A 42,221-nucleotide genomic window follows, 5' to 3' on the forward strand; every position below is an offset into this window, starting at 1 on the left:
GATGCGCGAGCTGCCAGGCCCGCGCCTGACGGCAGGCCGTCTCCAGGACCCACCGCCCGAGCTGCACGATGGACCCGTCCTCCTCGGCCAGTGCGATGAACCGATTCGGCGTCAGCAGGCCGAACTCCGGATGCCGCCAGCGCACCAGCGCCTCGACGCCCCGCAGGCCGCCGTCCTCCAGGCGCACCAGCGGCTGGTACGCGAGGACGAACTCCTCCCGCTCGACCGCGGGGCGCAGCCCGGACGACAGGGCCTGCCGGGTCACACGGCGGGCGTTGCGCTCCGGGTCGAACAGCGTCCAGCGCGCCTTCCCGTCGGCCTTCGCCCAGTACAGCGTGGTGTCCGCGGCCTGCATGAGCCCCATCGGGCTGGTGTCCGCGACGTCCCGTTCGACGACGCCGATCGAGGCCGAGACCGAGAGCAGCTGCCCCGACAGGTAGAAGGGTTCGCGCAGCGCCTCCAGGACCGTCTCCGCGAGGTCCGCCAGCTGCTCCGTACCGGTCGAGTCCTCCATGAGCAGGGCGAACTCGTCGCCGCCGAGCCGGGCCACCAGCGGGGCGCCGGTGGCGTGCCGGGCCAGGTCGGCGCAGTGGGTCAGCCGCTCGGCGACGGCGGCGAGCAGCCGGTCCCCGACGTGGTGGCCGAGCGTGTCGTTGACCGCCTTGAACCCGTCGAGATCGAGGTAGCACAGGCCGACCCGGCCGGTCGCGCCCGTGCCCTCGTACGCCCCCGCCTCCAGGGCGCCGGTGAGGCGCTCGAAGAACAGGGCGCGGTTGGGCAGCCGGGTCACGGGGTCGTGCGTCTGGAGGTGGCGCAGTCCGGCCTGGAGGTCGCGGTGGGCACTGATGTCGTTGAGGGAGAGGAGCACGACGTCCGCGCCGGGCACGGGCGACACCGTGATCCGCACCCATACGGAGTGGCCCGCGGCGTGCTTGAGGCGCCGGGTGCGGCCGAGCGGGGCCTGCCTGCCGCGCAGCACCTCGCGGTAGGCGTCCTGGGTGCGGGGGTCGGAGCCGAGGTCGAGCAGGTCGGCGGCGACCCGGCCGACGAGCGGCTCGGCGGACTCGCCGTGCAGCAGGGCGCGGGCGGCGGCGTTGGCACCGACGATCACACCGTCGCGGCCGACGAGCAGCATCGGCTGGGGCGCGGCGAGGAAGGCGGCGCCGTGGACGGGCCTCGGCCGGCACTCACGTACGCGCTCACTCTCCGTGATGAACTCCGTGATGAACTCGGGGCGGGGGTCGGGTGCGGACACCTCCGCCGCGGTCGTGGGCCCTTCGGGCTGTGCGCTCACCGCTTCGCTCCCCGTGGTGCGTCGGCCGGTCGCGTGGTGCTGGTGCGGCCGGGGTCCCGGCAGGAAAGTGTGCCGATCATAGAGGCCGGTCGGACGGGCTATCCAGCCTTGTCCTCGGGCGAACCCGGCGGCGGGCGCCGCGAACCGCCCTGCCAGATCGTTTCTGCCCGCCCCTTTACGGGCTTCTGCCGCAGCTCGACCGAGTGTGACGGCCTGTGATCGCCCGGGGTGTCGCGCCTCACTCGTCCGGGCCAGATAAACAAGGCGAAACGCAACAAACACCAACACTCTGGGTGGGGTGTCTCACTTTCCCTTCCCGGAGGTCGACTTGGAGCGCCCGCAGCCACCCGCGGGAGTGGACAGGGCCCGTCTGCGCGCCGTCGCGGCGGCCCTGACCGCACTCGCCGCCCTCGCCGCCACGGGGCTGGTCGCGGGCCCGGCCGCCGCCTCCCCCCGCGACGACCCGTGCGCCCTGGAACGGACCGCGGTCCATCACTCCGAAGGCCTCGACACCTGGAACGCGGACTATCCGCGGCCCAGGCAGAGCCTGAACGCGGTGATGGTCTTCCTGTCCTTCCCGGACGCGGAGCCGCTGACCACGCCCGAGCAGCTCACGTCGGACTACTTCCCGGCCACGAGCCAGTTCTACGAGCGGGCCTCGTACGGCAAGTTCTCGCTCGTGCCGCATCCGCAGCGCGCATGGCTGAAGATGCCGCGGGCCTCGACCTCGTACCGGATACAGCGGGACTGGGCGCCCGCGGACCGCAGCGCGTATTTGCGGGACGCGCTCCAGGCGGCGGACGCCTCCACCGACTTCGGCAAGTACGACATCGTCTACTTCGTCGCCGACCCGGACGCGCCCGGGGTCGACTCCGACGCCACCAAGGTCGTCAACTTCGACCGTCCGATGCGGGCCGACGACACCGATATCCGGCGCGTCGTCACCGTCTTCGAGCAGCACCCGCCGGACCGCAACGTCCTCGCGCACGAGACCGGGCACGTCTTCGACCTGCCGGACCTCTATCACCGGCCGTCCGACGGCAAGGGCGACTGGGACACGTACGTGGGGGACTGGGACGTCATGGGCAGCCAGTTCGGGCTCGCCCCCGACCTCTTCGGCTGGCACAAGTGGAAACTCGGCTGGCTGGAGCCGGGGCAGGTGTCCTGCGTCACCCGTACGGGCGTCACCCGGCTGACCCTGGAACCGCTCGGCACGGCGCCGCGCTCGACGGTTCCGGGGGCGGCCGGGGCCCCGTTCGGGGCGGGTGGCGGGACGAAGCTGGCGGTCGTCCGCACCGGGCGGTCCAGCGCCGTCGCCCTGGAGGCGCGCGGCGCGGCCGGCAACGACAGCACCACCTGCAACCAGGGCGTCCTGATCTACCGCATCAACGGCGACTCGGCCTCCGGCGCGGGCCCCGTCCAGGTCCTCGACACCCACCCCACGACGTCGTCCTGCCACGGCGACTCGGTCTACCCGCCGCTGGCGGACGCCCCGCTGGCGGTGGGCGAGAGCTATACGGTCCCCGGCGAGAACCTCAGAATCGAGGCGGAGAACCGCACGGAGTCGGGGGCGTGGACGGTGAAGGTGACGACGAGCTGACCTGCCCGCGCGCCCACGCAAGAAGCCCCTCGCTTCCGCGAGGGGCTTCTCACCGTCTGTGCGCCGCCAGGGACTCGAACCCCGGACCCGCTGATTAAGAGTCAGCTGCTCTAACCAACTGAGCTAGCGGCGCCTGCTGACGTCGTAGACCTTAGCATCCTGATCGGCGGCAGGAAAAATCGATATGCGGACGGCGGCGTGCGCGCCGGTGCGGGCGGCTCGGACGCAGGCCCACAGGAGGACCTCGGGGCCGGGGAGCCAGGGGTGGCGGGTGTCCGGGGCGACGACCCAGCGGGACTCGGGGCGGGGGTCGCGGGGCGACGTGGGCGCGGGGACGGTGACCGCGTCGCCGGTGCCGTGGCAGAGCAGGGGCGGCACGGCGGGGCCCCACTCCTCCCAGCGCAGGAGCGACGGCAGGCGCTGCGCCGTGCCCGGCGCCGTGAACAGGAGCATCCGGCCGCGATGCGTGGCGACGGGGCCGGATCCCGGTCCCTCGTCCCAGAGGCGGTCTAACATCCGCCGCCCGAAGATCGCGGGGACGTTCACCACGTCGAAGACGGACCCGCAGGGCAGCACGACGGGCGCGCTGGGCCGGGACCGCCAGTGGGAGAGCGTGGAGCGCGGATACGTTCCTGCGGAGGCGAGCCATGCGGCGCCCTCCGGAGTGACGCCGGTGACGTCGGAGACGAGGGGGCTGTCGGAACCGTCGCGGGGGGTGCCGGGGACAGGGGCGAAGTGCGGGTGCGCGGTGTTCATGTGCACCACCTCTACCGGGGGTGAGGAAGCGGCTCCGCAGAGTTGCCGAAACTCGGGACAGGGGAGGGGTATGCGGGGTATCTTGCCCGCCTGGCATATGCCAAGCGTTCCGTCATCGCGCGCGGCCCGGCCCGCGACCGCGCCTCAGGGCGCCTGTTCCGAGCCGCTGCGCAGCAGGTCGCGTCCGAACTCGACCATCTTCTTCGCGTAGTCCTCGGTCCAGCCCCCGCGCTCGGCGATGTCGGCCGTCGTCAGCCGGTCGAAGCGGCGCGGATCGGCGAGCTGCGCCGCCGCGACGGCCTGGAACTCCACGGACCGGTCGGTCGCCGCGCGGAACGCGAGCGTCAGCTCGGTCGCGCGGGCGAGCAGTTCACGCGGGTCCTCGATGGACTCCAGGTCGAAGAAGTGCTCGGGGTCCCCGGCGGCCTCCGCGGGCTCGAAAATCAGCGGCACGGGCCGCAGCCGCGCTTGCGGGGTACGGGGCCGCTCGGGCTCCGCCATGGTGGTTCCTCCTTGTGCCGGTTGCGGCCCGCCTGTGCCCGGGCCGCCTTCCATTGTCCGACGCAGCGCAAGTGCGCCTCGTACGGACGGCCAAGAGCTACGGCGTCCAGGTCACCCGGTGCTCGGACAGCCGCGCCAGGACCGCGTGGTTCGCCTCCCACCCGTCGGGGAACTTCACGTCCACCCCGAGCTGCACGGGCTCGGTCGACGGATGCTCGTCGAGCAGCTCGGCGACCCCGGCCCGGCAGACGACGATGCAAGCGTGCCGGTGCCGCGACGCCAGCACGCAGAGCCGCCCCGTCTCCAGGTGGAACGCCGTCGCGTCGGGCCGCCCGGACAGCGGGTGCAGCACGACCGTCACGTCGTACTCCCGGCCCTGCAACCGGTTCGCCGTGTCCACCGTGACGTCCCGTACGCCCAGCTCACCGAGGGCCGCGCGGACCGCCGCCGCCTGGTCGCGGTGGGCGGTGCCGACGCAGATCCGGTCCGCGGTCAGCGGCGCGGTGTCGTCAGGACCCCGCTCGGAGCGCGTGACGCCGTCCCGGTCGAGGAGGCGCCGTACGACGAGCGCGACCGCCCGTACCGCCTCCGGATCGGTGCGCGGGGTGTGGGCGGCGGGCAGTTCGAGCAGGCCCCAGCCGGCCTCGGCCGCCTCGTCGATGACCCGGTCGGGCCCCGAACCGTCCGACGCCACGCCGAACCGCAGCTCCCGGTCGCCCTCGTCCGTTCCGCTGCGGAACGGCGTGAACGGGTAGAACGCGCTCGACACCAGCGGCGCCGCCGACGCGGGCAGCCGCCACGACACCGGAAGCCGGTGCTGCGGCAGATCGGGGTTGTGCGCGAGCAGCGTCGACACCGCCGAGGCCGACGGGTCGTACGACAGGCCCGCCCACTGCTCCGAGCCGACGATCGCGAAGGGGTCGAGCTGGCCCGGGTCGCCCACGAACAGCGCCCGTTCGAACAGCCCGGCCACGGCGAGCAGCGCGTCGGAGCGCATCTGGTACGCCTCGTCGACGATGGCGTGGCGCCACGGCCCGCCCGCGTCGGTGACCTTCACGTGCGCCCACTTCGCGGCGGTCGACAGGACCACCGGCAGCGGCGCGAGATCGCCCGCCTTCGTCGAGGTGCGGACGTTCGGCAGGTCGTCGAGCGCCTTGTCGTACGCGTCCGGGTCGCTGCTGTGCAGGCGGCCGACGGGCAGCTCGGGGTTCTTCTCGTGCAGGCGCAGGACGAGGTCGTCGACCTGGGCGTTCGTCTGGGCGACGACCATCAGCGGGCGGCCCGCCTCGGCCAGTTCGAGCGCGGCCCGCACCACCAGCGTCGACTTCCCGGCGCCGGGCGGCGAGTCCACGACGACCCCGCGGGCGTCGCCATGGAGCGTGTCGCGCAGGATCGCCTCGGTCGCGCGCGTGGCGGCGGCCGACGGGCTGAGCGACGTGGGGTCCAAAGGCGTCACGGTCACAGGATGTCCTCCGAGGTCACCGCGTCCGGCATCGGTGCGGTCACCTCGGCGCCGGGCGGGCCGCCGTGCGTCCACGGCGTCTCCTCCGGGTCCGGCAGCTTGGGCCCGCCGCGCTGCTCGTGTTCGAACAGCGTCCAGCACACCCGGTCGCCCTTCTCCGGCAGGGACCCTTCCTCCGGCTCCTTGCCGCGCCCCATCTTGTCGAGCACGCGCAGCACGACCGCGTCCCGCTCCTCGCCCTCGTACGCGACGAACTCGGCGGTCTGCGGCTTCCCGCCGAGCGAGCGGTAGACCTTGACGCGCTCGCCGAGGTGCGGCCGGTCGTCGGTGCGGACCGTGACCAGCGGGCGGGGCCGCTTCTTGTCGTTGTACGCCGCCACGACCTCGGTCACCTCGCCCGCGAACGCCTCCCCGGCGAGCCGCCGCCCCGCCATCACCAGCGGGTCGTCGAGCGCCTCCTGCGCGTCGAGCCTGGCCTGCTCGCGCTCGCGCGTGGCCAGCTTGTTCGCGGCCGTCACCGCGTCGTCGCGGCGCGGCTGCGGCGGCTCGCCCGCCGCGACGCGGTCGCGGTGCCCGGTGAACGACCAGCGGTCCCGCGTCCAGCGCTCCGCCGCGCGCGGCCCCTCGGGCAGCGTGCACAGCAGATCCAGGCCGCGCCACACGGCGTCCCAGGTGGGCCGGGTGCGGGACTCGACCAGGCGGTGGATCTCCCGCTCGGCGGCGGTCAGCTCGGCGAGCCGCCCGTCGGCCTCGACCGCGTCCTCGGTCGCCGCCAGGCGCGTACGGGCCCGGTCGTAGCGCTCGATCGCCGGTGCGAGCAGCTTGTTGTCGAAGGCGGGGTCCGTGGCGGGGCCCGCGGGCGGGCACAGGAGCTGGCCGTCCGGGCCCCGGTCCAGCTCGGCGCTGAGCGCCGCCTCGGCGCCCGAGCTGCCCTCGGGGGCGGTGATCCAGGCGAGCAGCGCGCCCAGGTGCTGGTCCTCCAGGCTGGACTGGCCCGTCGCCCAGTGCCGGGACAGCAGGTCGGTCATGGCGAGCAGCAGCGCGGAGCCGGGCACGCGCGCCCGCTCCCCGAAGTGCGTCAGCCAGCGGCCGAGCAGCGGCACGTGCGGTGGCGCCGGGTACGGGGTCTCCGGGTCCTGCTCGGCGGTGCGGCGGAACCGCATCGAGCGGCCGAGCAGCCGGACGAGGTCGATGCCCGCGCGGCTCGGCACGATCAGCTGCGGCGCGTCCGCGCACAGCTCGACCTCGACCTTGACCTTCTTCCCGGTCTCCGGGTCGGTCTCGCTCCGCTCGGCGGCCTCGACCTCGGCCGCGAACCCGTCCACGTACGGCAGGACCGTCTCGGCGAGCTGCGTCAGGAACGCGAAGCGCAGGTCACGATCGCGCGGCTGGGCCACGACGAGGAGGCGCGGCGAGGTCCGCTCGGTACCGACGAGAGCGCCGAGCGGCGCCCCGGTCTCACCGGCGGTCGTCAACGGAACGAGCACCAGGGGCTTCTGGGAGAGGTGCCGGTGGCGGACGGTGGCGATGGGCTGGGCGCGGCCTGAACTGGTGGCCTCCAGCCGGGCGAGGTGATTGATCAGGCTCACGAGGCGGTTCCCTTGCACGGCTGGGCGGTCGGCTGGGCCGGGGTGGCAGCGTCCGCGCCCGCCTGATGGGCCGACCGCGCCGGGGCTGCCCCCTCCGCCTCCGGGATGGTCACACTCACAGGGCCGCCCCCTCGAACGGCTTGGCCGCCCCCTTGCTCGACTCGGCGAGGTTCAGCGCCTCCGCCCGCAGGGTCGCCGCCCGGCGCAACGCCGCCACGGTCGGGTCGTCCGGGTCACCGGTCTCGCCGTGGGCCGCCGCGAGGACCGCGTCCACCGTGGTCAGGCCGCCCAGTTCGGCGCGGAGCGCGCGGCCGAGCGAGGTCACCGCGCCCTCCGCGCGGGAGCGGGAGCGGCAGTGGAACGCCAGCTCGCACGCGGCCAGGCACTCCGGCGCGTACGTGGCCGGCACCGACTCCACCGCGGCGGTCAGCTCGGCGGCGGGCCGGTCCGGGTCGAGGACGGTGCCGGGCGGCAACTGCGCCGCGATGTCCTCGATCCGCGTGAGGCGGCGCAGCTGGCGGCGCGTGACCGAGAGCTGTTTGCGGACGTCGACGGCGGAGGCGGCGGGGAGGTTGGAGAAGTCCTTGGGGCAGACCAGGACGGCCCGGTCCCGCACGCGGACGCCGCTGCCGGGCAGCCGGGCCGCGACCTCCTCCAGGGCAAGCACGTACACCGCCGACTGACGGGCCGCCGCGCCCACCTTCGCCGCGTCCGCGGCCCCGTCGATCATGGGGAAGGACTTGATCTCGACGACCGTCCAGGAACCGTCCGGGTGCACGACCACCGCGTCGGGTTCGAGGAAGGCGGGGCTGCCCGCCACGTCGAGCGCGAGCATCGGGTGGTCGAGGAACGTCCAGGTGCCCGGCGACTCCACCGCCTCCCGCAGCGCGAGCGCCGTCCGCGCGGTACGGCCCTCGGGCCCGATCGCGGACAGATCGGGGGCGCGGACGAGATCGGGGGTCGGCTCCGGCGCACCCCCGTCCACGCGCGCGTGGACGAGTCGCAGCAGCTGGGCGCCGCCGTCCGCCTTTACCCGCGCCTCGAAGACATTGCCGCGCGCCAGGGCGAACTGGGACTGCCCGAATCCGGAGGGGGCGCCGAGCGCGTCCGCGAGCGCGGCCTTGTCCACCCCGGCGCCGTCGAGCAGCGCACGTCTGTCGCACCCCGGGTTCGCCGCGAGCGCCGCCAGGGCGCGGGCGTCGAGCGGGCGCGGCTGATGGTCGGGGCCGCGCAGCTCAGCGAGCCGGTGCCGCAGCCCCGTCACCGGTGTCGTGCGCGGCGGCCTTGCGCTGTCGGGGTATTCGCTCACCCGCCGAAGTCTGGCACTCTCCACTGACAATCGAGGAACGAGTGGCGGAAGGGGCCGCGGAAGCGGACCGGACCCCGCTCGCGAGCACGGTGTCCACCCGGTCCCTGATCCGCGCCGCGAGCCGCATGACCGGCTTGCTGAGCAGCAGGCCCGCGCCCATCACGGCGGCACCGGCGAGCGCGTCGAAGAAGTAGTGGTTGGCCGTGCCCATGACGACGATCGTGGTGATCAGCGGATAGGCGACACCGGCGGCCTTCGCGTACGGGCTCCGGCCGTTGCGCCACAGCATGACGCCGCACCACAGCGCCCACCCGACGTGCAGGCTCGGCATCGCCGCGTACTGGTTCGTCATCCCGCCGAGCCCCTTGGGCGCGCTGGCCGCGCCGCCCCACCAGCCGTACGAGCTGTACTGCGCCATCGTGTCGACGAAACCGTGGCCCGCGCTCAGCAGCCGGGGCGGACACGTCGGCAGCAGCGTGAAACCGATCAGGCCGATCAGCGTCGACGTCATCAGCCAGGTCCTGGCCGCCCGGTACAGGTGCGCGCGGCTCCGGAAGAGCCAGATCAGGATGGCCGGGGTCACCACGTAGTGCAGCGAGGCGTACCAGAAGTCGGCGGGGACGCCGATCCAGGGCTCACGGGTGAAGAGACGGTTCAGCGGATGTTCGAGGTTGAGGCGGACCGCCTTCTCCGCCCGCAGGATCGCCAGACCGTGGTCGACCGCCGTGCCCACATCGCCCCGCGCGAGCAGCCGGCCCGCCGAGTACGCGCCGTACACGAGGAGGATCAGCGGCAGCTCGGTCCACCACCGGAGCCGGACATGGGGGGTCGCCTCCGTGCGTGGTGCGTGGTCGATCTGCGACATTCGGGCCGCTCCCCCTCTTCCTCGTCCGGCGGCCTCCGGCCACATTGCCCACCCTAAGGTGTACGAGGGGTGCCGCGTGGCTGACCCCTGACCCTCGTAGACGTCGAGATCAGCCACCGGGTTGCCCGAGGAGCGGTCCCCAATCCGGTTACGCGATGATGGACGGGGCAGCGCCGCCTCTTCGTCCCTTGTTCACCCCGTACGTCCTGTGGCTCCGTCGCCCCGGCCGCCCCGTGGCGCGCACGCTCGTACGCAGGCAGTCGTGAAAGGTCCCCCGCATGGCACCGCGCATTCTGTTGGCCCGGCACGGACAGACCGAGTGGTCCCTGTCCGGACGGCACACGGGCAGGACGGACATTCCGCTTCTCGACGAGGGGCGGCGCGGCGCCAAGCTTCTCGGCGAGCGGCTGCACGGTTCGCCCTACGACGGTCTGCCCGGCGCCGAGGTCCGCACGTCTCCGCTCGTGCGCGCCAGTGAAACCTGTGAACTCGCCGGGTTCGGGGAGCGGGCCACCGCGTGGGACGCCCTGATGGAGTTCGACTACGGCGCCTACGAGGGCCTCACGCCCGCCCAGATCCAGGAGCGGCGCCCCGGCTGGTTCATCTGGCGCGACGGTGTCCCCGACGGCGAGACACTCGACCAGGTCACCGCGCGCGCGGACGAAGTCGTGGCCTGGGCGCGCTCGGCCGACCGCGACGTTCTGCTCTTCGCGCACGGGCACATGCTGCGGGTCATCGCGGCGCGGTGGCTGGGTATGCCGGTGGATTTCGCGGCGCGCATCCGGCTGAACCCGACGTCGCTGTCGGAGCTGGGGTGGGCGTACGGGGAGCCGGCCCTGGTCGCCTGGAACGAAACGGGCCACCTGGCGGTGAGCTGACCGGACCCACCTCCGCGCTGCCCTCCGGGCGGTCGTCGGCCACACGTCCCGCCGCGGTGGCTGGTCGCGCAGTTCCCCGCGCCCCTGGGGTGCGCACTGCGTGCGGCACCCCTCCCGGTTCCCGGGGCGCGCCTCTCGTCGTGGTTGCTCGCGCAGTTCCCCGCGCCCCTGGGCATGCGGCTGCGCCGCGATGCCCTCCGGGCGGTTGTCCGCCATACGTCCCGCCGCGGTGGCTGGTCGCGCAGTTCCCCGCGCCCCTGGGGCATGCGGCTACGCCGCAGCCCCATAGGGCGGGCTCGCCGAGGTCGGGTTACGCGCGCCTACCTGAGATGGCGCACGAAGTGCGCATCTCAGGGGCGCGGGGAACTGCGCGAGCAACCACGACGGTGCGGCAGTCGACGACGTACCTAGGGGCGCGGGGAACTGCGCGAGCAACCACGGCGGCGCGGCGTCGGACAGTTACCGTCGGGACGTCGCGTGTTGTTCCAGGAAGCCTGAGACGCCGCCCGAGCGCCGATGGGGCAGAAGGACGCGCGCCGTCGCGCCCAGCATCGCCTCGATACGGGACGACCGGACGTCCCGGAGCAGCTCCAACGCCCGCGAACCCTCGGACGAGGCCTCGTCGGGGCGGCCCGCCCGCGCCAGGTCGTCGGCGAGTTCGGCGGTGTAGAGGGCGATGTTGCGGGTGAAGTGCGGGTCCTGGAGGGCGACGGCGCGGCGCGCGTGCCGGGCGGCCCGCTGCCAGGCGCCCAGCGCGGACCAGCACTGGGCTTCCAGGCCCTCGAGCTCGGCCTCGCCGTAGAAGGTCATCCAGTCCGGGTCGGCCGCGCAGGAGCCGCGCGCGAAGAGGGCCTGCGCCTGGGCCAGTGACCGCTCGCAGGTGGCGCGGTCGCCGAGCCCGGCCCAGCCGCCCGCCTCGCGCAGCGCGAGCAGCGAGAGCAGCCGCGGCGACCCGAGCGGCGCAGCCACCCGCATCGCCGCCTGCGCCGCCCGTACGGCCTCGCGGGGGCGCCCGGCGTCGCGGGCGAGGAACGCGGTGTTGCAGAAGGCGTGCGCCTCAAGGGCCTCGTCCCCGGTCATCCGCGCCGTGGCGAGCGCCTCCGCGTAATGGGAGCGCGCGTCGTCGAAGCGGCCGGAGTCGTGGGCGAGCCAGCCGACGGAGATCGCCAGCTCACCGGCCCCGGCCTGGAGCCGGTCGGCGACATCACGCTGCGCGGTGCCCGCGTCGAGCAGTTCGAACGCGGTCCGCAGCGGCTCCGCGGCCCGCCGGTAGAGCCCGTCGGCGCCGTGCCGGTCGTCGTGGAGCCGGATCCGCAGGATCGCGTCCTCCACGGCGCGGGCGCCGGTGCGCGCGGAGTGCCGGTCGAAGGGGGCGTCCCCGGGTACGGCGTCGGGTGGCGCGGCGAAGGCCTGGGCGCCGAACGGGGACAGGGTGGTGACGGCGACCGTGGCCGTCGAGCCGGTCATGCCGGCCATGAATGCGCGACGCCGCACGTCGCTCTCCTCGTGGTGCGTGTGCTCAGGAACTTCGGGGCTTGCGCCGGCGCGGGGGCTCCCGGCGTCCGGGCGCGCGCTCCGGCCCCGTACCGAGGCGCGGGGCGCGAACCCCAGATCCGTGAGCGAGCGGCCGGGGAACATGTGCAGGAACACCCGCTCGTACGCGTAGTTGGGGCAGCGGATGGCGCCGGACTCGACACGGCCGATGTAGCGCGCGTCGCAGCTGACGCACTCGCCGATGTCGCGGGCGGCGCGCCGCACGGCGGCCGCGAACTCGCCCGGTGAACGCCGTCCGCGCAACCGCCGGAAGGCGACGTTCGGCCGCGGGGAGCGCGGCGCCGGGGCGTCCGGGAACAACGGAGACGACGTCATGGGCGGGTCCTCCCGTGCGAACCGTGCCGGACACCGGAGAGGACGGGGACCCCGGGTGCCGATGACGCCCGCGGGACGGTCCGTGACCCCTCATGTCCGGCGAGGCTCGAAGATACCGGCTGTGACGGTGCCGACACACAGCGTTTGGCTACAAACCGGATATCTCACCCTTGATCTGCCATGAACTGCCATCCTTTGCGGCGGCGCGCCGCCGTTGCCGTTGACGCCGTCGAGCGTTGGACCATGTGGCGAAACCCCAGATGGCACGAGTGCCACGTACGCGAGAAGCGAGGAGGGGCCGACGTGTTGGACGCCTCACAATCCACGACGCCACAGCCCGCGCCACTGCCCGCGCCGCAGCCCGACGAGCACGGTGGGCGGCCGCCCGGCGCCTGCGACCTGGTGACCGTGGGCTCCCGGCAGGGCCTGGAGGCCGTCGACATCCTGCGCCGCGGCAGCGCGGACCCGGTCGGCCCGGTCCTCCACGACGGCGGCGGCGACACCCTCGGCTTCCTCGTCCCGCCCGGCACCGCCGACGGCTGGGACCTGCCCGGCAGCGCCTGTACGCAGACCGTCGGCCGGGGCATCTCCCTCGCGCCGCCGGTCGAGGGCACCGGCTGGCTGCTGCCGCCGGCCCCCGCGGGCACGGGCGAGGACGACCTCGTCACCGACCCGGCCGCGCTGCGCGCCGCCCTCGACGAGGCGGCCCGGCTCATCGAGGCCGCGGACAACTGCCGCTGAGCCCAGCCACCACCTGCGCGCTGTTCCGCCGCCCGCCCCGCGCTGTTCCGCCGCCCGCCCCGGATAATGGCGGAATGGCGAGGTCACGCGGCAATCAGGAACGCAAGGGCGGCCGGGGGCCCAGGGAGTCCCGCGAGCCCGTCGTGCGCGAGGTCGACGGCGGGCTCGCCGAGCTGACACCCGACCGCGACCGGCCCTCAGGATGGACGCTGCTCCTGGACGGCGCCCCGCAGTCGCACGTCGACCTCGACGACCCGGCGCACCTCGCCTTCGAGTACCAGCGCCGCATCGGCCACGTCCTCGACCTCGCCGCGGACCCCGGCCGCCCCGTGCGGGCCGTGCACCTCGGCGGCGGCGCCTTCACGCTCGCCCGCTACGTCGCCGCGACCCGGCCGCGCTCCACCCAGCAGATCGCGGAGCGGGACGGCCCCCTCGTCCAACTGGTCCGCGCACACCTTCCCCTGGACTCCGGCGCCCGGGTCCGGGTCCGTACGGCGGACGCGCGCGAAGCGCTCGCCAAGCTGCCCGACGACTGGGCCGACGTGCTGGTCGCGGACGTGTTCAGCGGGGCCCGCACCCCGGCCCACCTCACCACCACCGAGTTCCTCGGCGAGGTGCGGCGCGTGCTGCGGCCCGGGGGCACGTACGTCGCCAACGTCGCCGACGGGCCGCCGCTCGCGTATCTGCGCGCCCAGATCGCCACCGCCGCCGCCGTCTTCCCCGAGCTCGCGCTGATCGCCGATCCGGCCGTGCTGCGCGGCAAGCGCTTCGGCAACGCGATCCTGGTGGCGTCGGGGCTGCCCCTGCCGGTGGCGGACCTCACCCGGCGCGCGGCGGGCGATCCGCACGCCGGACGGGTCGAACACGGGCGCGCGCTCCTCGACTTCGCGGGCGGCGCCGCGCCGGTCACGGACGCCGCCGCGAAGGCGTCACCGGCGCCTCCGCCGTCCGTCTTCCGCTGAACGACGGGCATCCGCAGGGGCGTTCAGTGCGTCGCGGACGACGGGCGGGCTCGGAGACGTTCAGTACGTGGCGATCTCCACGGACGGGCGGTGGTCGTGCCACGTGCAGAACGCCGAGACGCGCTGGTTCCCGGAGGTGAACTCGACCCGGATCCACGTCGTCTGCTTCCACACCTGCACCGACCAGCCGCTGTTCGGCGTCGCCGAGACCAGCGTCGCCGCCGTGTCCCCGAGGTCGAACACGGCACGGCCGCCCGCGGTCTCGTAGCTCTTCACGGTCCCGGACGAGACGGTGCCGGGCGGCGTCGGGGAAGCGGACGGAGGCGGGGACGGCGGGGCGCTGCTTGACGCCGACGGCTTCGCGGAAGGACGCGCCGAGGGCTTCGCGGGCGGGCGGGACGCCGTCGCCGGGGGCGACGACACCTCCGGGCGGTGCGTCGACGAGGAGACCGGCAGCGCCGAGTCCGACGCGTCGGACGCGACCACCGGCAGCGCCCGCGGCGGGTCGTACGCCGTGCCCGCCATCACCGTGTGCACGCCCCACCACGACAGCGTCACCGCGGCCCCGGTGGCCATCAGCCACGCCACCGAGTGCACCAGACCGCGCCGCATCGGGCGCGGAGTCCGGGGGACGTCCAGCCGGTCGGGCGGTTCGGGCGGCGTGGGGCGCACAGGGTGCGTCGGTCGCGTCGGTTGCATCGCGGGCCATACTGCACCACGCCCCGCGCACCTGTCCCACGCGGCCCGCGGTCACCCGGCCGGGGACCGGAATCAGCCGTATGGCGTACGGTGCGGCCCATGGCAAGTGTGCTCGTGGTCGAGGACGACCAGTTCGTGCGCTCCGCCCTCATCCGGCACCTGACCGACGCCGCGCACACCGTGCGCAGCGTCGGCACGGCCCTGGAGGCGCTGCGCGAGGTCGCCCATCTCCGGTTCGACGTGGTGATCCTCGATCTCGGTCTGCCCGACCTGGACGGGGCGGAGGCGCTGAAGATGCTGCGCGGCATCACCGACGTGCCCGTGATCATCGCGACGGCGCGGGACGACGAGGCCGAGATCGTCCGGCTCCTCAACGACGGCGCCGACGACTACCTCACCAAGCCCTTCTCGCCCGAACACCTCTCCGCGCGGATGGCCGCCGTGCTGCGCCGCGCCCGGTCCAGCGCGAGCGCCGAGCCGCCGTCGCGGATCCTCCAGGTCGGCGGCCTGTCCATCGACCCGCTGCGCCGCCAGGCCGAACTGGACGGCGCGCGGCTCGACCTGACCCGCCGCGAGTTCGACCTCCTCGCGTTCCTCGCGGGGCGCCCCGGCGTCGTCGTCCCCCGCAAGGAGCTGCTCGCCGAGGTGTGGCAGCAGAGTTACGGGGACGACCAGACCATCGACGTCCATCTGTCGTGGCTGCGCCGGAAGCTGGGCGAGACGGCCGCGCGCCCGCGCTATCTGCACACCTTGCGGGGTGTCGGCGTCAAGCTCGAACCTCCGGGAGCCGCCCTGTGAGGTGGGTGCTGGTCAAGGTGTGCCTGGCGGTGACGACCATGGTGGTGGTGGCGTTCGCCGTGCCGCTCGGGCTCGTCATCAAGGAGATGGCGCGCGACCGGGCGTTCTCCAACGCCGAACGGACCGCCGCCGCCATCCAGCCCACCCTCTCGATCACCACGGACCGCGACGAACTCGCCCGCGCCCTCGCCACCGCGCAGACCGGCGGCGAGGACCGCATGTCGGTCTACGTGCCGGCGGCGGGCGGCAAGCCCGCGATCCGGCTCGGCGAGCAGCGCGTCCCCGCGGACGAGCTGCACATCAACCGCGCGAGGATCGACGACGTGCCCGGCGGGTCGGTCTGGCTCCAGCCGATCGCGGTGAGCACCGGGAAGATCGCGGTCGTCGAGGTGTACGTGCCCGAGGACGAGGTCACCAACGGTGTGACGACCGCGTGGGTCGTGCTCGCGGGCGTCGGCATCGCGCTCGTCATCGGCTCGGTCGCGGTGGCGGACCGGCTCGGCGTGCGGATGGTGCAGCCCGCGCAGCGGCTGGTGAGCGCCGCGCACGAGCTGGGGGAGGGGCGGCTCGGCGCGCGGGTGCCGGAGGACGGGCCGACGGAGCTGCGGCTCGCGGCGGTCGCGTTCAACTCGATGGCGGACCAGGTCGTACAACTGCTGGCGAACGAGCGGGAGTTGGCGGCCGACCTGTCGCACCGGCTGCGGACGCCCCTGACCGTGCTGCGGCTCAACGCCGCCTCGCTCGGGGAGGGCACCGCCGCCCAGCAGACGCGGGTCGCCGTCGCACAGCTGGAGCGCGAGGTCGACACCATCATCCGTACGGCGCGGGAGGCCAAGCCGCAGACCGTCGCGGCCGGACCCGGCGCGGGCTGCGACGCCGCCGAGGTGATCCGGGAGCGGATGGACTTCTGGTCGGCGCTGGCCGAGGACGAGGGCCGCAAGGTGCGGGTCGCGGGCGTCGACCGGCCCGTACGCATCCCGGTCGCGCGCGGCGAACTGGTGGCGGCGCTCGACGCGCTGCTCGGCAACGTCTTCCGGCACACGCCCGAGGGCACGGCGTTCGCGGTCGACGTGCACAGCGGGGAGGACGCGGTGATCGTGCTCGTGTCCGACGCGGGGCCCGGCATCCTCGACCCGGAGGCGGCGATGGCGCGCGGCAAGGGCTCGGGCAGCGACGGCTCGACCGGGCTCGGCCTGGACATCGTGCGCCGCCTCGCCGAGTCGACCGGCGGCGACGTCCGTATCGGCTCGTCCGTGCTGGGCGGCACCGAGGTGCGGATCTGGGTGCAGCTCCATGGGCACGGCCCGCGCGAGGGGCGGCGCGGCAGCCGTGGCCACCGGGGCGGCCGGGAGCGCGGGCTGGTCTCCTTTAACCGTTCCCGATCTCTTCCTTAAGCCAACCCTAAGATCCACAACCTCCGCCCCGCTTGCCCCAATTGACGGTTTCGGGGCCGCTAGCGTGCTGCCGCAGTACCCCACCCCCCTCGTACGTACTTTTCCGTACAGCAGCTAAGGCAGGCACGCGAATGAGCAGCACGCACCGGCGCAGGGTCAGCGGCAGGAACAAGGCGATAGGCGGCATCGTCGCGGCGGCTGTCGTGGGCGGCGGCGCGTTCGTCTTCGCGTCCAGCGCGTCGGCGGCCTCGGTCGGCGCCGTGTACACGAAGACCAGCAGCTGGCAGGGCGGTTACACCGGCCAGTACGTCATCACCAACGACACGGACAAGGCCCAGTCCGGCTGGACCCTGGAGTTCGACCTGCCGTCGGGCGCGAAGCTCAGCTCGCTGTGGAACGCCGAGTCGAAGGTGAGCGGCTCGCACGTCACCGTGACCGCCGCCTCCTGGGACAAGCAGGGCATCGCGGCCGGCAAGTCCGTGACCGTCGGCTTCGTCGTCGCCGGTGGCGCGGACCCGACCGGCTGTCTCATCAACGACGCGAAGTGCTCGGTCGACGAGGGCGGGGAGGCGACGCCGGAACCGAGCGGCCGCCCGACGGACGCGCCGACGCCGACGCCCACGTCGTCCACCACCCCGGAGCCGACGGGCTCACCGTCCACCGGTACGGGTACGGGCTCGGGCACGACCGCCGGGGCCGGTTTCGCCCCGTACGTCGACACCTCCCTGTACCCGAAGTTCGACCTGGTCGCCTCGTCCAAGGCCACCGGCGTCAAGGAGTACAACCTCGCCTTCATCACGTCCGGCGGGTCCTGCGCCCCGAAGTGGGGCGGCGTGACCGACCTCGGCGGCGACGAGGTGGCCGCGCAGATCGGCGCGCTGCGGGCGGCGGGCGGCGACGTCCGTGTCTCCTTCGGCGGCGCGTCCGGCACCGAGCTGGGCCTGGCCTGCTCGTCCGCCGGTGACCTCGCGGCGGCGTACCAGAAGGTCATCGACCAGTTCAAGCTCACCAAGGTCGACTTCGACATCGAGGGCGCCGCGCTGCCGGACACGGCCGCCAACACCAAGCGGGCCACGGCCATCGCCACGCTCCAGAAGAACAACCCGGACCTGAACGTCTCCTTCACGCTGCCCGTCATGCCGGAGGGCCTGACCTCGGACGGCGTGAACTTCCTGAAGAACGCCAAGTCCAACGGCGTCGCGACCGACCTCGTCAACATCATGGCGATGGACTACGGCGCCTCCTACAGCGGCGACATGGGCACCTACGCCGAACAGGCCGCGACCGCGACGCAGGCCCAGATCAAGAGCGCGCTGGGCCTCTCCGACGCGGCAGCCTGGAAGGCCGTCGCGGTGACTCCGATGATCGGCGTCAACGACGTCACGTCCGAGATCTTCAAGGTCGAGGACGCCACGCAGCTCGTCGCCTTCGCCAAGGCCAAGGGCCTCGGCGGCCTCTCGATGTGGTCGGCGACCCGCGACAAGGCGTGCCCGGGCGGCGCCACGAACTCGGCCCAGCCGACGTGCAGCTCGATCGAGCAGAGCGCGGACGCGTTCCAGAAGGCGTTCGCGGCCTTCAAGTAGGCCAGTGAGCCAGTAAGCCATCTCGACAACGGGGGCCCAGCCCCGGCCGGAGACCTTCAGGCAGGTCCCCCCACCCGGCCGGGGCTGCGGTCATGCCTACGAACCCGTAGCCGCCCGCCACTCCTCCGCGTAGGCGTCGAAGATCGCTCGCAGGTGATGGCCGATCTTCAGGTAGTCCAGGTCGTCCAGGTTGGCCAGGGAGACGCGGACGGACCACTCCGGGCCCTCGAAGCCGCCGCCGTTGAGGAGGACCACGCCGGTCTGGCGGGCGAGGCGGAACAGGGGGTCGACCGGCTCGTAGTTCTCGGCGAGGAACGACGCGAACTCCGGGCCGTGCTCCAGCTCCGCCTGGGCCATGAGGTCGAGTTCGATGTAGTAGGCGGCGCGCTGCGGATCGTCGGCGATCTTCATATGGGCGCCTTCGAGGAGGAGTTCGAGGCGGCCGCGCACGATCGTGCGGATGCGGTCCTTGTACGCCTGGCCCTCGTCGAGGAGGTCGAAGAGGGAGAACAGGGAGAGCATGACCTGCTGCGGGAGGGAGAGGCCCGCCGTGTGGTTCAGGGCCACCTGGCGGGAGTCGGCGACCAGGCGGTCGATGAACTTGATCTTCTCCGGTTCCAGGGTGAGCGTGCCGTAGCGCTTGTTCAGGCGCTCCTTCTCCGCTGCCGGGAGGTCCGCCAGCATCGCGTCGATGACGTTGTCGTCGTGCAGGCCGATCACCCCGAGCCGCCAGCCCGTGCAGCCGTAGTGCTTGGAGTAGGAGTAGACGAGCAGCGTGTTGCGCGGCAGGTCCGCCGCGATGGAGCGGAAGCCCTCGACGAAGGTGCCGTAGACGTCGTCCGTGACGATGAGGAGGTTCGGGTTCCGCGTCGCCACGATCTCCTTGATCTGGTCGCGGACCCGTGCGCTCAGTGCGAGCGACGGCGGGTTCGACGGGTTCACCAGGCAGACCAGCTTGATCTCCGGGTCCGCCAGCTTCGCGACCTCCTCCGCCGGGTAGCGCCACTCCCGTACGCCCGCCTCCGCGAACAGGTTCGCCTGGACGTACGTGACGTCGAACTCGTACGTGTCCAGCTCGGGGATCTCGATGTACGGCGTGAAGACCGGCACCATCAGGGCGATCTTGTCGCCCTTGTGCAGGATGCCGTTCTTCATCAGCGAGTCGAAGATGTAGCACATGGCGGCCGTTCCGCCCTCGGTCGCGAAGTACGAGAAGCCGCCGGACGGCGGTTCGCCCGCGAACATCTCCTCCGCGATGTAGCCGCGCACGATCTCCTGGACGTGGGGGAGGATGCGGTCCGGCACCGGGTAGTTGTCGCCGACGGAGCTGTCCGTCAGCTCGTGCACGAACGCGTCCTTGTCGAAGCCGAAGCGCTGGATGCCGAGCTGCACGCACTGCGCGAGCAGGTCGATGCCGGGCAGGTCCGGGTGGCGGCGCACGAAGGTGTCGAAGCGTTCGTACGAGCCCCGCTCCTCGGGCATCCCGCCGAGGTTGTCGGCCGTCCACACGCGCCGGGACTCCTCCAGGGCGAAGTAGCCGAGCGCGTGGAACGCCTCGCGCGGGCCGGTCGCGATCCAGTTGGGGTTGCCGCGCCCCGCGTTCAGCATCTGGACGCTCGTCTTGCCCTTCTGCCCCGGCTGGTCGGCCTGCGACTCCTTGGCCAGGTCGATGAAGACGTTCTTCAGCTCGAACGGGGAGAGCTGGGCGTACTGCCGGATCTGCTCGCGGGTCAGGTTCGTCTCAGGCATCGGGTCAACCCCTGTTCTCAGTGGTGGAGGAGGACGATCACGGCGCCCCAGATGGTCAGCAGTACGTTGCCGACGGCGTACGGGATGGTGTAGCCGAGGGTGGGGACCTGGGACCGGGACGACTCGTTGATGGCGCCGATCGCCGCGGTCGTGGTCTGGCCGCCCGCGAGGACGCCCATCAGGATCGGGAAGCGGATCTTCTGGATGTGGTGGCCGACGAGGAAGCCGACGATCAGCGGCACGACCGTGGCGACGGCGCCGAGGATCAGCAGCCCCCAGCCGGCCGTCGACAGGCCGGAGGTGAAGCTCGGGCCCGCGTTGATGCCGACGACGGCGACGAACAGGCACAGGCCCAGCGTGTCCATGAACCACTGCGCGCCGGGCGGCACATTGCCGAACGTCGGGTACTTGCCCCGGATCCAGCCGAAGACCAGGCCCATGATGAGCGCCCCGCCGGACGTGGAGAGGGAGATCGGTACGCCGCCCGCGGTGAGCGCGGGGATGCCGATGCAGCCGCCGAGGAAGATGCCGAGCCCGACCCAGATCATGTCGGTCGCGAAGGAGGTGGGGACCGGCTTGCCGAGCGCCTTGCCCGCCGGGTCTACCAGGCGCTTCGGCCCCGACAGGACGAGCGTGTCGCCGCGCTCGACCTTCGTGGAGAGCCGGTAGGGGAACTCCGCGCCCGACCGGTACACCTTGTCGATGAAGACGCCGACCATGAACGGCTCCTTGCGCAGCTCGGCGATGGTGCGGCCGAGCTGCGCCTTCTCCGCCGCCACGACGTGCAGCGTCTCCGTCTGGTAGCCGAGCAGTTCGACGTCGTCGGTCTCCGCGCCGATGTGCGTACGGGGGTCGTAGTCGACCAGGGATCCGCGCAGCGCGCTGACCGCGACGACGTCGCCCTCGCGCAGGACGGTGTGCTGGTCGTGGTCGAGGATGTGCCCGTCGCGGCGGACCCGGGTGAGGTAGACGCGGTGGCCGAGCTCCCGCTGCTGCCGCTCGAAGTCGTCGATGGTGCGGCCGGCGAGGTCCGGGCGCTGGAGGGTGTAGGCGCGCAGGACGACCTCGTAGTAGCCCTCGTGGAGGTCGGGGTCGTCCTCGGGGGCGTCCAGCTCCTTGGCGAGGGCGGCGGACTCGGCGGCGAGGTCCTTGCGGTAGAGCTTCGGCAGGACGTTGGCGAGGAGCATCGCGCACAGGATGGTGCCGAGGGGGTACGTCACCGCGTAGCCGATCGCGACGAGGTTCTGCTCGTCCTTGACGGCGCCGTGCGACAGGCCCGGCAGGTTGCCGATGGCGTCCTGCCCGACACCGATCACCGCGGACTGGGTCAGGGCCCCGCCGAGCAGACCGGCGCTCAGCCCGGGCCCGTAGCCGAGGAGCGCGGCGAAGCCCCAGCAGACCAGGAGGCCGGTGACGCAGACGACGAGGGCGTTGACGACCTGCGGCAGGCCGTCCTTCTTCAGGCCGCGGAAGAACTGCGGGCCGACCTTGTAACCGAGGGCGAAGAGGAACATGGTGAAGAAGAGGTTCTTGACCGTCCCGTCGACGGTGACCTTGAACTGCGCGCCGAGGAGCAGGCCCGCGACCAGGCAGCCGGTGACGGCGCCGAGCGCGATCGCCTTGTAGCGGATCTTCCCGAAGAGGAAGCCGACCGCAACGGTGAGGAAGACGAGCAGCTCGGGGTGGGGCTGGAAGATGTTCCGGTTGAGGAAGTCGATCATGTGCGGGCCCCCTCAGGATCCGAGGATGCCGACGAGCACCGGGCCCGTCAGCGGCAGCAGGAAGTTGGAGAGGGCGTACGTGATCGTGTAGCCCAGCATCGGGACCGACGACTGCGCCACCTGGGTGACGGCGGTGATCGCCGGGGTCGAGCACTGCTGGCCCGCGATCGCGCCGATGAGCAGCGGCGGCTCGATCTTCAGCAGCTTGCGGCCGACGAGCAGGCTGATCGTGGCGGGGATCAGCACCATCGCGATCCCGGCGAACGGAAGGAGCGCCCCGTACTGCTTGATCAGCGGCCAGGCCTGCGGGCCCGAGACCAGGCCCGTGCAGGCGATGAAGACCGCGAGGCCCATGTCCTTGATGGTGGAAGCGGCCTGCGGCGGGAACGCGCCGAAGGTCTGCTTGCGCGAGCGGAACCAGCCGAAGAGCAGCCCCGAGATGAGGCAGCCGCCGCCGGTGCCGAGCGACATCGGCACGCTGCCGAACTTGACCACGACCTGCCCGAGCAGCGAACCCGCCGCGATGCCGAGCCCCAGGTAGATGAAGTCGGTGGAGTCGTTCCTGACGACCGAGCCGAGCTTCGCCACCAGCTTGTTCAGGCCCGAGCGGGCGCCGACCAGGGTGAGGACGTCGCCGCGGTGCACGACCGTGTCACCGGTGGCGGGCAGGTCCGTGTCGGCGCGGGTGACGTCGGTGACGTAGACGCCGTCCTTGAGGAATTCGTCGTTCTCGCGTTGGAGGCGGTCGATCGTCTTGCCGTCGTCCTCCTTGCGGGTGACCGACACCTGCGCGGTGGCGAGCGGCGAGTCCAGGCCCGGCACGCCCGGCGTCTCGGGGCCGATGAGGCGGCCCGCCTCGATGGTCTGCGCCCGCCGGCCGACGACGAGGACCAGGTCGGAGAGGGTCAGCTCGAGGCCGGGGTCGGCGGCCAGGACCTTGCTGCCGCGCTTCACCGACTCGATGGTGACCCGCTCGTCCAGGCGGTCCTCCAGGGCGCCGACGGTCTGTCCGTCGGCCGTCGTCACCAGGTACGTACGGCCGACCATGCCGGGCAGCGCGGGCCGCTCGTCCGACTCCAGGCTGCCGCTGCTGCGCGTGCGCTCCCACAGCTGCCGGGCCGCGTCGCGCAGGTTGATCCGCATCAGCATCGGCATGATCTGGCTCGTGTACAGCACGATGGTGATCAGGCCGAAGAGGTAGCAGACGGTGTACGCCGTCGCGACGTTGCCCTGGTACTCGGTGATCTGCTGCGACGTCAGGTCCGACAGCTTGCCGATCGACTCCGTGGCCGTGCCGACCACCGCCGACTCCGTGGCCGCGCCCGCGAGGATGCCGGAGGCGGTGCCCACATCGAGGTCGAACCACTTGGCGAGCGTGAAGGCGATGCCGAGGACGCAGACCAGCTCGATGGCGCACAGGACGAAGAAGCGCAGGCTCTTCTTGTTGAGGTTGCGGAAGAACTGCGGCCCGGCCATGTAGCCGAGGGCGAAGATGAACAGCGCAAAGAACACTGTCTTCACGTCGTCCGACACCTGCGCCTTGGTCCAGGCGCCGAGCAGCAGCGAGACGATCAGGGTGCCGCAGATACCGCCGAGCGTGAGCGGCCCCACGCGCGCCTTCCCCACGAGATAGCCGAGCGCGAGGCTGACGAACAGGACGAGTTCGGGGTGTTCCTTGAGGACGCCCACGGGCGGCTCAGAACCGTACGGCGAAAGAGGCGAATCCGGTCATATCGGGAAAATAATGGTGAGTACGCCGCTCCGCCACACGGCGTACTCTCCCCGACCCCGACCCCGACCCCGACCCCGGCCCCGATCCCGATCCCGACCCGGCTCCAGGTCCGCGAGGGCTACGGCAGCGGCGGCAGCTCCCCGCTCCGCGCCGCCTGCGCGTACCAGCGCGCGCTCGACTTCGGGGTGCGCCGCTGCGTCTCGTAGTCGATGTAGACGATGCCGAACCGCTTGCTGTACCCGTACGCCCACTCGAAGTTGTCCATCAGGGACCACTGGAAGTAGCCGCGTACGTCGGCGCCGTCCGTGATCGCCCGGCGGATCGCGCGCAGGTGGCCGTCGAGGTAGCGGATGCGGTCCGGGTCGTGGACCTCGCCGTCCGGGCCGGGCTTGTCGTCGTAGGCGACGCCGTTCTCCGTGACGTACAGCGCGACGCCCGGGGCCTCGGCGCTGTAGTGCATCAGCAGGTCGTGCAGGCCGGTCGGGTCGACGGACCAGCCCATCGCGGTGCGCTCGCCGGGCGCCGGGTGGAAAACGATGTCTTCCGAGCCGGGCCAGGGGGAGTGGTCCGAGGCGCCGTGGCCGTCCGAGCGCGGGCCCGTCGGGGCGTCCGGGCCCGGGGCCGAGACCACGGTGGGCTGGTAGTAGTTGATGCCGAGGAAGTCCAGCGGCTGGTAAATGGCGGTGAGGTCGGCCTCGGAGACGAAGGACCAGTCGGTCAGCCGTACGGTGTCCGCGAGCAGGTCGGCGGGGTAGTGGCCGTGCAGGATCGGGTCGGAGAAGACCCGGTTGGCGAGGGCGTCGATGCGGCGCCGCGCCTCCTGGTCCGCCGGGTCCTCGGTCTTGGCGCGGACGGCCGACGGGTTGAGGCTGATGCCGAGGCGGGCCCGCGCGGGCAGCACCGAGCGCAGCGCCTGGGCGGCGAGCCCGTGGCCGAGGTTGAGGTGGTGGGCGGCGCGCAGGGCGGCGACCGGGTCGGTGCGGCCGGGGGCGTGCACGCCGGAGCCGTAGCCGAGGAAGGCGCTGCACCACGGCTCGTTCAGGGTCGTCCACATCTCGACGCGGTCGCCGAGCGCCTCGCCGACCAGGGCCGCGTACTCGGCGAACCGCTCGGCCGTCTCGCGCACCGGCCAGCCGCCCGCGTCCTCCAGCTCCTGGGGCAGGTCCCAGTGGTAGAGGGTGAGGGCGGGGGTGATGCCGCGGGCGAGCAGGTCGTCGACGAGGCCGCGGTAGAAGTCGAGGCCGCGCTGGACGGCGGGGCCGCGGCCGGTGGGCTGCACGCGTGTCCAGGAGACCGAGAACCGGTAGGAGGTCAGGCCCAGTTCGGCCATGAGCGCGACGTCGTCGGCGCGGCGGCGGTAGTGGTCCACGGCCACGTCACCGGTGTCGCCGCCGAGGGTCTTGCCCGGGGTGTGGCTGAAGGTGTCCCAGATGGAGGGGGTGCGGCCGTCGGCGGTCGCCGAGCCCTCGATCTGGTACGCGGCGGTGGCCGCGCCCCACGCGAAGCCGGCCGGGAAGGAGATGGGCGCGGCGGCGGAGGGGTCGGTACTGGTGGTGGGCGCGGCGGAGGTGCCGGAGGTCATGGAAGCGCTCCCATGGGGTTGGGGGACAGGAGAGAAGGGGGCCGGGCCGCGCGCCGCGAGGGGCGCGCGGGGTCGGGGCTCGGCCGTGCCCGTGGCGTCGAAGGGCCGGGCCCGCCGAGCCGTCGGACCGGGTCAGTTCTTGACCGCGCCCGCCGTGATGCCGCCCACGATGTGCTTGCCGAGCAGGGCGAACACGGCGAGCAGCGGCACCGTGGAGATCAGCGCGCCGGTCAGCACGACGGCCGTGTCCACTGTGTGGTTGCCCGCTCCGAGGCCCGCGAGGGAGACCTGCAAGGTGGGCGTGCCGGTGTCGGTGAGCACGATGAACGGCCAGAAGAAGTCGTTCCACGCCTGGACGAAGGTGAGCATGCCGAGCACGGCCATCGCGGGCCGCGCCACCGGGAACACCACGTGCCAGATGATCCGCAGGCTGTTCGCGCCGTCCACCCGGGCCGCCTCGACCAGCTCCACCGGAAGCGCCTCGACGAGGAACTGCCGCATGAAGAACACGCCGAACGCCGCGACGAGCGACGGCATGATCACGGCCTGGAGGGTGTCCGTCCACTTCAGGTCCGTGATGATCTGGTACAGCGGGATCACGGTGAGCTGCGGCGGCACGGTCATCGTCGCCACGACCAGCGCGAGCAGCAGGTTGCGGCCCTTGAACTGGAGCTTGGCGAAGGCGAAGCCGGCGAGCGTCGCGAACAGCACGGTGCTGAGGCTGATGACGCTGGCCACGACGGTGGTGTTGATCAGGGCCACACCCATGTGGACCTGGTTCCACGCCGTGGACAGGTTGTCCAGCAGGTGGGGGCCCGGCAGCAGCGGCGCGGGCGCCTGCTGCACACGCGTGGCGTCGTGCGAGGCCGCGACGACGTTCCAGTACAGCGGGAACAGCGAGACGAACGCCGCCACGGCGAGCAGGACGTACGTCAGCCAGCCCGCCTTGCGCTGATCACCCGCGGCGGGGCCGAAGCGGCGGCGGCGCGCGGGCGGCGGCGTGACCGGGGCGGTCGTCGCGGGGGCGGGCGCCGGGAGTTGGACGGTCATGGATCAGCCTCCCAGCTTCTTGGCGTTGTAACGGGCGGCGAGCCCCTGGATCGCACCGATCAGGAGCAGGATCAGCAGCATCACCCAGGCGATGGCGGAGGCCCGGCCGAGCGAGTTGTTGGTCCAGCCCGTCTGGTACATGAGCAGCGACAGGGTCTGGTACTGGCCGCCACTGCCGCCGCCGATGCCGACCGAACCGCCGTACAGCATCGGCTCACCGAACAGCTGGGTCGCGCCGATGGTCGAGACGATGATCGTGAACAGGATCGTCGGGCGGATCGAGGGGATCGTCACGCTGGTGAACTGGCGCCAGCGCGAGGCACCGTCGAGCGAGGCCGCCTCGTAGAGGTCGTTCGGCACGGCCTGCATCGCGGCGAGGTAGATCAGCGCGTTGTAGCCGGTCCAGCGCCACGTCACGATCGTCGAAATGGCGATCTGCGCCCACCACTTGTCGGAGTCCCAGCGGATCGGGCCGAGGCCGAACACGTCGAGCAGCGAGTTGATCATGCCGTAGTCGGTGTTGAACAACTGGGCGAAGACCAGCGTCGCGGCGGCGATCGAGGTGGCGTACGGGGCGAGCACCGCGATCCGGAAGAACGCGCGGCCGCGCAGGTGCGAGTTGAGCAGATGCGCGAGGCCCAGGGCCATGAGCAGCTGCGGGACGGTCGAGATGACGCCGATGGTGAAGGTGTTCGTCAGTGCGCGCCAGAAGAACTCACTGTCGATCAGCCAGCTGTAGTTGCCGAAGCCGACCCACTTGGCGTCGCTCTCGGCACCGAGCTGCACCTGGTGCAGGGAGAGCCAGCCGGTGTAGATCAGCGGGAAGAGGCCGAAGGCGGCGAAACAGAGGAAGAACGGCGTGATGAACGCGTACGGCGAGCCCTTCATGTCCCAGCGGAACAGCCTGCTGCGCCAGGAGGAGGGTTCGGGCCGCCGGGACGACCCGGCGGAGGGCGGTGCGGACGACGAACTGCCGCCGGCATCCGCCTTGACGGAGGTGGCCACGGGGGCGTTCCTTCCGGTTCGGATGTGGTGCGATTGCGCGGAGCGCGGTGCGGGACGGTGGTGCGGGGTGCTGTGTTCAGCGGGCCGGGCGTTTGCGGGGGGCCGGGGCTGGGCCTTGGTGCGGGGTGCCCGTTGCTCGGGCGGTGCGGTGGTGCGGGCTGTGCGGTGCTGCGGGCGGCCCCGTTGCGCGGGTGCCGCCTGTTGCGTGCGCGGCCTGACGCCTACGCGCGGCCTCGCCCGCCAGGGCTCACGCGGCCCCGGCACGGGGCAGAGCCCCGGCGCCAGGTGGGCCGGAGCTGCCTGGCGCCGCCCACAGTGGCTCCGGGTGGAGCCGCCCGGGTGGGTGTGCCCCCGGAGCCGCCCCACACGGCCCCCGGGGTGAGCCCACCCGGGTCGGCGTGCCCCGGGGGGCGCCCCACACGATCCCCGGGTGGGACGGGCCGGGCCGCTACGACCCGAACCCGCCCAGCACGGCGCCCGGCAGAGCCACCCGGGGCCAATCCGCCCCCGGGCCCGCCCTACCAGCCCCCGGCGGGGCCACCCGGGGCCGATATGACCCCGGGTAAGCCACCACCCGGTCCGCCGGGACGGCTACTGCTCGATCTTGTCGTCGACCAGCTTCTGCACGTTGTCCCACGCCTTCTTCGGGTCCGTGCCGCGCTGCTCGATGTCGAGGATGCCGTTGTCGGTCACGAACGTCTTGACCTGGCCGTCGTTGGCACCGATCGGGGCCGGCTTGATGCCCTGGGCGATCGTCGAGTAGATCTTCCCGGCCGGGGTGTCACCGAAGTACTCGATCTTCGCGGACTCGGTGGCGGTGAGCGCCGCCTTGTTCGACGGGGTGTTGCCGTTGACGCCGAAGACCTTCTCCTGCTGCGCGGCGGCGGTCAGGTAGGCGGCCAGCTCGGTGGCCTCCTCGACGTGCTTGCCGGACTTCGGGACGCCGAGGAAGGACCCGCCCCAGTTGCCGTTCTGCGGGGGCAGGGCGATGCCCCACTTGCCCTTGTCGCCCGGGGCGTTGTCCTTGATGATGCCGGTCATCCACGCCGGGCAGGCGACCGTGGCGAACTTGCCGTTCTTGATCGCCGCGTTCCAGGTGCCCTTCTCGTCGAACTGCCGCAGCTTGGCGGTGTAGCCGCCCTCCGCCGCCTTGACCGAGAGGTCCCACGCCGTCTTCACGCCGGGGCTGGTGTCGTAGACGAGCTTGCCCTTGTCGTCGGAGTACTGCAGCGGCTGGCTGGAGAGGACCGCGTTGAAGAGGCCGCTCGCGGAGTCGGTGAAGGAGGTGCCCTTGGGCGCCTTCTTCTTGTAGTCGGCGCCGACGTCGAGGAACTTCGACCAGTCGCCCTGCCACAGCTTGGCGACCGCGTCGGCGTCGTCCGGCAGCCCGGCCTGCTTGAAGTAGTCCTTGCGGTAGCAGATGGCCATCGGGCCGATGTCGGTGCCGAGACCGATGACCTGGTCGGTGCCGGGCACCGTGGCCTGCTTCGACTTGTAGTCGACGAACGCCGCGGCGTCCGCGCCCTTCGCCTTCGACATGTCGACCCACTTGTTGGCCATGGTGGGGCCGGTCGCCTCGGCTATGTAGCCGACCTCGATCGCCTGGATGTCGGCGAGGCCGCTGTTGCGGGACATGCGCAGCTTGAGGGTGTCCCAGTACTTCTGACCGTCCTGGACGTTGTCCTCGACGATCTTGATGTTCGGGTGCGACTTCTCGTACGCGGCGTACAGGTTGGCGCCCTTGTCGTCGAAGCCGAAGGTGCCGAACGTGCCGACGTGCAGGGTGATCTTGCCGCCGCTGTCTCCGGCCGAGTCGCTGTCGTCGTCGCTCGCGCTGCAGGCGGTGCTCAGCAGTGCCACCGCGGCGAGCCCTGCGGCGTACGCCATGGTCGTGCGGCGGGCACGGCCGCCGGAGTTGCCCGAAGTGCGCATTGCGTCCTCCAATGTGCTTTCACTGATCTGATGCGCTGACCCCGGCCAACTGCACAGCTGGGCCCGTTCGTTACTACATGCGGCTCGGGCGGGGAGAGTGCGGGTTATGTAGGCATCCGATACGGTGGGAGCGCTCCCACACGTGATGTGTTGAAGAGACTCGCCGCTCGGCCGATTGGTGTCAAGACACTGGGCGGATCCAACTCGGTCTGGTTATCCGGCTGTTAGATTCCGCCTGAGACTTCTGGAGGTAGCAGTGAAGGCGCATCACGGCACGCACAGCAGGCGGCCCACCCTTGAGGAGGTCGCGGCCCGGGCGGGCGTGGGCCGTGGCACGGTCTCGCGGGTGATCAACGGATCGCCGCGGGTCAGCGACCGGACCCGGGCCGCGGTCGAGGAGGCCGTCGCCGAACTCGGCTACGTCCCGAACACGGCGGCCCGCGCCCTCGCGGCCAACCGCACGGACTCCATCGCGGTCGTCGTCCCCGAGGCCGAGTCCCGGTTCTTCTCCGAGCCGTACTTCTCCGGCATGGTCGGCGGCGTCGGCGTCGCCCTCGCCGAGACCAACCTCCAGCTCCTGCTGACCTTCGCCCGCGGCGAGCGCGAGCAGGACCGCCTCGCCGCCTACCTCGCCGCCCACCGCGTCGACGGCGTCCTGCTCGTCTCCGCCCACGCCGACGACCCCCTCGCCGACCGGCTGCTCCAGATGGACATCCCGACCGTGATCAGCGGCCCGCGCTCCGCCGACGAGCCGCTGCCCTCGGTCGACACCGACAACGTCGCGGGCGCCCGCTCCGCCGTCGCCCACCTGACCTCCCGGGGCCGCCGCTCGGTCGCGATCATCACCGGACCCCTCGACGTGTACGGCGCCGAGCGCCGCCTCGCCGGGTACGAGAGCCAGCTGGCCGCGGACGAGATCCCGTACGACGAGAAGCTCGTCGCGTACGGAGACTTCACCGAGGAGGGCGGGCGCCGCTGCATGGCCGAGCTGCTCGAACGCCGCCCCGACCTCGACGCCGTCTTCGCCTGCTCCGACCTGATGGCCTCCGGCGCCCGCCAGGAGCTGCGCCGGGCCGGCCGCCGCATCCCGGACGACGTGGCCCTCGTCGGCTTCGACGACTCGGTGATCGCCCGCCACATGGAGCCCGGCCTGACCAGCGTGCGCCAGCCCACCCGCGACATGGGCCGGGCCGCCACCGAGCTGCTGCTCGACGAGATCGCCCTGGCCGCCGAGGGCAAGCGCTCCTCGGTGCGGCGCGGCGCCGAGCGCCACGTGGTGCTCCCGACGGAGCTGGTGATCCGCGCCTCGTCCTAGAGGGCAGCGGGAAACATCGAGGGCCCCGGTTCTCTCGAACCGGGGCCCTCGGTCAATCAGGGTGAGTGACGGGACTTGAACCAGTTTTGTTACCCACTTTTGACCTGCGGTGATGCCGAAAACCGTGACAAATAGGCGCAGTTCGATGACGCTCGATGTCGCTCGATGCGGCTGACTGCCCGACGGAAGGGGCTCTCTGTTCCCACGGGAACAGCGCGGTGGCGCCCACGATGCGGCGGGCGCGCGGGTGAGTGCAAAGCGGCCCTACCGAGGACAGGAGGGCTCCTGTCGACGAGCGTCGCTCAGTCGACCATGGCTGGCGGCGATGTTCAGACGGCACAAAACAGCGCCCCCGGGATCACCGGGGGCGCTGCCGGCCGCCGAGCACTCCCACGCCTGGGGGGCGGTGGGTGGACGGGGCGGCCAGTCATTGGGGGATGAATGCAGTCGTCATCCTTTGCCGCTTGATTACCCCGCGCAAGGGACGAGCGACGGTTTCACTCGAACGTGTGCTCTATTCGTACGGGCCGTTCACAAACCGCGGGACGTCTGATCCTAAAAAGTACGGTCGACGATACAGACAGGCGATCATGGTCCGGCAAGCGTTAACCGGGTGCCGCCCGCTCGACCCTCCCCCCGCATCCTCGCCGCCCGGCGAGCTGTCGGGGACCGCATCCGAGCTGCACGCCTGCACGCAAACCTCACCCAAGAGGGCCTGGCGGAAAGGGCCGGCCTGGACCGGCAGTCCGTCAATCGCATCGAGCAGGGCCATGCCTCTCCAGTCCTAGACAATCTGTTACGTATCGCGGATGCTCTCGGCGTCCCTCTGCGAGACCTCGTGTGAGTCGGGCGGCGGCAGCGCCCCCTTCGCACACACCGCCGCCCTTCTCCACCCACAGCCGGGGGGACCGTGAGCGGCTCGGTGTGGGCGGCGGCGCCCCTTTTCGCGTCGCGCCGCCGCCCGCCCGCACCCAAGGTCTAGGGGCACGGGAGTGGCGGCCGTGCTCCGAGCACCAACGGAGCCGTACCACCCCGACTCGGCGGGACCTGCCACCGCCTTGCCGTCGGCGGTCGCCCGGTGTGCAGGCACCGAACGACCGCCCTACCCGCCGCGGAGGATCCGTGATGAGCCTGCGGCGGGAGTCGTTGCATCATCTGCCCCAGTAGGTACCGCGGCGCCATCCGTCGACCCGGGGCCCCGAGTACGCGTGCTTGTGTGCACCGCTGTGCCCCTTGAGCAGGGTGCAGAGGTAGATGCCGTTCGCGTGCGGTGCGCGGCAGGCTGGTGTTGCCGTGTATGCCGAGCGGCTCTTCGCCTTACTCATCGTCGCCCTCGTCTGTGCAGTGGCAGAGATTGCTGTGAACACCTGCGATGCTCGGCGGCCCTGACGCTGATGAGGCAAAGACCCGCCGTTCGGTCGGCTGCCCGGGAAGGATCGGCCGAGTGCAGCTCCGGCACATCACTCCTGACGGGCCGGACTGAGCCCAGGCTTCGAGCTTGCCCAGGCTGCGGCCTAACGCCGTAACGAGCTGCTCGGCGGCGAGGGGACTCGGGCTGAGACCCGACATGAGCAGGTCGGCAGCCTCGTCCACGGCTTTGTCCCGGGCGTGCCACTCAGGCGAGTTCCGGCGCACCCTCTGCATGTGGTCGCGCACGATGGCCTGCGCTACCCGGATGCGCGGCCGCAGCTCGTCGTTCAACTCCCGCAGTCGAGGGAGGCCGGGGCGAACTTGCATTACGCCGCGCGCTTCACTGACGAGGTGCTCGATGTCGAGCTGGTCAGCGGGGGTTTCTACTGTGCTCATCCGAAAGCCTCCGCAGGGAGTCGGCCAGCGGCGGGGCCGAACGCCGCGGCGAGATACGTGGGGTTGGTGATGCCGCCTTGGCCGTCGGGCGGGTCGAGCCAGAAGCGGCCGGCCGCAGGCTGCTCGGTCGCCGGGCAGTGCAGTGGCCAGCCGTAGGGGCGGACAATGAGCTGGCGGACGTCGGCGAGTTCCTCGGCAGCGCCGAGGGGGACGAGCCACCATGCGGCGTCGCGGCCGGGGTCAAGGAGGAGAGGGCCGCGCTCCCGTGCTGGGATGCGCTTGTGAGCTTGGAGTGCCTCGATCAGCTGTGCTTCGGCGGCGAGCCAGTAAGTGCAGGGGATCGGGGCGATCCCGCCGATGCTCCACACGTCGTAGACCAGGCGCTCGTGTCCGGTGCAGGTGGCGAGCCAGGTGTCGCCCTCTGTTCGGTGGGTTGCGCGGGTCTCGTCGGCCATGACCAGGACGTTAGGGGCCTGGCAGCGGCGGTTGTTGATCGATTGCGCCGGATTGCACCTAACGCCCCGTCAGTTGCATTGGTTGCTAACCAAGATCGAGAGATGCCCGTGCGCGGCCGATGAGACGGCGTGCTGTAGGGCCGCGCTCCGCGGACGAGTCGAGCCAGTCCCACGCCCGTTCGTACAGGCGGATGTCCTCCTCGGCGGTCAGCCACAGCTCCTCCGTGATCGTCTCGACGATCACCTGCCGCCGGTCGTAGATCCAGAAGGAGTGTGCTGGCGTACGCCGCAGCTGCGAGCCGAACGGGATGACGCCGAGGTCCACCTGTGGCATGCCGACCACCCCGTACAGGCGGTCGAGTTGTGCGGCCATCACGTCCTTCGGGCACGAGCGGTGATACAGCGCCGCCTCGCACAGGAGGAACCGGAACTCGCGGCCCGGCTCGTACAGGGCCTCTTGCCTGCGCATCCGGTTCGCGACCGCCTGATCGGTGGTGGCGGGGATCTCGCGAAACGCCGCGTTGCTGGCGAAGATCACGCGGGCGTACTCGTGCGTCTGCAACAGGCCCGGAATGCGGGCCACCTCGAACGCCCGCGTCAGGCGCGTCGCCTGCGTCTCACGGATCGCGAGCTTCTGCCGCTCAGCGTGCCCGCCCGCCAACTGCCGGCGCCACGTGCGGTGCTTCAGCTCGGCGCCCGCCCGCAGGCCCTGCAACTCCGGCTCGACGTCCGGCCGGCCGACCGCCGCCGCCCACTCCCTGATGTCGCTGGCTTTCGCCGTCTGCTTCCCGCTCTGGAGACGGCTCACCTTCGACGGCTGCCACCCCAGTTTCCCGGCGAGGTCTTTCCCCTCCAGGCCCGCCTCGGCGCGCAGCTCGGACAGGCGCGCGCCGAGGACGTGTCGGGCCTCTTGGAAGTCGCTACTCACATACTGGAACGTACCCCGCGCTGAAACTCGCTGGTAGGCACGGCGTGATGCCACGCCGCGTCGCGGGCCTGGCAGGCTGCGAGAACGTCCGCGGGGTCCTCGCTGACGTACACGCCGAGGGTGATGTCCTCGTCGTCGAACGCGAAGCGGGCCACGATCTTGGAGTCGAACAGCCAGAAGTCGTAGTCGGGCAAGCGCAGCTCCTGAGCCTTCGCGCGGGTCAGGTTGCGGATGTCCTCGCCCGCCGCGACGTTGCCGAGTCCGCTGGCGAGGAGGAACTCCTGGCCCTGCGTCGCGGGCTCGTCGACCAGACGGACCCGCTCGAACCGCTTGCCGAGCGCGGTCTGCGCGCGGACGTTCGCCCGCCATGCGTTGTCGGGATCGGCGGCGATATCTTCCCCGGCGAGCCAGCGCTGCCACTTCGGGCCGCCGCGGTCCGAGCCGTAGCCCGTGCGGGTCTCCAGACGCCACGCGGTGTGGCGGAACTCAGTGAACAGGTGATTGATCTCCTGGAACGGGACCAACTCCGGGGCAGGAGTGCGTGGCGCGTACCGGGTGAGGAGGGAGCGGGGGACGCGGACGAACGACTCGGATGGCTTCACGTCGCGCAGCTCGACGAGGTGGGACGGGTCGGTCTCGATGTCGCCCTGGACGAGGATCTCGTCCGTCTCCGGGATCTCGTACAGGGTGGGGCAGTCTCCGTCATCGCTGGTGGTACCGATGAACCTGAGCGTCATGTGGGCCTCCGACAGCGGGGGTTGGGCGACCAGCATGCTCCGCGATTGCGGAGGCGCGCGGACGCATTGCGCAGGATTGCAGATCGTCTATCGACCTGCTTGATTGCGCGCAACCGGGCATGACGAAACGGCCCCCACCGCCCGCGAAAGGGCGATGGGGGCCGGTGTCCTGGAATGCTCTGGCCATGATCAAGCGGCAGGCGCTACGGTCCTGCCGTGTCCGTCACCGCAGACGAGCTGAACGAGGAGATCCGGCGCCTGATGATCAGGTCCGGCGGTTTCCTGTACCCCGAGCAGCGCGCAGAGTACGAGCGGCTGATCACCGCGTGGGCGCACGCCGTCCACGCCGAAGCACATACTGCCGTCGCTGCGGATCAAGCGCCGCCGCGAGCGGAGGAGCACTGTCCGACGGGTCCGGCTGTTGCGGCGACGGTGCCCCATCTCTACGGCACACCAGAGCATCTGGATCGTCGGCCGGTGCCTGCCAGGAATACCCGGACGGGCACTCGGTCGTCCCGTCCCGACCATCCTTCCCATCAGTCCCGTCAGCCCCGTTCGTCCCGTCCCGTCCGGCAGGACCAGGCGGCCCGGACGGGCCAGGCACCGTAGAGTCCGCGCCCGGCGGACCCGGCACAGTCGAGTCCGCGCCCGCGCGCCCTGGCGCCCCCGAAGCGCCAGGGGACGGCGTTATGGTCGGCGCCGCTTTGCCCGGCCGCCCCGGCTCCCCGGAAGGACCAGGCGGACCCGATGGTCCTACCTTCGGCACCGGCACCGCCGCTCGAGCCGGTAGGTCCTCTACTGCCTTGGCCGGGTCCGGCGCCGCTGGCGTCTTTCCCTCCGCCTGCAGCTGCGAGCGCAGTTCCCGCACGTCCCCGGCGAGAGTCGACACAGCCACGCCACGCAAGTCCGCCTCATGCGCGACTTCCTGCCGCGCCGCCGACTCGCGGTGGATGAGGAGCAGCGACAGCGTCACGCCGCCGCCGAGGATGAGACACGCGGCCGTCATCCACAGCAAGTGCCGTGAGCGGTACAGGACTTGCTCGGTGCGGGTCACGGTGTCCCTCCGAGTTGCTGTACGAGCAGCCGGAGCCGCGCGTTCTCCATCTTCTCTGCGGCCAGCTCGGCGCGGACGGTCGCGAGGTCGGTGCGGAGTTCCTGGCGTTCCTCTTGCAGCTGGTCCGTCAGGCTGTTGAAGCCGTTCACCGCGTTGCCCTCCCGGGCTGACCGGTTGGCGCCGCGGGTGCCGTACATGGCCGCCACCGCGGCCACGGGCCCGCCGATCAGCGCGGCGACGGCCGTGACCATGGCGGCGTCCATACGACCTCCAGGGCGTGTGCATGGGACAGGTCAGACGCCCTTGGCGAGGGACGCGCTGTTGCTGCTGCCGAAGGCTCTGGCGACGAACCCCTTCAGCAGGCTGAACGCCGCGGCGACTCCGGCCGCGCCCATGGTCTGCCAGAAGCTGGCGTGGAACATGTCGGCCGGCCCCGCGGCGGTGGCGATGCCGCCCGCGGTGACGACGAACGTGGCGAGGGTGCGTTCAGCGAGGTCACGGCCGTAGCTGGCCGCCGTCTTCACGACGGTCTCGGCATCGGGAATGTGCATCTCGGACATTGGTCAGTTCTCCTTGGGTGTGTCGGCCCACACGAAGCGCGTTGCGCCCTGGTGGCCGTGGACGTGCTCGGCGTGCTCGAGGGACTCCCAGAACACGGTGGAGGGGCGCTCCCCGCGCCAGCGGATCGAGACGGTGCCGTCGGGCCAGACGACGCCGTCGGCGACGGTCCCGGTCCCGGAGACGCCGGATACGTCACGGTCGCGTTCGAGGGTGAAGAGACGAGGTGAGGCCATGGCGGCCTGCCCTTTCAGACGTTGGGGACTTGGAGCTTGTCCCAGGTGGTCTTGCCGGGCGGCCACTTCGCGGCAGTGCCGCTGTAGCCGCACTTGCGCTGCCACGCCTCGTACGAGGCGACGTCGGCGGTGCCGAGGGTGGGACCGGGGCCGACCTGGTAGCGGCCGCAGCCGACGGCGACGAGCCGCCTGCCCATCGCGGTGAACACCGCGCTCTTCTTCCCGAGGGCGGGCCTGCTGCCGCTCATGAAGAAGCTGGCTCCGGGGAACGGCTCGTACTTCGGCGCGCTCGGCGGCTTCGGCGTGGGCTTCTTGCTGTCCAGCCGGTCCGCGATCCGCGCCCGCATGGACGCCATGGTGAAGCCCTTGGGGTCGATCTTTCCGGGCTGCCACTCCAGGTGCCCGATGACCGACCGCTCGCTCCACCCGTAGTGGCGGCAGATGGCCGCGGCTGCCTTCTCGATGGATTCCAGCTGTACCGCGGGCCACGGGTCCTCACCGTCGCCGAGGTTCTCGCACTCGAAGCCGTAGAAGTGGGGGTTGCCGTCGGTGTTCGCCTCGTTGTCGGCGGGCAGCGCGCGCTCGTTGATGACCGCCTGGAGGACGTCGTCGTCGCCCAGGCCCGCGTGGTTGGCGCGGCCGTAGCCGACGAGGTGGACCACGCCGTCCTTGGCGATGACGCCGTGGCACAGCGGGCCCGGCAGGGAGCTACGTCCGTCGCGACAGATGCGCACGGTGTTCGAAGTCCCTTTGGTCACGGTGTGGTGGATCATCACGCCGTGCATGGGACCCCACGGGCCCTTGCTGTTGCGGTTGTGGTGCGCCCAGTCGCCGACCTCGACAACGGTGAGGCCTTCGGCACGCAGGGCTTGCAGGAACGTGGCTGCGGTCATGGGTGGGGCCATCACACACGCTCCGGCCAGCGCCAGGTGCCCGCCGCGTCGCCCTCGGCGCGGGAGGTGGCCCAGTACGTGTCGGTGCCGTCGAGCAGGACCTGAAGGTTGCAGGTGACCGTGCTCTCGTTCCAGACGCGCACGATGACCGCCGGGTACACGTCACCCTCGGCGGCGGTGTTACCGACGTGCCCGATGAAGCCCGTCTGCTGATCGGCGCTGCGGCTCTGGTGGTAGTCCTTGCGCCGGCGGTTGATGTCGGTGGCGTCCGACTCGGTGAGTTGGTACTGCACGATGCGCCCAGGGGACGGATGCATGAGGTCTCCAGACATGACGAAAGCCCCGGCCGACTGGCGCGGGGCGTACGGAGCAGGGGCAGGGTCAGACTGACGGGCCCTCGGTGGTGGGCGGCTCGGGCGGGGTGTCGGTGGGGATGGGGTCGGGCTCGGTGACGATGCCGAGGTCGTCCAGCGTTTCCCCGTCGGCGGGTGCGACCGGGGGCGGCGGGTCGGAAGGAACAATGATCACTGGGTGGTCCTTTCGGTTCAGAGGACGGCGGGCGGGGTGTCCAGCGGGTACGAGGAGTCCTCGAGGCCCAGCCACTTCATCCCGTTGGCGGTGCCGCCGCCGGGGGGTGTGTAGGCGATGACCTGGCCGTCGGTGCGGATCTCGGCGCGGCCGTAGTAGATGCCGGCGCCGATCTCCAGGGGGACGATCCAGTAGGCGGCCGAGGCAGGCCGCCAGGCGACCGGCAGGGTGCCGAGCAGCCAGTCCGTACCGGTTGAGAATTGCCCGCCGTTGGTGCGTGCGAGGCGGCCCCGGAATTCCACTCTGCCGTTGGAGTAGCGGTAGCCCGGGGATCCCGAGTGGGCGACGATTCCGGACCCGACGGGGAACGCATGCCACGGCCCGGGGGTGATGGGGTTCCAGCGGGTGCCGTCCCACCGGTCGACGCGGTCCTCGTCGGCGAGGTCGGTGATCTGGCCGTGCACGGGCGCGCGCGTGCCGGTGAGGTAGGTGGCGCGCGCGGTGGCGTTCTGGAACCGCAGGACCGTGCGTGAGACCACGCCATCGACCGTCGGGACCAGCGCCTCGATGTTCGGCTCGTCGCCCAGTGTCGGGGCTGGAACGTCCTGGCCGTATGAGTCGAGCCTGCTCACGAGTGGTGCCCCTTATCCGTCGAGGGAGTATTGGATCTTGTTGAGGGACACCCAGGGCGGCCGGATGATCGGTGTGGCGTAGGTGTCGGAGGTGCTGGTGGTCGTACCGGTCACGCGCATCTGGCCGTCTGTCCTGGCGTCGATCTTCAGCACGAACGATGACGAGTTGGACGCCGAGCAGGGGCCGTCCAGCGTGCGGAAGGCGACGGGTCGGAGGGCGGCCGGGAGCGCGGCTGCGAGCATGTCGCCGCCGTTCTGGATCGCGTTGGAGGAGTAGGTGATACCCAGACCCCCGCGCCACTGCATGAACCGCGTCCCGGCGATGGTGACTTGCCGGTACTGGACGTTGCCGTTGCTGTTTCCGTTGTGGGTGAAGCCGGTCGCGAGGACGGCGTCGGTCCAGGCGGTGTCGGTGGTGCCAGAACTGAGGCGACCCAGCGCGATCCAGTTGCGGATGCCGGACTGCAGGAGCACGACCTGGTCGCCGACGGCGGGATTGCGGTAGGTCTCCTGCATGATCCGGGCCCGGATGGTGCCGACGTCGACCGTGCCCGCCGCCGCGTTCACGGCCGTGACGGTGGCGGTCTGGAAGTCGGCGCGCCGGATGTCCGGGGCGGCGGCGGCCTGGCGGGCGGCCTCGTCGAGCAGGCTGTCGATGAGCTGTGCCTCGGCTGCGCTGGCTTGCATCAGGCGTCCTCCTTCCCGCCGATCAGCGCGAGGCTGAACTCGTCGCTCTGGCGGAGTCCGATGGTCAGCGACTGGACCTGGTGCAGGTCGCGGCTGCCGTCGCGGTAGATCGCCCGGATCACGTCGCCCGGCTCGATTGCCGGATTCGGCAGGCTGGAAAGGTCGGCGACCGCGTTCGGCAGGCGCCGCGCGGCGAGCTCGTACGTAGCGGCCGCCGTGCAGGCCCCGGTCGTCACGAGGGTCGAGGAGCTGAGGAAGTACGGCCGGTGGCCGAACGGTCCGCTCCACCATGTGGGGCTGGACGGATCGTCATCGACGACCAGCGAGGAGACGCGGCCGGCGTTGTCCTCGGTGTTCTCGCCGGTCGCCAGGACGCCGTTGTAGACACCGGCTGCGGACATGCCGACCGATGCCTTGATCAGGTTCCCTCGCTCGCCTGCGGAGACGTCCCACACTGGCGGGGTCAGCAACCGGTCGGGCAGTGGCGCGACGACGAGGGTGCCGGAGGCGTCGCAGTACACCTCGGCGCCGGCCGCCTTGGCGACCTCGCGGATGGCATCCATCCGGTCGCCCTGGACGTCCCAGGTGGTGGTCCCAATGGTGGTGTCGGTCAGGCGGCTGGTGTCGACGACGAGCGACGGCATCGAGGTGGAGACCAGCATGCCGATCGCCGTGGACACCAGGCTGTACCCGCGCGTCGACGTGGGCGCGGTGAACTTGTCGTCGCTCAGGTACGCCTCGAACGACTTGCCCTGCAGCGTGACCGGGCCCGTGGACAGGTCGCCGATGACGTCGTCCAGGCGGAAGACGCCGAGCGGGATCAGCTCCTTCTTCCCGCCGCCGTAGTCAATCCCGCGCCGGATCACCACATAGGCCCCGTACACGCTGACCCGGTCGCGGGCGGTCCGCGGAATGTACGACGGGTCGGCGAGCGTCACGCTGCAGGTCCGCCGGCAGGCCGAGCTCCGGTCAGCCGTCACGCTTCCACCGGTGTGCGGCAGGAGCTCCACCACACCGTCGGTGCGGTGGAGCTCCACCTCGGAGATCACGTTGTGCGACTCGGCCAGCGTCCGGATGAACCGAGGAGTAGCCGGGTACATCAGCCGCCTTCCTTCGGCCGGTTGAGCAGCACGTCGAACCACGTCGCGTACTTACGCAGCACGTCGCCCCAAGTGGCGTTCTCGACCTTGATGTCGTTCCACAGCCGGTCTGCGCTGCCGGTCTGGCCGCCGGTCGGCCGGTCGACCTCGGTGAGCGGCAGCGTCCACTCGTGCCAGCCGCTGTCGGCGTCGGTATCCGGGGCGGCCTGCCGCTGGCCGACGGTCGCGTACAGGTCCCGCCAGCCGCTGGCCGGCGAGGCCTGCACGAACACGACGTGGCCCGGGCTCAGCAGCCAGTCCAGGGAGGCTCTCTCCTGGGCGTCGCGGGTGAAGAGCAGCAGGTCGCCGCTCTCGCCGCCGCGGACCGCGGACAGGACCACGCTGTTGGAACGTCCCTCGATCCGGTGCTCGGTCTGCTCGATGTCCCGGGTCATCGTCGGCAGCGGGTCCTTGGTCAGCAGACGCACGTTGCGCTGCGGCTCGATCACGTCCTTCAGCCAGACCAGCGTCCGCTCCCCGGCCGCCAGCTTCACTGACGGGGAAGTCCGGTAAGTGATCACCTTGCCGGTGGTCACCGACCGGATCTCGGCCTGGTAGTAGACCGAGACGCCGAGCGGTGCCTCGTAGTCCTCGATGTGGAAGCTGTCCGACGTCAAGGCCATCTGGTCGATCAGTCCGTCGCTGCCGCGCACCAGCGTTCGGGCGCCGTCGCCCGTCACCCGGTACAGGGTGATCGGGGCGCCCGCGGTGAGCTCCCGCATGATGACCTCGGTCGAGCCGAGGGCATCATCAGCAGTGACTTCGGTCTGCGGAAGCACCTGCCGCAGTTTCACATTGTCGACCTGAACAGTCGACGATGCGGCTGTCGCGGTCAGGGAGACCTCGAGCTGCGCGCTCACCGTGCTGGCCGGGGCCGCCTGGTCATCTGAGAGCTCCCACCACTGCCCGTCCGAAGGTAGTCCGCCGGACGATGACGTGGTCGAGGTGATCAGCGTGTTGGAGGCGTCGTACCACCGCACGCCGATGGAGGTGACCGTCCACCCCCCGGCGATCCGCTTCGCGTTCAGGGCCACGCGCCAATTCGTGCCGCCGGTCACGGCGTAGCGGCCGGAGCGGAGCACGCTGGGTGTCGCGGTGCTGGATGTGACGGTCAGGCTGTAGGAGTCGAGGAAGAGCTGCGCTCCCCACGGAGTGGAGCGAGCGATGGTGGCAACGCCTGACGCCACGGTCCAGGCGCCCACGCCCTGCTCAAAACCCGCGTCTGCGAACGCGACCGCGTTGTCGTTGGGCAGGGCGCTGGTCGTCGTGGCGGTGCGCTCTTTGACGACGGCGCCGCCGATCCGCATTACCTGCCCTGCGGTCGCACCCGTGATGCCTGCCGCGATCGAGGCGGTGACCGCGCCCACCGGCGCAACCGCTGAGGCGATCTGGCGGTAGGTGCCGGTGGACGCCGGCGCGGCGAGGGTGGACCGGACCGCTTGCAGCTGGGTGCCGACGGCGTCGTAGAACCGGAGCTCAGTCCAGGTCGTGGACGAGGACAGAGGCGGGGTCAGGTAGGCGTACGCGAGGTACTCGATACCTGGCTGTACGGAAGGCCGCTCCACGGACAAGATGCTGGAGTTGCCCGCTGCGGTGACGGTGAGGGCCAGGGTGGGCCCGCCTCCCCAGTACCAGGTCGCGGGCCAGCTCAGCGGAGTCTGGGCCCGCGACAGGGTGCCGTTGCTCTCCACTGCCCAGGCACTGGCGTCGAGCATGGGTTGTTCCGCGTTCATGCTCAGCAGGTTCTTCGCGTACCTCTGCGGAAGGCCGAGGTAGACGTTCTCGAAGTAGCTGATCACCCCGGCTGCCGCCGGGGTCATGGTCGACAAGATGACTCGGGCCGCCACCGTTCCCAGGGGGGCCGTGCCGGCCACAGCGATGCGGTGCCAGGCAGCCGTCGCGGTGGTGGTCGTCAGCCCCCACGTGATCGAGATTTCGGCGGCCGACGCGTTCAGCCACTGGATACCGATCCGCTCCGGGACCGTCGCCCCGTAGGCGTCAGCGAAGGCCTCGTACACCTCCCCGACGGTGACCGGGTAGGACGAGACCGTACGGGCCTGCGCCTCTCCGGCCGCCACCGACTTGACGGTCAGGCAGCCGTCCCCGTTACGGCCGCCGGACCCCAGCGACAGGACCGCGTTGCTCTTCGCGGTCCAGCCGCTGATCCCCGGATCGACGGACT

39 protein-coding genes and 1 tRNA gene (1 of these 40 only partly in view) are annotated in these 42,221 nt (G+C 71.6%); 9 read left to right on the top strand and 31 right to left on the bottom strand.

Features of this window, described 5'->3' with window-relative positions:
• Positions 1-1,213: the 5' portion of a putative bifunctional diguanylate cyclase/phosphodiesterase gene (locus N5I75_RS21350; RefSeq protein ID WP_476679575.1), read on the bottom strand. The gene continues 533 nt to the left of window position 1, outside the view; only the first 1,213 of its 1,746 coding nucleotides appear in the window; it begins with the start codon at positions 1,211-1,213; its stop codon lies beyond the left edge, outside the window.
• A 379-nt stretch (positions 1,214-1,592) separates the two neighbouring features.
• Here N5I75_RS21350 and N5I75_RS21355 point away from each other — a divergent pair, with 379 nt between their 5' ends.
• The gene (locus N5I75_RS21355; RefSeq protein WP_476679477.1) at positions 1,593-2,894 is read left to right on the top strand and encodes a M6 family metalloprotease domain-containing protein; all 1,302 of its coding nucleotides are present in this window, start codon (positions 1,593-1,595) and stop codon (positions 2,892-2,894) included.
• Positions 2,895-2,953: 59 nt separating this feature from the next.
• On the opposite strand, the gene N5I75_RS21360 is transcribed toward N5I75_RS21355, so the two are convergent.
• From N5I75_RS21360 to N5I75_RS21390, 7 genes are all read right to left on the bottom strand, one after another.
• A tRNA-Lys gene (locus N5I75_RS21360) sits at positions 2,954-3,027 on the bottom strand.
• A complete protein-coding gene (locus tag N5I75_RS21365) occupies positions 3,018-3,650 on the bottom strand; it encodes a bifunctional DNA primase/polymerase (protein WP_476679478.1) in 633 nt (210 codons plus the stop codon). Before N5I75_RS21365 ends, N5I75_RS21360 begins: the two co-directional genes overlap by 10 nt.
• A gap of 144 nt (positions 3,651-3,794) precedes the next feature.
• Positions 3,795-4,151: a hypothetical protein gene (locus N5I75_RS21370; RefSeq protein WP_476679479.1), complete on the bottom strand. Its 357-nt coding sequence runs from the start codon at positions 4,149-4,151 to the stop codon at positions 3,795-3,797.
• A gap of 97 nt (positions 4,152-4,248) precedes the next feature.
• Positions 4,249-5,607, bottom strand: a complete 1,359-nt coding sequence (locus N5I75_RS21375; protein ID WP_476679480.1) for an AAA domain-containing protein — start codon at positions 5,605-5,607, stop codon at positions 4,249-4,251.
• Positions 5,608-5,609: 2 nt separating this feature from the next.
• Positions 5,610-7,202, bottom strand: coding sequence for a hypothetical protein (locus N5I75_RS21380; protein WP_476679481.1), 1,593 nt, complete (start codon positions 7,200-7,202; stop codon positions 5,610-5,612).
• A 115-nt stretch (positions 7,203-7,317) separates the two neighbouring features.
• Positions 7,318-8,511 carry a hypothetical protein gene (locus tag N5I75_RS21385; RefSeq protein ID WP_476679482.1) on the bottom strand — a complete coding sequence of 398 codons (1,194 nt, stop codon included), beginning with the start codon at positions 8,509-8,511 and terminating at the stop codon, positions 7,318-7,320.
• The gene (locus N5I75_RS21390; protein WP_476679483.1) at positions 8,438-9,376 is read right to left on the bottom strand and encodes a phosphatase PAP2 family protein; all 939 of its coding nucleotides are present in this window, start codon (positions 9,374-9,376) and stop codon (positions 8,438-8,440) included. The genes N5I75_RS21385 and N5I75_RS21390 overlap by 74 nt, the downstream gene beginning before the upstream one ends.
• A 278-nt stretch (positions 9,377-9,654) precedes the next feature.
• Here N5I75_RS21390 and N5I75_RS21395 point away from each other — a divergent pair, with 278 nt between their 5' ends.
• Entirely contained in the window at positions 9,655-10,254 is a 600-nt protein-coding gene (locus tag N5I75_RS21395) for a histidine phosphatase family protein (RefSeq protein WP_476679484.1), read from the top strand.
• A 459-nt stretch (positions 10,255-10,713) separates the two neighbouring features.
• Here the strand turns inward: N5I75_RS21395 and N5I75_RS21400 are convergent, their stop codons facing one another.
• Positions 10,714-12,123, bottom strand: a complete 1,410-nt coding sequence (locus N5I75_RS21400; RefSeq protein WP_476679485.1) for a tetratricopeptide repeat protein — start codon at positions 12,121-12,123, stop codon at positions 10,714-10,716.
• Between the two features lie 303 nt (positions 12,124-12,426).
• Between N5I75_RS21400 and N5I75_RS21405 the strand changes: the two genes are divergently transcribed.
• Both N5I75_RS21405 and N5I75_RS21410 read left to right on the top strand, forming a co-directional pair.
• The gene (locus N5I75_RS21405) at positions 12,427-12,864 is read left to right on the top strand and encodes a hypothetical protein (RefSeq protein ID WP_476679486.1); all 438 of its coding nucleotides are present in this window, start codon (positions 12,427-12,429) and stop codon (positions 12,862-12,864) included.
• Positions 12,865-12,938: 74 nt separating this feature from the next.
• A complete protein-coding gene (locus N5I75_RS21410; RefSeq protein WP_476679487.1) occupies positions 12,939-13,826 on the top strand; it encodes a spermidine synthase in 888 nt (295 codons plus the stop codon).
• A 60-nt stretch (positions 13,827-13,886) separates the two neighbouring features.
• On the opposite strand, the gene N5I75_RS21415 is transcribed toward N5I75_RS21410, so the two are convergent.
• Positions 13,887-14,438, bottom strand: a complete 552-nt coding sequence (locus tag N5I75_RS21415) for a hypothetical protein (protein ID WP_476679576.1) — start codon at positions 14,436-14,438, stop codon at positions 13,887-13,889.
• Positions 14,439-14,624: 186 nt separating this feature from the next.
• Between N5I75_RS21415 and N5I75_RS21420 the strand changes: the two genes are divergently transcribed.
• From N5I75_RS21420 to N5I75_RS21430, 3 genes are all read left to right on the top strand, one after another.
• Positions 14,625-15,323 carry a response regulator transcription factor gene (locus tag N5I75_RS21420; protein ID WP_476679488.1) on the top strand — a complete coding sequence of 233 codons (699 nt, stop codon included), beginning with the start codon at positions 14,625-14,627 and terminating at the stop codon, positions 15,321-15,323.
• Positions 15,320-16,717: a sensor histidine kinase gene (locus N5I75_RS21425; protein ID WP_476679489.1), complete on the top strand. Its 1,398-nt coding sequence runs from the start codon at positions 15,320-15,322 to the stop codon at positions 16,715-16,717. The genes N5I75_RS21420 and N5I75_RS21425 overlap by 4 nt, the downstream gene beginning before the upstream one ends.
• A gap of 131 nt (positions 16,718-16,848) precedes the next feature.
• Complete coding sequence (locus N5I75_RS21430) at positions 16,849-18,300, top strand: glycoside hydrolase family 18 protein (RefSeq protein WP_476679490.1); 1,452 nt, start codon at positions 16,849-16,851, stop codon at positions 18,298-18,300.
• Between the two features lie 96 nt (positions 18,301-18,396).
• Here the strand turns inward: N5I75_RS21430 and N5I75_RS21435 are convergent, their stop codons facing one another.
• The 7 genes from N5I75_RS21435 to N5I75_RS21465 all read right to left on the bottom strand — a co-directional run bounded on the left by N5I75_RS21435 (position 18,397) and on the right by N5I75_RS21465 (position 29,071).
• Positions 18,397-20,049 carry a bifunctional aspartate transaminase/aspartate 4-decarboxylase gene (locus N5I75_RS21435; RefSeq protein ID WP_476679491.1) on the bottom strand — a complete coding sequence of 551 codons (1,653 nt, stop codon included), beginning with the start codon at positions 20,047-20,049 and terminating at the stop codon, positions 18,397-18,399.
• Positions 20,050-20,066: 17 nt separating this feature from the next.
• Positions 20,067-21,770 (bottom strand): aspartate-alanine antiporter, encoded by a 1,704-nt coding sequence (gene aspT / locus N5I75_RS21440; RefSeq protein ID WP_476679492.1) that lies wholly within the window; start codon positions 21,768-21,770, stop codon positions 20,067-20,069.
• Between the two features lie 12 nt (positions 21,771-21,782).
• A complete protein-coding gene (gene aspT, locus N5I75_RS21445; RefSeq protein ID WP_476679493.1) occupies positions 21,783-23,459 on the bottom strand; it encodes an aspartate-alanine antiporter in 1,677 nt (558 codons plus the stop codon).
• A gap of 161 nt (positions 23,460-23,620) precedes the next feature.
• Entirely contained in the window at positions 23,621-25,084 is a 1,464-nt protein-coding gene (locus tag N5I75_RS21450) for a GH1 family beta-glucosidase (RefSeq protein ID WP_476679494.1), read from the bottom strand.
• A 132-nt stretch (positions 25,085-25,216) separates the two neighbouring features.
• A complete protein-coding gene (locus N5I75_RS21455; RefSeq protein ID WP_476679495.1) occupies positions 25,217-26,134 on the bottom strand; it encodes a carbohydrate ABC transporter permease in 918 nt (305 codons plus the stop codon).
• A gap of 3 nt (positions 26,135-26,137) precedes the next feature.
• The gene (locus tag N5I75_RS21460; protein ID WP_476679496.1) at positions 26,138-27,139 is read right to left on the bottom strand and encodes a carbohydrate ABC transporter permease; all 1,002 of its coding nucleotides are present in this window, start codon (positions 27,137-27,139) and stop codon (positions 26,138-26,140) included.
• Between the two features lie 591 nt (positions 27,140-27,730).
• Complete coding sequence (locus N5I75_RS21465) at positions 27,731-29,071, bottom strand: ABC transporter substrate-binding protein (RefSeq protein WP_476679497.1); 1,341 nt, start codon at positions 29,069-29,071, stop codon at positions 27,731-27,733.
• A gap of 256 nt (positions 29,072-29,327) precedes the next feature.
• Between N5I75_RS21465 and N5I75_RS21470 the strand changes: the two genes are divergently transcribed.
• Together N5I75_RS21470 and N5I75_RS21475 are read left to right on the top strand one after the other, a co-directional pair.
• Complete coding sequence (locus N5I75_RS21470) at positions 29,328-30,386, top strand: LacI family DNA-binding transcriptional regulator (protein WP_476679498.1); 1,059 nt, start codon at positions 29,328-29,330, stop codon at positions 30,384-30,386.
• A gap of 613 nt (positions 30,387-30,999) precedes the next feature.
• Positions 31,000-31,230 (top strand): helix-turn-helix transcriptional regulator, encoded by a 231-nt coding sequence (locus tag N5I75_RS21475; RefSeq protein WP_476679499.1) that lies wholly within the window; start codon positions 31,000-31,002, stop codon positions 31,228-31,230.
• Positions 31,231-31,703: 473 nt separating this feature from the next.
• Here the strand turns inward: N5I75_RS21475 and N5I75_RS21480 are convergent, their stop codons facing one another.
• The 14 genes from N5I75_RS21480 to N5I75_RS21545 form a co-directional block, all read right to left on the bottom strand.
• Positions 31,704-32,192, bottom strand: coding sequence for a hypothetical protein (locus N5I75_RS21480; protein WP_476679500.1), 489 nt, complete (start codon positions 32,190-32,192; stop codon positions 31,704-31,706).
• Positions 32,189-32,647, bottom strand: coding sequence for a hypothetical protein (locus tag N5I75_RS21485; protein ID WP_476679501.1), 459 nt, complete (start codon positions 32,645-32,647; stop codon positions 32,189-32,191). The genes N5I75_RS21480 and N5I75_RS21485 overlap by 4 nt, the downstream gene beginning before the upstream one ends.
• Before the next feature lie 85 nt (positions 32,648-32,732).
• Positions 32,733-33,575: a helix-turn-helix domain-containing protein gene (locus tag N5I75_RS21490; RefSeq protein WP_476679502.1), complete on the bottom strand. Its 843-nt coding sequence runs from the start codon at positions 33,573-33,575 to the stop codon at positions 32,733-32,735.
• Positions 33,572-34,312 carry a DUF6879 family protein gene (locus N5I75_RS21495; RefSeq protein ID WP_476679503.1) on the bottom strand — a complete coding sequence of 247 codons (741 nt, stop codon included), beginning with the start codon at positions 34,310-34,312 and terminating at the stop codon, positions 33,572-33,574. Before N5I75_RS21495 ends, N5I75_RS21490 begins: the two co-directional genes overlap by 4 nt.
• Positions 34,313-35,362: 1,050 nt before the next feature.
• On the bottom strand, positions 35,363-35,629 hold the full coding sequence (locus N5I75_RS21500; protein WP_476679504.1) for a hypothetical protein: 267 nt from the start codon (positions 35,627-35,629) through the stop codon (positions 35,363-35,365).
• A gap of 30 nt (positions 35,630-35,659) precedes the next feature.
• Positions 35,660-35,926 carry a hypothetical protein gene (locus N5I75_RS21505; protein ID WP_476679505.1) on the bottom strand — a complete coding sequence of 89 codons (267 nt, stop codon included), beginning with the start codon at positions 35,924-35,926 and terminating at the stop codon, positions 35,660-35,662.
• Positions 35,927-35,929: 3 nt separating this feature from the next.
• Complete coding sequence (locus N5I75_RS21510) at positions 35,930-36,160, bottom strand: hypothetical protein (protein WP_476679506.1); 231 nt, start codon at positions 36,158-36,160, stop codon at positions 35,930-35,932.
• 14 nt (positions 36,161-36,174) lie between these two features.
• Complete coding sequence (locus N5I75_RS21515; RefSeq protein ID WP_476679507.1) at positions 36,175-37,065, bottom strand: peptidoglycan-binding protein; 891 nt, start codon at positions 37,063-37,065, stop codon at positions 36,175-36,177.
• Positions 37,065-37,370 carry a hypothetical protein gene (locus N5I75_RS21520; protein WP_476679508.1) on the bottom strand — a complete coding sequence of 102 codons (306 nt, stop codon included), beginning with the start codon at positions 37,368-37,370 and terminating at the stop codon, positions 37,065-37,067. The genes N5I75_RS21515 and N5I75_RS21520 overlap by 1 nt, the downstream gene beginning before the upstream one ends.
• Before the next feature lie 64 nt (positions 37,371-37,434).
• Positions 37,435-37,581 carry a hypothetical protein gene (locus N5I75_RS21525; protein WP_476679509.1) on the bottom strand — a complete coding sequence of 49 codons (147 nt, stop codon included), beginning with the start codon at positions 37,579-37,581 and terminating at the stop codon, positions 37,435-37,437.
• A 17-nt stretch (positions 37,582-37,598) separates the two neighbouring features.
• Entirely contained in the window at positions 37,599-38,213 is a 615-nt protein-coding gene (locus tag N5I75_RS21530; RefSeq protein WP_476679510.1) for a hypothetical protein, read from the bottom strand.
• A gap of 12 nt (positions 38,214-38,225) precedes the next feature.
• Positions 38,226-38,900 carry a hypothetical protein gene (locus tag N5I75_RS21535; RefSeq protein WP_476679511.1) on the bottom strand — a complete coding sequence of 225 codons (675 nt, stop codon included), beginning with the start codon at positions 38,898-38,900 and terminating at the stop codon, positions 38,226-38,228.
• Positions 38,900-40,000 (bottom strand): DUF5047 domain-containing protein, encoded by a 1,101-nt coding sequence (locus N5I75_RS21540; protein WP_476679512.1) that lies wholly within the window; start codon positions 39,998-40,000, stop codon positions 38,900-38,902. The genes N5I75_RS21535 and N5I75_RS21540 overlap by 1 nt, the downstream gene beginning before the upstream one ends.
• A partial coding sequence (locus N5I75_RS21545) for a hypothetical protein (protein ID WP_476679513.1) occupies positions 40,000-42,221 on the bottom strand: 2,222 nt, incomplete at its 5' end. The genes N5I75_RS21545 and N5I75_RS21540, both read right to left, overlap by 1 nt.

This window comes from Streptomyces sp. R818, from assembly GCF_056172735.1.

What these genes read in the sequence shown, in the direction of transcription:
- N5I75_RS21365 (WP_476679478.1), bottom strand. Translation starts at nt 3,650, where the DNA reads ATGAACACCGCGCACCCGCACTTCGCCCCTGTCCCCGGCACCCCCCGC.
- N5I75_RS21400 (WP_476679485.1), bottom strand. Translation starts at nt 12,123, where the DNA reads ATGACGTCGTCTCCGTTGTTCCCGGACGCCCCGGCGCCGCGCTCCCCG.
- N5I75_RS21510 (WP_476679506.1), bottom strand. Translation starts at nt 36,160, where the DNA reads ATGGCCTCACCTCGTCTCTTCACCCTCGAACGCGACCGTGACGTATCC.
- N5I75_RS21450 (WP_476679494.1), bottom strand. Translation starts at nt 25,084, where the DNA reads ATGACCTCCGGCACCTCCGCCGCGCCCACCACCAGTACCGACCCCTCC.
- N5I75_RS21395 (WP_476679484.1), top strand. Translation starts at nt 9,655, where the DNA reads ATGGCACCGCGCATTCTGTTGGCCCGGCACGGACAGACCGAGTGGTCC.
- N5I75_RS21535 (WP_476679511.1), bottom strand. Translation starts at nt 38,900, where the DNA reads ATGCAAGCCAGCGCAGCCGAGGCACAGCTCATCGACAGCCTGCTCGAC.
- N5I75_RS21515 (WP_476679507.1), bottom strand. Translation starts at nt 37,065, where the DNA reads ATGGCCCCACCCATGACCGCAGCCACGTTCCTGCAAGCCCTGCGTGCC.
- N5I75_RS21500 (WP_476679504.1), bottom strand. Translation starts at nt 35,629, where the DNA reads ATGGACGCCGCCATGGTCACGGCCGTCGCCGCGCTGATCGGCGGGCCC.
- N5I75_RS21485 (WP_476679501.1), bottom strand. Translation starts at nt 32,647, where the DNA reads ATGGCCGACGAGACCCGCGCAACCCACCGAACAGAGGGCGACACCTGG.
- N5I75_RS21495 (WP_476679503.1), bottom strand. Translation starts at nt 34,312, where the DNA reads ATGACGCTCAGGTTCATCGGTACCACCAGCGATGACGGAGACTGCCCC.
- N5I75_RS21455 (WP_476679495.1), bottom strand. Translation starts at nt 26,134, where the DNA reads ATGACCGTCCAACTCCCGGCGCCCGCCCCCGCGACGACCGCCCCGGTC.
- N5I75_RS21370 (WP_476679479.1), bottom strand. Translation starts at nt 4,151, where the DNA reads ATGGCGGAGCCCGAGCGGCCCCGTACCCCGCAAGCGCGGCTGCGGCCC.
- N5I75_RS21540 (WP_476679512.1), bottom strand. Translation starts at nt 40,000, where the DNA reads ATGTACCCGGCTACTCCTCGGTTCATCCGGACGCTGGCCGAGTCGCAC.
- N5I75_RS21410 (WP_476679487.1), top strand. Translation starts at nt 12,939, where the DNA reads ATGGCGAGGTCACGCGGCAATCAGGAACGCAAGGGCGGCCGGGGGCCC.
- N5I75_RS21415 (WP_476679576.1), bottom strand. Translation starts at nt 14,438, where the DNA reads ATGCGGCGCGGTCTGGTGCACTCGGTGGCGTGGCTGATGGCCACCGGG.
- N5I75_RS21390 (WP_476679483.1), bottom strand. Translation starts at nt 9,376, where the DNA reads ATGTCGCAGATCGACCACGCACCACGCACGGAGGCGACCCCCCATGTC.
- N5I75_RS21435 (WP_476679491.1), bottom strand. Translation starts at nt 20,049, where the DNA reads ATGCCTGAGACGAACCTGACCCGCGAGCAGATCCGGCAGTACGCCCAG.
- N5I75_RS21520 (WP_476679508.1), bottom strand. Translation starts at nt 37,370, where the DNA reads ATGCATCCGTCCCCTGGGCGCATCGTGCAGTACCAACTCACCGAGTCG.
- N5I75_RS21505 (WP_476679505.1), bottom strand. Translation starts at nt 35,926, where the DNA reads ATGTCCGAGATGCACATTCCCGATGCCGAGACCGTCGTGAAGACGGCG.
- N5I75_RS21430 (WP_476679490.1), top strand. Translation starts at nt 16,849, where the DNA reads ATGAGCAGCACGCACCGGCGCAGGGTCAGCGGCAGGAACAAGGCGATA.
- N5I75_RS21480 (WP_476679500.1), bottom strand. Translation starts at nt 32,192, where the DNA reads ATGAGCACAGTAGAAACCCCCGCTGACCAGCTCGACATCGAGCACCTC.
- N5I75_RS21420 (WP_476679488.1), top strand. Translation starts at nt 14,625, where the DNA reads ATGGCAAGTGTGCTCGTGGTCGAGGACGACCAGTTCGTGCGCTCCGCC.
- N5I75_RS21465 (WP_476679497.1), bottom strand. Translation starts at nt 29,071, where the DNA reads ATGCGCACTTCGGGCAACTCCGGCGGCCGTGCCCGCCGCACGACCATG.
- aspT (WP_476679492.1), bottom strand. Translation starts at nt 21,770, where the DNA reads ATGATCGACTTCCTCAACCGGAACATCTTCCAGCCCCACCCCGAGCTG.